Here is a 56,314-nt window from a genome sequence, read left to right as displayed (position 1 = left end):
GAAGTCCTCGCGCTCGATCCACAGCGCGGGGCCCAGGCTGAACTCGCGCGTGCCCAGCTCGGGGACATGCGGGTGCGCCGGGGCGGAGCAGGGCTCGCGATGGTCCAGGGAGCCGAAGATCTCCGCGTAGTTGCGCAGCTTCAGCGGGACCGGGTCCAGCACCGCCATCGCGCGGGCGGCCTTGCCCTCGAGGTCGGCGCGCAGGTAGCCGTCGAGGACCGAGTAGTCGATCCAGGCGTTGGTCTTGGACGCGCCGGTGCTCTCGACCATCGCGCGGATGGACTCGGGCGTGTAGCCGCGGCGGCGCATGCCGACCAGCGTGGGCATGCGGGGATCGTCCCAGCCGTCGACGTGCTTCTCGTCGACCAGCTGGCGCAGCTTGCGCTTGCTGGTGACGACGTAGCTCAGGTTCAGGCGGCCGAACTCGTACTGGTGCGGGAGCGGGCGGGCCAGCAGGCCGCCCTCGGCCAGGCGCTCGAGCAGCCAGTCGTAGAACGGGCGCTGGTCCTCGAACTCCAGCGTGCAGACGCTGTGGGTGATGCACTCCAGCGCGTCCTCGATGGGATGCGCGAAGGTGTACATCGGGTAGATGCACCACTGGTCGCCGGTGTTGTGGTGGGTCGCGCGGCGGATGCGGTACAGGGCCGGATCGCGCAGGTTGATGTTGGGCGACGCCATGTCGATCTTGGCGCGCAGCACCATCGCGCCGTCCGGGTGCTTCCCGTCACGCATCTCGCGCAGGCGCTCCAGGTGCTGCTCGGGCGTGCGGTCGCGGAAGGGGCTGTTCTTGCCGGGCGTGCCGAAGTCGCCGCGGTTGGCGCGCATCTCCTCGGGCGTCTGCTCGTCGACGTAGGCCAGGCCCTGCGACACCAGGTACTCGGCGGCGCGGTACATGAAGTCGAAGTAGTTGCTGGCGTAGAAGAGGTGGCTGGTCGGCTGGCCGTGGCCGTCCGGCGCGGTCCAGCTCCAGCCCAGCCACGCGACCATCTCCTTGATCGCGTCGACGTACTCCTGCTCTTCCTTCTCCGGATTGGTGTCGTCGAAGCGCAGGTGGCAGATGCCGCCATAGTCCCGCGCCAGGCCGAAGTTCAGGCAGATCGCCTTGGCGTGACCGATGTGCAGGTAGCCGTTGGGCTCGGGCGGGAAGCGGGTGCGGATCTTGGCGGGGTCCAGCGGACCGGCGGCCTGGTGCGCCGCGTCGCCGGGCGTGCCGGCGAAGTGGCGCTGCGGCTGGAAGCCCTGCTCCAGGTCGCGCTCGATGATGGCGCGCAGGAAGTTGCTGGGCTTGACGGCCGCGCCGTCGGTCTTGTCGGTCGCCGGAGCACCGGCGGTCTTGTCGTGGCTGGACATCGATTTAGGGAGTCTCGAGAGAGGCCGGAGATTCTACGTGGGCAGGGAGCCCCTGACGTTTTAGGGATCGTCTGCTTCGAAAAGTTGAGTCGCGTCGGCCGGGATGGCCGTGATGGGTGATGGCCGCGCGGAGGCGTGCTTTTGATACTGCCAGCTTTCCATTGACCACAGTGAATCTCCGTCATGCAGTTCTCCCGACACGGCCTCATGCCTTCCCCCGACCAACCCGCTCGTTCCGGCGTGCCTGACGCGGATGGTGTCGCGCCGGACGTCGCGCCGGACGTCGAGCGTCGGCGCAAGAACGAGCACGACGCGGCGCACCCGACTGACGACGAGACCGTACAGACGCCGGAGCAGGCCGAAGCCATCGTCACGCCGCCGGAGGCGTCGGCGACCGATCCCGCCTCGGCGCCCGGGCCGGCCGTGGTCGGCGGTGGCGAGTCGACGGAACCCCTCCCCGGGTCGAATGGCAAGGACGAGACTTCGACCGAGAAGTCCGTCGCCGCGATGGCGACCTGGTTGCTGGGCGCCGCGCTGACCGCGGGGTCGGCCGCGGCGGTCATGAGCGCATCGGGGAGCGACACGAAGCCGCAGGGCGATCCGAAGCCCGATCCCGAACCCAAGCCAGGAACCGAGTCGACACCTGACCCCGTGCCCGAGTCCAAACCCGAACCCAAGCCGGATCCCAAGCCGGAACCGAATCCCAACCCCAACCCCAACCCCAACCCCAACCCCAACCCCAATCCCGACCCTGAACCGAAGCCTGAACCGAAGCCGGATCCGGCCGTGCCGACGCCGGCCACGCCACAGCTCACCCTCCATGCGCCCGGGGCGTCGCGTGACGGGCTGCTCGGCGCCGCGGGCGAGATCCGCGTCGCCGCGCTGGAGACGGGCGCACGCTGGGAGTATTCGCTCGATGGTGGCAAGACCTGGCAAGCGGGCAGTGGCACCGCGCTGATCCCAACGGCCCTGGGCTCCGACGGCAGCAAGACCTTGCTGGTGGCGCAGGTCAACGAACAAGGCGGACGCAGCGCCGCGGGGCAGCTGCAGTTCGACATGGACACCATCGCGCCGGTGGGGCCGGCGCTGTCGCTGGTGGCGGATACCGGCACGTCCTCCGCCGACAGCTGGAGCAGCAGCGGCACCCTCCGCGTCGACGGTCTGGAGGCGGACGCGCGCTGGCAGTACAGCGTCGATGGCGGCGTGAGCTGGTGGAACGGGACGGGCACGACGATCGAGTCCGCGCAACTGGGCGGCGATGGCGCGAAGGAGGTGCAGGTCAGGCAGACGGATGCCGCGGGCAATGAGGGTCCGATCGGCAGCCTGCGCGTCGTGCTGGACACCCGGGCGGCGGAGGTGACCCTCACCTTGGCGAACGACACCGGGCTGTCCAGCGCGGACGGGATCACGCGGGACGCGACGGTGAAGATCGGCGGACTGGAAGCGGGCCTGCTCTGGGAGTACCGGCTCGACGGCGGCCCGTGGGTGGCCGGGACCGGTGACACGATCGCGGCCTCGGAGTTCGGTTCGCAGGCGGGTGAGCGCCGGGTCGAGCTCCGCCACGTCGACGGCGCGGGCAATCGGGGGAGCGCGACGCTGGTCTTCACGCTGGATACCCGCGTTGCCGCGCCGACGGCCAGCTTGGCGGTGGACTCCGGTGTGGCGGACGACGGTCGGACCCACGACCCGACCGTGATCGTCGGCGGTCTGGAGTCCGGCGCCATCTGGAACTTCCAGATCAACGGCGGCGAATGGCAGCGGGGGCATGGTGATCGCATCGACCGATCGGCGTTCGACGGCATGGCCGATGGCGCGCAGACGGTCCGCATCCAGCAGATCGATGCCGCCGGGAACGAGGCCTTCGGCAGTCTCGTCTTCCAGCTGCAACGTCAGGCGGCGGCACCGACGGTGGGCCTGGTCGACGACAGCGGCCTGGCTGGCGACGGCATCTCGCGCGATGGCAGCTTGAGCGTGGGCGCCATCGAGCGCGGCGGCCGATGGGAGTTCCGTGTCAACGGCGGCGAGTGGAAGGCGGGCAGCGGGGACCGCATCGCCGGCAGCGAGTTCTCGTCCGCGCCGGACGGCTGGCAGCGCGCGGAGGTCCGGCATACCGATGCGGTGGGGAACCAGGCCACGACGGTGTTCGAGTTCCAGCTCGACCGCGTGGCCACGGCGCCGACCGTGGCGCTGGCGGACGACACGGGTGTGGCCGGCGATCGGGTCACGCGCGACGGCACCTTGATCGTGGGAGGTCTCGAGCCGGGCGGACGTTGGGACTACCGCCTCGACGGGGGCGGCTGGCAGGCCGGCAGCGGTGACCGTGTCGCGTCCACGGCCGCGGGCGGCGAGGGCCCGCATCGCATGGAGATCCGGCACACCGACGTCGCCGGCAACGTCACCATCAGCGACCTGGCCTACGTCGTCGATCGGAGCGTCGCATCGCCGACTCTCGCGCTGGCGGATGACACCGGCGTCGCCGGGGACCGGGTCACCCGAGACGCGACGATCGCCGTCGGCGCCCTTGAAGCCGGCGCGGTCTGGGAGTACCGGATCGGCGGCGGCGCGTGGAAGGCCGGCAGTGGCAACCGCATCGCGGCGACCGAGTTCGCCGCGGACGGGCGCTACACCGTGGACGTGCGACAGACCGACATCGCCGGCAACGTGAGTTCAGCGTCGCTGGACTTCACGCTGGACCGGCAGGCGGCCGCGGTCAGCGCGGCCTTGGTGAGCGATACGGGCGTGGATGGCGATCGAATCACCCGCGATGCAGCCATCGCCGTCGGCGGTCTCGAGACGGGGCGAGCTTGGGAGTACCGCATCGGGACCGGCGCCTGGAAGACCGGCAGTGGCAATCGCATCGCCGCGACCGAGTTCGGCACCGATGGCAGCTACACCGTCGAGGTTCGCCAGGCCGACATCGCGGGCAATGTCGGTACCGGTTCGTTGAGCTTCACGCTGGATCGCGTCGCGGCCGCTCCGACCGCCTCGCTGGCCGATGACACCGGCGCGAGCGCCACCGACGGCATCACCTCGAAGGCCGGCGTCAGCATCGGCGGGCTGGAGGCCGGGGCCACCTGGCAGTTCAGCCGTGACCAACTGGCCTGGCGCACGGGCAGTGGCGTGGAGATCCCCGCGTCGGAGTTCAGCGGCGATGGGGCGAAGGTCGTCTGGGTGCGGCAGGTCGACGCGGCGGGGAACACGAGTTCGACGCAGGAGCTGCGTTTCACTGTCGACACGGTGGTCGCGGCGCCGACGCTGCAGACGGCCACGCCGTTCAGCGCCTACTACGCGCTCCGGCCTGGCGACGCGACGTCGGACGTCGGTCAATTCCGTCTGGCGGGCGCGCTGAATGCCGATGGACGAATCGAGCTGGGTCTGGAGTCCGGCAGTCGCTGGTACTACAGCGTCAACGGCGGGCAGGATTGGCAAGAGGGCTCCGGGTCGAGCTTCAAGGCGTCGACCCTGACCCACGACGGTCGACATGAACTGCGAGTGCGGCAGATCGACAAGGCCGGCAACGTGAGCAGCGATCAGAGCCTGAGCTTCGATTACGACACCTCGGCTCCGACCGTGAGTGCCCGTCTGAAGAAGGGCGGCGCGCTTGAAGTGACAACGAACGAGGCCGTGCAGTTCGTGCTCCAGGCCAAGGGAGGTCATCCGATCGATCCGGGTCACTTCGATCAGAGCGATGTCTGGGGCACGGAGCGACTGCTTGCGACAGCTGGCACCTTCGGCATCGCGGCGGAGGCGCTGGGCGTGCGGGACTTCGGTGACGATGGCAACGCGGCGCAGTTCACCTACCGCCAGTTGTTCTCCTTGTACGCCGTCGATCAGGCCGGCAATGCGGTGGGAGTGCCGGTGAAGGTCGATGGTCTGCTGGATCCCATTTCGTGGATCAGTCTGCGGTCCCCCACCGGCAACAACGACTGGGTATGGGCGATGCCCCGTGTCCAGAACGGAACGAGCGCCGCGGATGTCCTGCTCGCCGGGCGCGACGACTTCAACGTGCTGTCTGGCGGCGCGGGTGCGGATACCTTCCGCTGGGACGCGGCACAGCCCAAGACCTCCAGAACCGATCTTGTCCTCGACTACAACTTCGCCGAAGGGGATGTACTGGACCTGTCGGCGGTCGTTGCCTCGATTCGCGCGGCGTCGGGCGCCACGTTCCGCTACAGCAAGAGCGTCGAGACGAACGGGGACCTGCTACTCGCTCTGTGGGGCGGGCCAGCAGCCGAAGCGCTCACCCTCAACCTGACGCCGCTCGGCGGCTCGACCTCGATCAGGGTGAGTTGGGACGGCAGCACCTTCGCCATCTGACATGGGCCTAGGCCGCGCTCACATCGCCCTGAACAGATGCCCGTACATCCGGCTCACCGCCAGCTTCTCCGGCCGGCGGCGCAGCCGCAGGGTGAGCTTGCCGGCCTCGTCGCGGTGGACGCGATCGATCGCGTCGACATGCACGATGTGGCCGCGGTGGACTTGCCAGAAGCGCTGTGCGTCGAGCTGCGGGAGCAGTTCGCGCAGCGAGATCCGCACCAGGTACTCCTGATCGGCGGTCAGCACGCGGACGTACTTGTCCGCGGCTTCCAGATAGACCACCTCGTCCAGCGGCACCATCACGATGGCGTCGCCGACGCCGACCTGCAGGTGACGCAGCGGCGTCGTCGAGCCCGACGACGCGTTCGAAGCGCCGCCCGCGACCGCGCCGGTCGCCGACGTGCTCGGCGTCATGCCCGCCGAGGCGCCGCCCGAGGCACCGACGGACGGCGTCGCGCCGACGCCCAGCAGTCCGCGCAGTTGCTCGATCGCCGACTCCAGCGCCGCCGGTGGCGCCTGTCGCTGCGCGAGCGCCGCCTGCAGCCGGCCCACGGTCTGCGCGAGCCGCTCGCGCTGCACCGGCTTGAGCACGTAATCCACGGCCGCCCGCTCGAAGGCCTGGAGCGCGAACTGGTCGTAGGCGGTCACGAAGACCAGCAGCGGGAAGGGCGTCCCGTCCGGCCACTCGTCGGCGAGCTGCGCAGCCGCCTCCAGGCCGGTCATGCCCGGCATGCGGATGTCGAAGAAGCACACCTCGGGCCGGTGGCGCAGCGCCAGCGTCACCGCCTCCTCGCCGTGCGTGGCCATCCCGACCACCTCCAGCGCGGGCCACAGCGCCTTGAGTTCCTGCCGCAGATGCGCGGCCAGCAGTTCTTCGTCTTCGGCGATCAGGGCGGTGGGCATGGGCTCGGTTCCGGATGAGAGGGATTTGGGTGTCGATGTCGGGGCAAGACAGTCGGCCAGGGTCAGGCGGCGCCGGCGGCGGCCACCGTGGCGGTTGCGTCGACGTCCCCCGGGAACGGCATGCGGATGCGGGCCAGCGTGCCGCCGCCGTCGCGGCGCCGGACCTCGAGTCCGGCCCCACCGCCGCAGGCGACGGCCAGGCGCTCGCGAACCTGCGTCGTGCCGAAGCCGCCACCCGGCGCGGGACGCGCCGCCGGATCGAAGCCCGCGCCGTCGTCCTCGACGTCCAGCAGCAGGCAGTCGCCGTCGCGGCCGGCGCGCACGGTCAGCGTGCCGCCGCCGACATGCGGTTCCAGGCCGTGCTTGATCGCGTTCTCCACCAGCGGCTGCAGCAGCAGCGGCGGCACGCTGAGCGACTCCAGCGCGGCCGGCAGCTCGAACTCGAAGCGCAGCCGCGACCCCATGCGGACCTGCATCAGGGCCAGGTAATCCTGGATCCGGGCGAACTCGTCCTTGAGCGTGTGGCGCTCGGCGCGCGAGGCCGACAGCGTGGCGCGCAGGAAGGCGATCAGGTGGTCGAGCATGGCCTGCGCGCGTGCCGGATCCATGCCGATCAGCACCCGCAGGTTGGCCAGCGTGTTGAACAGCATGTGCGGCTCGAGCTGCGATTCGAGCAGCCGCAGCTGGGTCTCGGCGGCCTGGCGGCGCAGGGTTTCGGCGTGGGCTTCGGCGTCGGCCAGGCGGTGACGGGAGAGCAGGAAGACCGTCGCGATGAAGCCCGGCACCAGCGACACCACCAGCACGGCCACCGCGCTGCGCCAGGGGACGGAGGTCAGATTGCGCTCCTGCAGGCCGGTGACCAGGTTGCCCATCTCGACGCCGAAGATGTAGCCGGCGGGCGTGCCCAGCAGCAGCGACAGGACCATCAGCGGCCAGCCCGGCCATCCGGTCCAGTCCTGGGGCTGGCGCGGGACGCGGCCGAGGCGGCTGAGCACGGCGCGGCGGATCCAGGCCAGACCGTAGCGCAGCACGTTGATGCAGAAGGTGCAGCCCAGCGAGATGAAGGAGCAGTAGATCAGGGTCAGCCCCGGCGGCTGGCGGAACACCGCGACCAGCACCAGCGAGATGGCCACCGCGATGGAGACGACGATCGTCAGCTGCTTGAGCAGCCAGCGGGCGGTCAGCGGCTTGGCGACGGTGTGCATCGGGGGCATGGGTGGAGCGGGAGGCAGGCTCGGGGGCAAGGTGGTGGCGATCATCGCTGACTTCCGAGAGGGGGCTGGGTGGGGCTCGCTGACTTCAACGGCCCTCACCCCAACCCCTCTCCCGCGCAGCGGGAGAGGGGCCATTCGGCGCGAGGTCGAGGCTGGCTGCTCAGCGCTTGGTCTTACGGCGCGAGGTGGAGGCTGGCTGCGCAGCGCTTGGTCTTGCCCCCTCTCCCGCGCAGCGGGAGAGGGGCCGCCGGGGCGCTCAGCGTGTGGGCCACGATGACGCCCGTGCGGTGTTACCCCCTCTCCCGCTTGCGGGAGAGGGCAGGGGTGAGGGTCTTCAGACCGCCACCGCCGCCACGCCACGCGGACGCGCGCTCAGGATGTTGATCGAGCGACCGAGGAAGCAGCCGCTGAGCAGGCCGAAGGCGGCGCTGGTGACGACGATGAAGCCGATCTGATGCGCGACGTCCGGATGCACGGCCAGGGTGATGCCGACATAGGCCTTCATCACGAAGATGCTCAGCATCACGACCAGCGGGAACCAGCTGCCGCCCACGTGGAAGCGGTCGGTGGCGGCGTCGAAGCTCACCTGGCCGGGCCAGCCGATGCCGCGGATCACGGTGATGCCGGTGGCGATGCCGACGGCCCAGGCCAGTCCGGCGACGCTGAACAGTCCCGAGGTGCTGTTCACCCCCCAGATGCCGAAGGCCAGCCAGATCAGCGGCACGACCACCACCCGCTTGGGGGCCATCGTCATCGGGCGCGACATCCGGACGCCCATGGCGACGATGGCGGCCAGGATGCCCCAGACGAACAGGGGGATGTGGGCCAGGATGTCGAGGAGGGAGGGGGCGTGTTGCATGGCGGTCTCCGATGAAGGTCGCGGTGGGGATGGCGCGACTGTCGGGGACCGGCGGCGGGCCGCCCATCGCCCTGCGACGAAGCGCAGGGATGCGGCGCCAGCGGTCGGCGTCCGGCGCGAACGGCGGCGCCGCTGGCGCGGGCCGGGGCCCGTCCGCGGCCGGATCGGTGCCCGGGAGACCTCCCGCCCGGCTTCAGCGCCGCTTCGATCCTCCGCCCAGCAGGCCGCCAAGCACGCCGCGGACGATCTCGCGGCCGACCGAGGACCCGATCGAGCGCAGCGCCGACTTGGCCGCCGTCTCCGCCAGGCCTTCATGGCGGCCGCCGCGCGGGCCGGTCGAACCGAAGAGCACATCCTTCAGACCGTCCAGCATCCCGCCGCCGCTCGGCGCCTGGGGCGCGGGCGCCGCCGGGGTCGAGCCGGCGCGACCGCGGAAGACCGCGTTGCCCTCGTCGGCCATGGAACCACCCGAGCCGCCGGACCCGCCCTGGGGTGCCGGCGCCGCGCCGTCCGCCCGACCCGCCGCCGCCGGCGTCGCCGCGGCGCGGCCGGTGAGGCGCTCGTAGGCCGACTCGCGATCGACCTGCTTCTCATAGACGCCCGCCACCAGCGACCCCTGGATCAGCGCCTGGCGCTGCTCCGGCGTGATCGGGCCGATCTGGCTGCCCGGGGGCAGGACGAAGACGCGCTCGGTGATGCAGGGCCGGCCCTTGTCGTCGAGCAGGCTGACCAGCGCCTCGCCGACGCCCAGCTCGGTGATGGCCATCGCGATGTCCAGCCCGGCCTTGGGCCGCATGGTGTCCGCCGCCGCCTTGACCGCCTTCTGGTCACGAGGGGTGAAGGCGCGCAGCGCGTGCTGCACCCGGTTGCCGAGCTGGCCCAGCACCGTGTCCGGGATGTCCAGCGGGTTCTGCGTCACGAAATACACGCCCACGCCCTTGGACCGGACCAGCCGCACCACCAGTTCGATGCGCTCGACCAGGGCGGCGGGGGCGTCCTTGAACAGCAGATGGGCCTCGTCGAAGAAGAACACCAGCTTGGGCTTGTCCAGGTCGCCGACCTCGGGGAGCGTCTCGAACAGCTCCGACAGCATCCACAGAAGGAAGGTCGCGTACAGCCGCGGGGCCGCCATCAGCTTGTCGGCCGCCAGGATGTTGATCACGCCCAGGCCGTCGGCCGTCTGCATGAAATCGTGGATGTCCAGCATCGGCTCGCCGAAGAACTTGTCCCCGCCTTGCGCCTCGATCTGGAGCAGGCCGCGCTGGATCGCGCCCACGCTGGCCGCCGAGACGTTGCCGTACTGCGTCGTGTACTGGCTGGCGTTCTCGCCGACGTGGGCGAGCATCGCCCGCAGATCCTTCAGGTCCAGCAAGGCCAGGCCCTGGTCATCGGCGATCTTGAAGACCATCTGAAGCACGCCGGCCTGGGTCTCGTTCAGCGCCAACATCCGCGTCAGCAGCAGCGGGCCCATGTCGGACACCGTGGCGCGTACGGGGTGGCCCTGCTCGCCGAAGACGTCCCACAGCGTGGTGGGGCAGGCCTGGGACAGCGGGGGCTCGATGCCGCGCTCCTGCAGCACGGCCAGCAGCTTGGTCGACGGATGGCCCGCCTGGGAGATGCCGGTCAGGTCGCCCTTGACGTCCGCCATGAAGACCGGAACGCCCATCTGGCTGAAGGATTCGGCCAGTTTCTGCAGGCTGATCGTCTTGCCCGTGCCGGTCGCGCCGGTGATCAGACCGTGGCGGTTCGCCAACGCGGGGAGCAGCGCGCATTCGATGTCGCCGTGGCGGGCCAGCAGGATCGGGTCGGCCATGCGGAATTCTCCAGAGGCAAAAAGCTAAAATCGCAGTCTAACGAAGCAACCACAGCACCGGCCCGGAGTTTTCTCCGGGCCGTTGTCACAGGAGAACCAGGACATGGCAGGGCATTCCAAATGGGCCAACATCCAGCACCGCAAGGGCCGTCAGGACGAGAAGCGTGGCAAGGTCTGGACCCGTCTGACGCGTGAAATCATCGTGTCCGCCCGCGCCGGCGGCGCCGACATCGCGATGAACCCCCGCCTGCGTCTGGCGATCGAGAAGGCCAAGGCGGCCAACATGCCGGCCGACAACATCAAGCGCAACGTCGACAAGGCCACCGGCAACCTGGACGGCGTCACGTACGAGGAAATCCGCTACGAGGGCTACGGCATCGGCGGCGCGGCCGTCATCGTGGACTGCATGACCGACAACCGGGTCCGCACCGTGGCCGAAGTGCGTCACGCCTTCAGCAAGTACGGCGGCAACCTGGGCACGGAAGGATCGGTGGCGTTCCAGTTCAAGCACTGCGGCCAACTGGTCTTCGCTCCCGGCACGTCCGAGGACAAGGTCATGGAAGTGGCGCTGGAAGCCGGCGCCGAGGACGTGGTCACGGACGACGACGGCGCGATCGAGGTGCTGACCGCCCCGGGTGATTTCGAAGCCGTCAAGAACGCGCTGGAAGCGGCCGGCCTGAAGGCCGAGATCGCCGAGGTCACGATGCGGGCCGAGAACACCATCGACCTGACCGGCGACGACGCCGCCCGCATGCAGAAGCTGCTGGACATCATCGAGGACCTGGACGACGTCCAGGAGGTCTATCACAACGCGAGCATTTCCGAATGAAGGTCCTGGTCCTCGGCAACGGCGGCCGTGAGCACGCGCTGGCCTGGCGGCTGGCGCAGGGCGAGCGCGTCAGTCAGGTCTTCGTGGCCCCCGGCAACGGCGGCACCGCGCGCGACAGCAAGCTCAAGAACGTCCCCATCACCGACGTGAAGGCGCTGGCCGACTTCGCGCAGGAACAGAAGATCGCGCTGACGGTGGTCGGCCCCGAGGCGTTTCTCGCCGCCGGCGTGGTCGACGAGTTCCGCGCCCGCGGCCTGCGCATCTTCGGCCCCACCAAGGCGGCCGCGCAGCTGGAGAGCTCCAAGGCCTTCGCCAAGGAGTTCATGAAGCGCCACAACATCCCGACGGCGGCCTACGAGACCTTCGCCGACGCGGCGCAGGCGCACGCGTATGTCGACGCGCAGGGCGCGCCCATCGTCATCAAGGCCGACGGCCTGGCGGCGGGCAAGGGCGTCGTCGTCGCGATGACGCTGGCCGAGGCGCACGAGGCCATCGACTGGATCCTGGCCGACAACAAGCTGGGCGTGGTCCACAACGAAGGCGGCGCGCGCGTCGTCATCGAGCAGTTCCTCGAGGGCGAGGAAGCCAGCTTCATCGTGCTGTGCGACGGCCGCAACGTGCTGCCGCTGGCGACCAGCCAGGACCACAAGCGTCTGCAGGATGGCGACCAGGGCCCCAACACGGGCGGCATGGGCGCCTACTCCCCCGCGCCGGTGGTGACGCCCAACGTGCATGCCAAGGTGATGCACGAGATCATCATGCCGACCATCCAGGGCATGGCCCGCGATGGCGTCCCCTTCACCGGCTTCCTGTACGCCGGCCTGATGATCGACGCGCAGGGCCAGCCCCGCACGATCGAGTTCAACACCCGCATGGGCGATCCCGAGACGCAGCCGATCATGATGCGCCTGAAGAGCGACCTGTTCGAGGTGCTGATGCACGCGACCGACGGGACGCTGGACCAGGCCGAGCTGCAATGGGATCGTCGCGCCGCCTTGGGCGTGGTGATGGCCGCCAGCGGCTATCCGCTGTCGCCGCGCAAGGGCGACGTCATCACCGGACTGCCCGAGGACTCGGAAGAGGCGATGGTCTTCCACGCCGGCACCACGCTGCAGGACGACCAGCTGGTCACCAGCGGCGGTCGCGTGCTGTGCGTGACCGCGCTGGGCGAGGCCGTGCGCCATGCCCAGCAGCACGCCTACCAGGCGCTGACCTCCATCCAGTTCGACGGCAAGCAGTTCCGCCACGACATCGGCTACCGCGCCATCAAGCGCTGAGCCGACGACCGGACCCGCGCGACAGGACCCGACCCCAGCCTCGCTCCGAACGAGAACGCCCCACCCCGATCTTGAGCTTCGACCCACCGCCCCTTTCTCCGGCCTCCGCGACGAGCCCGGCTTCGGCCGCGCCCGGCGCGGTGCCGGACGCCGGTGCTGGCGCGCTGGCGAGCGCCCGCGGCCCGCGCCGCTGGACCGGCCCGCTGACGCCCTTCCTGAACGGCAGCGCGCTCGCCACGGCGGTGCTGCGCCTGTTCGGGTGGCGCGTCGTGTGCCAGGGCTTGCCCGCGCGGCAGGGGGTGGTGCTGGTCTATCCGCACACCTCGAACTGGGACTTCCCGATCGGCGTTCTGGCCAAATGGAGCCTGGGCTTCCAGCTCAAGTTCTGGGCCAAGGACAGCCTGTTCCGGCTGCCGGTCTTCGGCCACTGGATGCGTGCCATCGGCGGCGTGGCGATCAACCGGCGCGCGGCCAACGGCATGGTCGGCGACACCGCGGCCCAGATGCGCGAGGCCAAGGCGCGCGACCAGCACTTCTGGCTGATCGTCGCGCCCGAAGGGACGCGGGGCTATGTCGATCACTGGAAGTCCGGCGCGTACCACGTGGCCGTGCAGGCGGGCGTGCCCGTGGGCCTGGCCTCGTTCGACTTCGCGACGAAGCGCGTGGTGTTCACCGATTTCGTCGAGATCAGCGGCGATCCCGAGCGGGACTTCGCGCTCTTCGCCGAGATCCTGAAGGGCCGCCGCGGCAAGCGGCCCGAGAACGCCGGACTGATCCGGTTGAAGCCGGACGCCCAGGCGCCGGCCCCGACACCATCCGCGCGCGACGAGGGAGACCAGAGATGAATACGGAAGTGGTGCGCGACTACCTGCTCGGACTGCAGCAGCGCATCGTCACGACGCTGGAACGGCTGGATGGCCAGCCCTTCCTCATGGACGCCTGGCAGCGCGAGCCCGGTGGCCGCCTCGAGGGCGACGGCGTGGTCCGCCTGATCGAGAACGGCGGCCTGTTCGAGCGCGGTGGGGTCAATTTCTCGCATGTGCGCGGCCGCGTGCTGCCGCCCTCGGCGACGGCCCACCGGCCCGAGCTCGCGGGCGCCCCCTTCGAGGCGATGGGCGTGTCGCTGGTCCTGCACCCGCACAACCCCTTCGTCCCGACGGTCCACATGAACGTGCGCATGTTCGCGGCGCTCCCGGTGGACGCGGCGCCGGTGGTGTGGTTCGGCGGTGGCATGGACCTGACCCCGTACTACGGCTTCGAGCGCGACGCCCAGCATTTCCACCGCACCTGCCGCGCGGCGCTGGAGCCGCATGGCGCGGACCTGTATCCGCGCTTCAAGCAGTGGTGCGACGACTACTTCTTCCTGAAGCACCGCAACGAGCCGCGCGGCGTGGGCGGCATCTTCTTCGACGATCACGCGGACGGCGGCTTCGACGCGGCCTTCGGCATGATGCAGTCGGTGGGCGACGCCTTCCTGCCGGCCTACGAGCCCATCGTCGAGCGCCGCCATGGCCTGGCCTACGGCGAGCGCGAGCGGGAGTTCCAGGCCTACCGGCGCGGACGCTATGTCGAGTTCAACCTGGTCTTCGATCGGGGCACGCTCTTCGGACTGCAGTCGGGCGGGCGCACGGAATCGATCCTGATGTCGATGCCTCCCGTCGCGCACTGGCGCTACGACTGGCATCCGGAGGAGGGCTCGCCCGAGGCGAAGCTGTACAGCGACTTCCTCCGCCCGCGGGACTGGGCGGACGAGGCGCCCACCCATCTCTGGTTCTGAGGCGCGGGTGGGCGTGAGCGACAACAAGGCCGCCGCGCGGCAGGTCGGCTGGTTCGGCGGGTCCTTCGATCCCGTGCACCGGGCGCATCTGGCGCTGGCCCATGCGGCGCTGACGGGGCTGGCGCTGGACGAGGTGCGCTGGGTCGTGGCGGGCCAGCCGTGGCAGAAGGCCGGACGCCGCATGGCGTCGGGCGAGGATCGGGCCGCGATGGTGCGGCTCATGATCGAGGGGCCGGGCGGCGATGCGCGCTTCGTCCTCGACGATCGCGAATTGAGGCGCGCCGGGCCGAGCTACACGCTCGAGTCGGTGCGCGAGTACCAGCAGGCGCGTCCCGACGACAGGCTGTGGCTGGTGCTGGGACAGGACCAGTTGGCCGGCTTGACGAGCTGGCACGGCTGGGAGGAACTGGTCGAGCGCATGGGGCTGGCAGTCGCGGCCCGCGCGCAGGACGAGGTGAGGGCGCCGGCGGCGCTGCTGGAACGGCCGCATCGGCTGGTCCGGCTGGACATGCCGGTGCTGCAATGGTCATCCACCGAGGCCCGCCGTCTGGCGGCCGAGGGTGCTGACGCGAGGCCCGTGGTGGGCGAAGCGGTCGCGGGTTATATTGCCCGCCACCGTCTCTACAGTGAGAGCTGAATGGACATCAAGAAACTGCAACGTGCCATCGTCGATGGTCTGGAAGACGTGAAGGGCCAGGACATCGTGGTCTTCGACACCGAGCGTCTGTCCCCATTGTTCGAGCGGGTGATCATCGCCTCGGGCACGAGCAACCGGCAGACCAAGGCGCTGGCCTCCAGCGTCCGTGAGACGGTCAAGTCGCGCGGCATGCAGGTGATGCGCACCGAGGGCGAGGACAACGGCGAATGGATCATCGTGGACTGCGGCGCGGCCGTGGTGCACCTGATGCAGCCGGCGATCCGCCAGTACTACCACCTGGAAGAGATCTGGGGCGGCAAGCCGGTCAAGATGAAGGTCGCCAGCGGCGAGACCCGCCTGGTGAAGGCCTCCGAGCCGATGGACGACGAGGACGACGCGCCCAAGGCCAAGAAGGCGGCGAAGAAGCCGGCCAAGGCCAAGTCGGTCGACGGCGAGGCCGTGGCCTCCGCCTCGAAGAAGGCCCCCACGCGCGCGACGGGCACCAAGTCCGCCGCGGCGAAGCCGGCCAAGGCCGCCGCCGCCAAGCCCGCCGCCAGGAAGCCCGCGACCAAGGCCACCGGCACCAAGTCCGCGGCCGCCAAGCCCGCCACCAAGTCGGCCCGCAAGCCGGCGGTGAAGGCCGCGCCGGTGGAGACCGTCAAGGTCGGCAGCAAGAAGCCGGCGACCAAGAAGGTCTCGCCGAAGGTCGCCGCGGCCAAGCCCGCGGTGAAGAAGCCGGCGGCCAAGGTCGCCAAGCCCGCGGCCAAGAAGACGACGGTCAAGACCGGCACGAAGTCCAAGGCCAAGGCCTGATCCCGTGCGGCTGGTGTTGTGCGCGGTCGGCCAGAAGATGCCGGCCTGGGCCGATGAGGCCTACGAGGATTTCGCCAAGCGCTTCCCGCCCGAGATGCGGCTGGAGCTCAAGGCGGTGAAGGCCGAGCCGCGCACCACCGGCAAGTCCACCGAGCAGCTGATGGCCGCCGAGGCCCAGCGCCTGGACGCCGCCTGCCCCAAGGGCGCGCGGCGCGTGGTGCTGGACGAGCGCGGCGATCGCGTCACCTCCAAGCAGCTCGCGCAGCGCATCGAGGCCTGGCGCGGCGATGGTCGCGATGTCGCGATCTTCATCGGCGGGCCCGATGGGCTGGACGACAGCATCAAGTCGCGCGCCGACGAGAAGCTGCGGCTCTCCGACCTGACCCTGCCGCACGCCTTCGTGCGGGTGCTGCTCGCCGAAGGGCTGTACCGCGCGTGGTCGGTGATGGAAGGCCATCCTTATCACCGTGAATGAGCGCCGGCCTCCGGACGACGTCTTCCCCCAGCCAGTCCCCGTCCTCATGAGCGCCGCAGCCCCCTCCGATTCGACCTCGACTTCCGTCACCTCCACCGGCGCCGATGCGCCGGCGGGCGCCGACTTCGTCTATCTCGCCTCGCAGAGCCCGCGCCGGCGCCAACTGCTGACGCAGATCGGCATCCGCCACGAACTGCTGCTGCCCGGCGCCGACGAGGACGCGGAGGCGCTGGAGGCGGAGCGCGCCGGCGAGTCGCCCGACGACTACGTGCGCCGCGTCACCGAGGCCAAGCTCGTCGCCGCGCTGGCGCGTCGCGAGCGCCGCGGCCTGCCGCCGGCGCCGGTGCTGTGCTCCGACACGACGGTGGCGCTGGGCGGCCGCATCCTGGGCAAGCCCGAGGACGCGGCCCATGCGGCGGCCATGCTGGCCGACCTCTCCGGTCAGGATCACCGCGTGCTGACGGCGGTCGCGCTGGGCCTGCCCGGCGGACGGGTGCTGGCCGCGGTCAACGTGTCCCACGTGCGCTTCGCCGAGATCGGCGCGGCGCGGCTCCAGGCCTATGTCGACTCGGGCGAGCCGATGGGCAAGGCGGGGGCCTATGCGATACAAAGCCAGGCCGCCGCCTGGATCGAGCGGATCGAGGGCAGTTATTCGGGCATCATGGGCCTGCCCTTGTTCGAGACCGCCGAGCTGCTGCGTCAGGCCGGCTTCGAGGTCTGAGGCGAGGGCGCCAGGGCACAGGGAGGCGGGCCGCGGGCCCGCCGAGCGTTCCCGTCAGTCTCGTGGACCTCGAGCGCCACGAGGCCCGCAGGTCCGACGAGACTGACGAGAGCGCTTGGAGCACAAGAACATGGAAGACATCCTGATCAACTGGACCCCGCAGGAGACGCGGGTGGCCATCGTCGAGAACGGCGCCGTGCAGGAACTGCACGTCGAGCGGACCCTGGAGCGGGGCCTCGTCGGCAACGTCTATCTGGGCAAGGTGGCGCGGGTGCTGCCCGGCATGCAGTCCGCCTTCATCGACATCGGCCTGGAGCGCGCGGCCTTCCTGCACGTGGCCGACCTGCACCTCAACGGCGTGCATCCGCGCGGCCATCACGGGGAGAACGGCCAGGCCATCCCCATCGAGCGCCAGGTCTACGAGGGTCAGGCCTTGACCGTGCAGGTCATCAAGGACCCGATCGGCACCAAGGGCGCGCGGCTGTCCACGCAGATCTCCATCGCCGGCCGGCTGCTGGTGCATCTGCCGCAGGACAACCACATCGGCATCTCTCAGAAGATCGGTTCGCCCGAGACGCGAGACGCGCTGCGGGCGCGCATGATGACGCTGGTCTCGGCCGGCGTGAACGACGGCAACACCGGAGGCTTCATCCTGCGGACCAATGCCGAGGAGGCCGACGACGCCGAGCTGGGCGCCGACATCGCCTACCTGCGCAAGACCTGGAACTCGATCCGCGACAAGTCGCTGACGCTGCCCCCCGGCAGCCTGCTCTACCAGGACCTGAGCCTGGTCGAGCGCGTGCTGCGCGACCTGGCCAGCGAGCGGACCAACTCGATCCGCATCGACTCCAAGTTGCAGTACGAGGTGGTGCGCGCCTTCGGCGAGACCTACATGCCGGCGGCGACCGCGAAGCTGGACCTGTACCGCGGCGAACGGCCCATCTTCGACCTCAACAACATCGACGCGGAGATCGTCCGGGCGATGGCGCGGCGCGTGGACCTGAAGTCCGGCGGCTACCTGATCGTCGACCAGACCGAGGCGATGACCACGATCGACGTGAACACCGGCGGCTTCGTCGGCGCGCGCAACTTCGACGACACCATCTTCAAGACCAACCTCGAGGCGGCGGGCTCGATCGCGCGCCAGCTGCGGCTGCGCAACCTGGGCGGGATCATCATCGTCGACTTCATCGACATGACCCGCGAGGAGCACAAGACCGCCGTGCTGCAGGAGTTCCGCAAGCAGCTCAACCGCGACCGCACCAAGGTCACGGTGGGCGGCTTCACGCAGCTGGGGCTGGTCGAGCTGACCCGCAAGCGCACGCGCGAGTCGCTGTCCCGCATGCTCTGCGAGCCGTGCCCGACCTGCGACGCCCGCGGGCAGGTCAAGACGGCGCGGACCATCTGCTACGAGATCATGCGGGAGATCCTGCGCGAGTCGCGGCAGTTCAATCCCAAGGAATTCCGCGTCGTGGCAGCGGCCAACGTCGTGGAGATGCTGCTCGACGAGGAGAGCCAGCATCTGGCCGGACTCTCGGACTTCATCGGCAAGCCGATCTCGCTGACCGCCGAGCCGACGAACCAGACCGAGCACTACGACATCGTGCTGATGTGAGCGAAGCGCTCGCCCGGGCACCGGGGCGGTGTGGGGTGCCAGGACGTGCGGGAGCGTTCCTTGCCGAGGGCTTTGCCCTTTGTAACCACAGCGATCTGTAACACGGACGCGGGCCTCGGGCACAATCGGGGCTCCATTCGTTCTGCAAGCCGATGAGCACCAAAACGAACGCCATCTCCCGTTCCGCGACCGCTGACCTCAGCGGCGTGTCCGTCTCTCTCCAAGACTCCACCTCCTCGCCCGCACTGACGCGCCGCTCGCTGCTCGGCGGCGCGGCCGGACTCGGTGCCGTGCTCATGGCCGGCACGCCGGCCTGGGCGCAGTTCCGCGTCGAGATCGCCGGTGTCGGCGCCAGCCGCGTGCCCATCGCGATCAGCGATTTCAAGGACGAAGGCACGACCGGCCAACCGCTGGCCGCGATCATCCGCGCCGACCTGGAGCGCAGCGGCCAGTTCAGCCTCGTCCCCGGGCAGGCCGGCATGACCGAGACCTCCCAGCCCCAGTTCGTCGACTGGCGCGCCCGCGCCGCCGACGCGCTGGCCGCGGGCTCGGCCACGCGTCTGGCCGATGGCCGCTTCGACGTGCGCTACCGCCTGTGGGACGTGGTCAAGGGCAGCGACCTGGGCAGCGAGAGCGTCCCGGTCGTGGCCGCCGACCTGCGCCTGGCCGCGCACAAGATCGCCGACGCGATCTACCAGAAGCTCACCGGCGACCGCGGCGTCTTCGCGACCCGACTGGTCTACGTGAACAAGGCCGGCCCCCGCTACTCGCTGCGCGTCGCCGACGCGGACGGCGAGGGCGAGCAGACCGTGCTCAACAGCCCCGAGGCGATCATCTCGCCCGCCTGGTCGCCCGACGGCAACGAAGTGGCCTACGTCTCCTTCGAAACCCGCAAGGCGGTGGTCTGGATCCAGGACCTGCGCACCGGCAAGCGCCGCAAGATCGCGGACTTCCGCGGCAGCAACAGCGCCCCGGCGTTCTCCCCGAACGGTCAGCAACTGGCGATGACGCTGTCGCGCGATGGCGGCTCGCAGCTGTTCGTGATCAACAAGGACGGCTCGGGCGTGAAGCGCCTGACGCAGACCTCGGCGATCGACACCGAGCCGGTGTACTCGCCCGACGGCGCCTCGATCTACTTCGTGAGCGACCGCGGCGGCGCCCCGCAGATCTACCGCATGGCGGCCAGCGGCGGCAGCGCCGAGCGCATCACCTTCGCCGGCAACTACAACATCAGCCCGTCCATCAGCCCGGACGGCCGCACGATGGCCTACATCACGCGCGTGGGCGGCGGCACCTTCAAGCTCTGCGTCATGGACCTGGGCAGCAGCCAGGTGCAGCAGATCACCGACACCAGCGACGACGAGAGCCCGAGCTTCTCGCCCAACGGCAAGCTGATCGTCTACGCGACCCGCGCCGGCGGCCGGGACGTGCTGATGACCTCGACGCTGGACGGCAAGGTCAAGGCCAAGCTGGCCACCCCGAACGTCGCCGACATCCGCGAACCGGCCTGGGGCCCGTTCGGCAACTGACGCCATGCATGCGCCGCACGCGGGCACACGCTTTGCCTACGTTGGCGTCGCGCTTCGCCCGCCTTGTGCGAGCCGCGAGCGCGCCCATGCATAGGGACTTGCGCGAGGTGTCGTCTGCCTCGCCTTTGTGTTAGCCGATGATTCACAATTGCTTTCTTTGCGGCTTCACCGGCGGCGCAGTTGGCCGGCTGGTCCTGCATTTCTCCCCCCGCCTTTCCTTGACCCATAGGAGCGAACGCCCATGAAATTCGAAAAACTGATGCTCGGCCTGGTGGCCGCGGCTGCCCTGTCCGCCTGCAGCTCCACCAAGCTGGATGAGCCGGCTCCGGTCGAAACGAAGGCCCCCGTGGCGCAAGCCGAGCCGCCGAAGGCCGACCCGAATGCCGGTTCGCAGCGTCCGGTCCAGACCGTGGACCTCGGCGCCCAGCTGGACGCCGCCGTGTCCAACCAGCGCGTCGTGTACTTCGATTTCGACAGCTTCGTGGTCAAGGACGACTACCGCTCGCTGATCGAGAACCACGCCAAGCGTCTGAACAACAAGAAGACGCTGCAGCTGTCGCTGGAAGGCCATGCCGACGAGCGCGGCGGCCGCGAGTACAACCTGGCCCTGGGCCAGAAGCGCGCCGAGGCCGTGGCCAAGTCGCTGACGCTGCTGGGCGTGTCGTCCAACCAGGTCGAGCCGGTGAGCTTCGGCAAGGAGCGTCCGGCTGACACGGGTCACACCGAAGAAGCCTGGGCCAAGAACCGTCGCGTCGAACTGCGCGACAAGTAAATCGGTGACATGAGCATGCTGCGTCTTTCTCGATTCTCTCGACTCTCCGTCGGCCGCGATCTGGGCGCCGTGGCGCAAGCCGCCGCGCTGACCGTGGTGCTCGCTCTGGGCGTGGCGGGGCAACCCGCGCGCGCCGCGCTCTTCGAGGACGACGAGGCCCGCAAGGCCATCCTCGATCTGCGCAGCAAGCAGGCGCAGAGCGAGGAAGCGCAACGTGCTCGCATCGCTGATCTGCAGAGCCAGCTCGAGACCGCCCGGCGCGGTCTGCTGGATCTGTCCGGACAGATCGATTCGCTGCGTTCGGAGCTCGCCAAGATGCGCGGGCAGAACGAACAGCTGGCGCGCGATCTGTCCGACACCCAACGCAAGGTGGCCGACCAGTCGGCCACGCTGGACAACCGGCTGCGCCCGCTGGAGCCGCAGAAGGTGTCCCTGGACGGCAAGGAATTCCAGGCCGACCCCGAAGAGAAGCGCCAGTTCGACGCGGCCATGGGCCAGATCCGTCGCGGCGACTTCAACGAGGCGGTGTCGGCGTTCTCGTCCTTCCTGACGCGCTTCCCGGCGAGCGGCTACGGCGATTCGGTCCGCTTCTGGCTGGGCAATGCGCAATACGGCAAGCGCGACTACAAGGGCGCGATCGCCACGTTCAAGGCCTTCGTCGCCGCGAACCCCGATCACCCGCGCGCGGCCGAGAGCCTGCTGGCCATCGCCAACTGCCAGATCGAGCTCAAGGACAACAAGTCCGCTCGCAAGACCCTGGACGACCTGCAGAAGGCGTATCCCGGCAGCGAGGCGGCCAAGGCCGCCAAGGAACGCCAGGCCGGCCTGCGCTGAGCGCGCCCCCGCTGTCGGCCCGTTCCGCTTCGACATGAGACGCGCCCTGGCGCGTGACGATCTTGACCCTCGACACCGGGCACGGGCCCCTCGATCCTGACGCCGCGCACGCCGACGCGGAGCGCCGCTTCGGCGGTCTGCGCCGCCTGCACGGCGACCGTGATTACGCGCGGCTGCGCGCGGCGCGTTTCTGCGTCGTGGGCCTGGGCGGCGTGGGCTCCTGGGTCGTGGAGGCGCTGGCGCGCATGGGCGTCGCCCGGCTGGTGCTGGTCGATCTCGACCACGTCGCCGAATCCAACATCAATCGCCAGGTGCAGGCGCTCGGCAGCACGCTGGGGATGGCCAAGGCCGAGGCGCTGAAGCAGCGCATCGCCGACATCCACCCCGGCTGCGAGGTCCTCACCATCGAGGACTTCGTCGACGAGTCGAATTGGCCCGCGCTGCTGAACGGCGTGGAGGTGGACGGCATCGTCGACGCCTGCGACCAGGTCCGCGCCAAGGCGCAGCTCGCCGCGTGGGCGAGGGCGCATCAGCTTCCCCAGATCTGCATCGGCGCGGCCGGCGGCAAGCGTCGCCCGCAGGACGTCGAGATCCTGGACCTGTCCGAGACCACGCACGATCCTCTGCTGGCCAGCCTGCGTCAGCGGCTGCGCAAGTTCCACGCGGGCGCGAAGCAGGGAAAGATGGGCGTGCGCTGCGTCTTCTCGCGCGAGCCCGTCACCCGCCCCGAAGGGACGGAGGCCTGCGACATCGACGGCAACCTGAATTGCCACGGCTATGGATCGAGCGTGGCGGTCACGGCGGGCTTCGGGATGGTGGCCGCGGCGGAGCTGGTGACGAAGTATTTGAAAGCACTTGCGCACCCGCGAAAAATCGTCCTATAATCTGCGGCTCTGCTGAGGGGCAAACACCTCGAAGCGACGCAGCGGAGGTCGGGGCATCCCGGCCTTCACTGCTTGAAGCACGGCTTCGGGTCGTTAGCTCAGTCGGTAGAGCAGCGGACTTTTAATCCGTTGGTCGCAGGTTCGAATCCTGCACGACCCACCAGTTGCTTCAGTTGGATATTCTTGGGGGCTCTTAGCTCAGTTGGTAGAGCAGCGGACTCTTAATCCGTTGGTCGAAGGTTCGAATCCTTCAGGGCCCACCAACCGCACACTCTGCAAAGTTTTCGATTGAGAATCTTGCAAGCGGTCTGAATATCTGACATACTCGCGGTCTTCGCAGTGATTCAAAAGAATCGCTGAGGAAGCAAAGAATTTCGGGCTCTTAGCTCAGTTGGTAGAGCAGCGGACTCTTAATCCGTTGGTCGAAGGTTCGAATCCTTCAGGGCCCACCAAATAAAAGGGGTTGCAGCGCAAGTTGCAACCCCTTTTGTCATTCCCGCTAGACTTCGCGCCATTCGCGACGCCCCGGTCCGGCGGCGTCGTTCTCCCGAACGAGTTTCTACGATTCCCCGCCCATGTCCCAGATTCAAGAAGCCACGCTGCTGCAGGCGCTGCAACAGGTCGTCGACCCCAATACCGGCCGCGACTTCGTCACCACGAAGCAGTTGCGCAACCTGAAGGTGCAGGGTGACTCGGTCAGCTTCGACATCGAACTGGGCTACCCGGCCGCCAGCCAGATCGACGGCCTGCGCGCGGCGCTGGTCGCCGCGGCGCGCACGGTGCCGGGCGTCGGCAATGTCAGCGTCGGCCTGACGTCCAGGATCATCGCGCACGCGGTCCAACGCGGTGTGCAACTGCTGCCCGGCGTGAAGAACATCGTCGCCGTGGCCTCGGGCAAGGGCGGCGTCGGCAAGAGCACGACCGCCGCCAACCTCGCGCTGGCGCTGTCCGCCGAGGGCGCGAAGGTCGGCCTGCTGGACGCCGACATCTACGGCCCCAGCCTCCCGCTGATGCTGGGCATCCACGGCCGGCCCGAGAGCACCGACGGCCAGACCATGGAGCCGCTGGAATCGCACGGCCTGCAGCTGATGTCGATCGGCTTCCTGGTCGAGGACGATCAGGCCATGGTGTGGCGCGGCCCGATGGCCACGCAGGCGCTGGAGCAACTGCTGCGTCAGACGCGCTGGCGTGATCTGGACTATCTGATCATCGACATGCCCCCGGGCACCGGCGACATCCAGCTGACGCTGTCCCAACGCGTGCCGGTGAGCGGCTCCGTCATCGTGACGACGCCGCAGGACATCGCGCTCATCGATGCGAAGAAGGGCCTGAAGATGTTCGAGAAGGTCGGCGTGCCCATCCTGGGCATCGTCGAGAACATGGCCATCCACGTCTGCAGCAACTGCGGCCACGCCGAGCACATCTTCGGCAGCGGCGGTGGCCAGCGCATGGCGGACCAGTACGGCCAGGAGCTGCTGGGCTCGCTGCCGCTGGCGCTGTCGATCCGCGAGCAAGCCGACAGCGGCAAGCCGACGGTGGTCGCCGAGCCCGACAGCCCGCATGCGCAGGCCTACAAGGCCATCGCGCGCAAGGTGGCCGTGAAGCTGGCCGGGCAGGCGAAAGACTACTCGTCGAAGTTCCCGACCATCACCATCTCGAAAAACACCTGACCCCATCGCTCGTCATTCGGGTGGCCGCCGCGTGCGGCCATTTTTCATGCTGCGCCGCAACGGAGGAGTCGCCAGTGAAGAGCGCGCCTCTCCCGAAGGAGGGGGATCGCAGCGCACAAATCCATCGGGCGCACGCCCGGAAAGTTTCCGGTGCGTTGGGCGTCTTCTCCATGCGTCCCGGGGGTGATTCCGCATTGGACAAAGCCCATCGTTTGTGTCGAAATAGCCGAGCGGGCCGCGTGTCGGCCGCGTGATTCACCCCAGGCCGGCAACGACGCCGCCCCAGGAGGCACGACATGGACATGAACCGGAGGCACTTCTTCCGGGTGAGCGGGGCGGCCGTCATGGGCTCCAGCCTCGTCGCGTTGGGATTCTCTCCAACCGCTGCACTGGCCGAGACCCGCCAGTTCAAGCTCGCCCGGGCGACCGAGACCCGCAACACCTGCCCCTATTGCTCGGTGGGCTGCGGGATCATCATGTATTCGCTGGGTGATCGCGCGAAGAACGTCGCCGCGAACATCATCCACATCGAGGGCGATCCGGATCACCCGGTCAATCGCGGGACGCTGTGCCCGAAGGGCGCGGGCCTGCTGGACTTCGTCCACAGCGAGAACCGCCTGAAGTACCCCGAGATCCGCGAGGCGGGCGCCAAGGAGTGGAAGCGCGTGAGCTGGGACGAGGCGATGGACCGCTTCGTGAAGCTGCTCAAGGCGGACCGCGACGCGAATTTCATCGCCAACAACGCCGACGGCAAGGTCGTGAACCGCTGGCTGTCCAGCGGCATGATCTGCGCCTCCGCATCCTCGAACGAGTCGGGCTACATCACCCACAAGGCGATGCGCGCGACGGGGATGCTCGCGTTCGACAACCAGGCCCGCGTTTGACACGGACCGACGGTGGCCAGTCTGGCCCCGACGTTCGGCCGCGGTGCGATGACCAACCACTGGGTGGACATCAAGAACGCCGACCTCGTCCTGATCATGGGCGGCAATGCCGCCGAGGCGCACCCCTGCGGCTTCAAGTGGGTCATCGAGGCCAAGAAGCACAACAAGGCGCGACTCATCGTCGTGGACCCGCGCTTCACGCGCTCGGCCGCGATGAGCGACTACTACGCCCCCGTGCGGGCGGGGTCCGACATCGCCTTCCTGGGCGGCGTCATCAACTACCTGCTGAGCAACAACAAGATCCAGACCGAGTACGTCCGGCATTACACGAACGCGCCCTTCATCATCAATGAGGGCTACAAGTTCGAGGAGGGCCTGTTCTCCGGCTACGACGAGACCAAGCGCGCGTACAGCAACGCGTCCTGGGCCTACGAGATGGACGAGAAGGGCTTCGCCCGTGTCGACATGACGATGCAGCACCCGCGCTGCGTGCTCAACGTCATGAAGCAGCACTACGCGCGCTACACGCCGGAGAAGGTCAGCGAGATCACCGGCACGCCCAAGGACAAGTTCCTCGAGGTGTGCAAGCAGATCGCCACCACCTCGGTCCCCGGCCGCGTCATGACCATCATGTACGCGCTGGGCTGGACGCAGCACAGCCAGGGCTCGCAGATCATCCGCACCGGCGCGCTGGTGCAGCTGCTGCTGGGCAACATCGGTCTGCCGGGCGGCGGCATGAACGCGCTGCGCGGCCACAGCAACATCCAGGGCCTGACCGACCTGGGGCTGCTGTCGACCTCGCTGACGGGCTACATGTCGCTGGCCAAGGACTCCGAGCAGGATCTGGAGACCTACTACAAGACCCGCGCCACCAAGCCGCTGCGCCCCAACCAGATGAGCTTCTGGCAGAACTATCCCAAGTTCTTCGTCAGCCAGCAGAAGGCGTGGTGGGGCAAGGCCGCGACCAAGGAGAACGACTGGGCCTTCCACTACCTGCCCAAGTGGGACAAGGGCTATGACGTCCTGCAGACCTTCGAGCTGATGCACCAGGGCAAGATCAACGGCTACATCTGCCAGGGCTTCAACCCGGTGGGGTCCTTCCCCAACAAGAAGAAGATCGTCGAGAGCCTGTCCAAGCTGAAGTTCCTCGCGATCATCGATCCGCTCAACACCGAGACCGCGGAGTTCTGGAAGAACTACGGCGAGCACAACGACGTCAAGTCCGAAGAGATCCAGACGGTGGTGTTCCGCTTCCCCAGCACCTGCTTCGCGGAGGAGGACGGCTCGCTGACCAACTCCGGCCGCTGGCTGCAGTGGCACTGGAAGGGCGCGGAGCCCCCGGGCGAGGCCAAGGGCGACGCGGAGATCATCGCGGAGATCTTCCTGCGCCTGCGGGCGATGTACCAGAAGGACGGCGGCGCCTTCCCCGATCCGATCGTCAACCTGACCTGGCCCTACAAGATTCCCAACAGCCCCTCGGCCGAGGAGCTGGCGATGGAATACAACGGCAAGGCGCTGGCCGACGTGACCGACCCCAAGGACCCGACCAAGGTCCTGCAGAAGGCGGGCGAGCAGTTGTCCGGCTTCGGCCTGCTGCGCGACGACGGCACGACCAGCTCGGGCTGCTGGATCTACGCCGGCGCCTGGACGCAGGCGGGCAACCAGATGGCGCGGCGCGACAACAGCGATCCGTGGGGCATCGGCCAGACGCTGAACTGGGCCTGGGCCTGGCCGGCGAACCGGCGCATCCTCTACAACGCCGCCTCGGTCGATCCCACGGGCAAGCCCTGGAACCCCAAGCGTCGGCTCATCAGCTGGATGGGCGACAAGTGGGGCGGCTCGGACGTGCCGGACATCCGGCCCGACGCCAACCCCAATGACGAGGACGCGGTGCGGCCCTTCATCATGACGGGCGAGGGCGTGGCGCGGCTGTTCGCGCCCAGCGGCATGGTGGACGGACCGCTGCCCGAGCATTACGAGCCCTTCGAGTCGCCGCTGACGACCAATCCCATGCACCCGAACAACGCCAAGGCCAAGAACAATCCGGCCGGCCGCGCGTTCAAGGGCGATCGGGAGCAGTTCGGCACGCCGGACAAGTTCCCGTATGTGGCGACCAGCTACCGGCTCACGGAGCACTTCCATTACTGGACCAAGAACGTGCGCACCAGCGCGATCATCCAGCCGCAGCAGTTCGTGGAGATCGGCGAGGAACTGGCGAAGGAGAAGGGCATCGCCAACGGCGATCAGGTCAAGGTCAGCTCCATGCGCGGCTACATCAAGGCCGTGGCGGTGGTGACCAAGCGGGTGGCGTCCCTGGACGTCGGCGGCAAGCGGGTGCACACCGTGGGGCTGCCGAACCATTGGGGCTTCGTCGGTGTGGCCAAGCCCGGCTATCTCGTGAACACGCTGACCCCCTTCGTGGGCGACGCCAACACGCAGACGCCGGAGTTCAAGAGCTTCACCGTCAACATCGAGAAAGCCTGAGGAGCGCTGCCATGTCTTCATTGCAATCCCTGGACATCGCCAAGCGCTCCGCGACCACGCTGCCCAGCCCGGACGCGCGCAAGCATGTCACCGAGGTGGCCAAGCTGATCGACGTCTCGGCGTGCATCGGCTGCAAGGCCTGTCAGGTCGCCTGCATGCAGTGGAACGACCTGCGCGACGACATCGGCGAGAACCACGGCACCTACGACAACCCGCGCGACCTGTCGCCGCAGTCGTGGACCGTGATGCGCTACTCCGAGGTCGAGGTGCAGGAGAACAAGCTGGAGTGGCTGATCCGCAAGGACGGCTGCATGCATTGCGAGGATCCGGGCTGCCTCAAGAGCTGCCCGTCGCCGGGGGCGATCGTGAAGTACACGAACGGCATCGTGGACTTCATCTCCGAGCACTGCATCGGCTGCGGCAACTGCGTGACCGGCTGCCCCTTCGACGTGCCGCGCATTTCGAAGGCCGACAACAAGGCCTACAAGTGCAGCCTGTGCTCGGACCGTGTCGGCGTCGGCCTGGAGCCGGCCTGCGTGAAGGCCTGCCCGACGGGCGCGATCCAGTTCGGCTCGAAAGAGGACATGCACGAGTACGCCGCCGAGCGCCTCGTCGACCTCAAGGAGCGCGGCTATCAGAACGCCGGCGTCTACGACCCGCAGGGCGTGGGCGGCACGCACGTGATGTACGTGCTGCAGCACGCGGACCAGCCGGGCCTGTATCACGGCCTGCCCAAGGACCCGCAGATCAGTCCGCTGGTGTCGCTGTGGAAGGGCGCGGCCAAGCCGCTGGCGGTGGCCGCGATGATCGGCGCCGCGGTGGCGGGCTTCTTCCATTACATGAAGGTGGGCCCGCAGAAGACCGGACACGACGAGCCCGACGCCGACGAGGAACTGGCCTACGAGCGCGAGCGCGACCTGCGCGCGGGCCGCGATCCCTCGTCCCGGGTCCCGCCGGACGGCGGCCTCTGATCCGCCCACCGTCAACAGCTCATCAGCCAGGAGACCATCATGGCCTTGCTGCAACGCTATCGCGACAGCCAGCGGATCAACCACTGGATCGTCGTGCTGCTGTTCCTGTGCGCCGGGCTCTCGGGCCTGGCCTTCTTCCACCCCAGCCTGTTCTTCCTGACCAACCTGTTCGGCGGCGGCCCGTGGACCCGCGTCCTGCATCCCTACATGGGACTGGGCATGGTGCTGGCGTTCTTCTTCCTGGCGCTGAAGATGTGGCGCGACAACCTGTGGACCTCGGTCGACTCCACATGGATGCGGCAGAGTCCGGGCATGATTTCCGGCGCCCATAAAGAGGGCGTGCAGCCGGCCCACAAGTACAACGCCGGTCAGAAGATCGTGTTCTGGGTCATGGTGGTGTCGCTGCTGATCCTGCTGGTGACGGGCTTCATGTTCTGGCACGCCTGGTTCCCCGAGGGGAACATCCTGATGCGGCGCATCGCGGTGGTGCTGCACTCGGCGTCGGCGGCGATCCTGATCCTGACCATCATCATCCATGTCTATGCGGCGATCTGGGTCAAGGGCTCGTTCCGGGCGATGACCCGTGGTACGGTCACCGACACCTGGGCCGCCCACCACCATCCGCTGTGGCACAAGGAAATGAAGGAACGTCCGCGCGCATGACCGCCAGCAGCACCATCCGCCTGATGACCCCGGAGGAGATCGCGGTGAACGCCGGCGCGCGCGCCGCGCCGCTGCGACTCCCCGAGCCCGGCCTCTTCATCGAGCGCTCGATGCGCCTGCGTCAGCTGGCCGAGGGCCATGCGATGCGGGACTATCTGCTCTTCGTGGCCGAGCTGGCTCGGCATCAGCACGAGCGGCTGAAGCAGCCGCGTCCGCTGAAGCTGCCCGACGAGATGGCGCTGGGTGCCGCGATGGCGGGCGGACAGCCCCCGCTGGATGCGCAGCTCTACAAACGCGATCCCGTCTGGCGCGAGGAACTGCGCGCGCTGCTGGGCGCGCTCGCGGGGAGCGCGATTCCCGAGGCGGCGCGGACACTGGTAAAGCAACTCGCCGAGGCCGATGACGCCTATCTGGAGCAGCAGGCGAGCGCGCTGCTCGCCGGCGGCGCCTCAGGTCTGGACCCCGCCGCCGCGCCGCTGATCGCGGCCGCGCTGCAGCTGCACTGGACCCGTCTGGTGCAGCAGCTGCAGGCCCGCTTCGAGCGGGGCGACCATACCGAGACCCTCGCGCCCTTCGGCCTCATCGACGACCCGACGGTCTGCCCCTGCTGCGGCTCGCGGCCGGTGGCCTCGATCACGCGCGTGGGCGCGGAGCAGTCGGGCCTGCGCTTTCTGGCCTGCTCGCTGTGCGGCACGCAGTGGCACTACGTGCGCATCAAGTGCGCGCATTGCCAGGGCACCAAGGGCATCAGCTTCCAGGCGCTGGTCGACGAGGACGACAGGAAGTCCGAGGTCGTCCAGGCCGAGTGCTGCGAAACCTGCGGGCACTACCTCAAGCAGGTGCACATGGAGAAGGACCTGCAGGTCGAGCCTCTGGCCGACGACCTGGCCACGCTGACGCTGGATCTGCTGATCGGCGAGCTGGGCGTGGTGCGCCACGGCTTCAACCCGATGCTGGTGCTCGGCGAGGCCGACCCCCCACCCGATCCCGGAGGTCAGTGAGCATGAAGCCCGAGGCATCCATGGTTCATGGTCCGACGGCAGGCTCCCCGGTGACGCCGATGGCGTCCGCGGCCCCCAAGGATCTCCCCTCCGTCGACCGACTGCTGCGCGATCACGCGGTGACGCATCTGATGGCGCGGCACGGTCACGCGTTCGTCGCGGCCGAGGCGCGTCGGCTGCTCGAGGAGTGGCGTCAGCTGGCGCTGTCCGGCGCGTTGCCGCCTCAGCGCCTCCATGAGCTGCCGAGCGAGCTCGAGCGCCGCTGTGCCGGGCGCCTGGCGCCGCGCATGCGACGGGTGATCAACCTGACCGGCACGGTGCTGCACACCAACCTGGGCCGCGCGCTGCTGGCCGACGAGGCGCTGCAGCAGGTGCTGGCCTGCATGGGCTCGCCCAACAACCTGGAATTCGACCTCGCGCGCGGGGAGCGCGGCGACCGCGACAGCCTGGTCGAGGACCTGCTGCGCGAGATCACCGGCGCCGAGGCGGCGACCGTCGTGAACAACAACGCGGCGGCCGTGCTGCTGAGCCTGGCCGCGCTCGCGGGCGGCAAGGAGGCGGTGCTGTCGCGCGGCGAGCTGGTCGAGATCGGCGGCGCCTTCCGCATGCCCGACGTGATGTCGGCGGCGGGCGCGCGGCTGGTCGAGGTCGGCACGACGAATCGCACCCATGCGCGCGACTACCAGGCCGCGATCGGCCCGGACACCGCGCTGCTGATGAAGGTCCACACCAGCAACTACGCGATCCAGGGCTTCACCGCGTCGGTGAGCGAGGCCGAGCTCGCGCCCATCGCGCATGCGGCGGGGCTGCCGCTGCTGACGGACCTGGGCAGCGGCTCGCTGGTGGACCTGTCGCAATGGGGCCTGCCCGCCGAGCCGCTGCCGCAGCGCATGCTCGCCGACGGCTGCGATGTGGTGACCTTCAGCGGCGACAAGCTGCTGGGCGGACCGCAGGCGGGCTTGATCGTCGGCCGCAAGGACCTGGTGCAGAAGATCCGCAAGTTCCCGATGAAGCGCGCGCTGCGCATGTCCAAGCTGCCGATGGCGGCGCTGGAGGCGACGCTGCGGCTCTATCTGCAGCCGGATCGCCTGACGACGGATCTGCCGACGCTGCGGCTGCTCACGCGGCCGGTCGAGCAGATCGAGGCGCAGGGGGAGCGGCTGATCGAGAAGGTCACGGCGGCGGTGGCGCCGCGCTTCGCGGTGCGCGCCGCGGCGATGCGCGGGCAGATCGGCTCGGGCTCGCTGCCGGTGGAGACGCTGCCCTCGGCAGGGCTGGTGCTCACGCCGGTTCTGCCGGGCAAGCGCGGCGTGGGGCGCGCGTTGGATGAGCTGGTCACGGCCCTGCGGGGGCTGCCGCTCCCGGTGATCGCGCGGGTGCAGGCGGATGAGCTGTGGCTGGATCTTCGCTGCCTGGATGAGGGGCGCGAGGAGCCGGAGTTCATCGCGCAGTTGCCGCAGCTGCGGGAGGCGCTGGCGTGATCGTCGGCACCGCGGGTCACATCGACCATGGCAAGACGACGCTGGTCAAGGCGCTGACGGGCGTCGACACGGATCGGCTGCCGGAAGAAAAGCAGCGCGGGATCAGCATCGCGCTGGGCTATGCCTATCTGGACGTCGAGGCGTCGGGGGCGGCGGCATCCTCGTCGACTGCGGCAGCGACTGGGATTGGGACTGGGACCGCGACTGCGACTGCGACTGCGGCTGGGCGTGCGAGTCCGAACGGGGCCGCGCCGGGCGCGCGTGCTTCGCGCATCGGCTTCGTCGATGTGCCGGGTCATGAGCGCCTGGTGCACACCATGCTGTCGGGCGCGACCGGCATCGACCACGCGCTGCTGCTCGTCGCCGCGGATGACGGCGTGATGCCGCAGACGCGCGAGCATCTCGCGTTGCTGTCGCTGCTGGGGATTGCGCGCGGGACGGTCGCGATGACGAAGTGCGATCGCGTCGATACCGCCACACGCGCGCGGCGGCGCGATGAGATTCGCGCGCTGCTCGCCGGGACGGCGCTGGCGGATGCGAGGATCTTCGAGGTCGCCGCGACGGCGGGCGAGGGCGTGGGCGAGCTGCGCGAACACCTCGTCGCCGAGTCGCTCGCGCTGCCGAAGCGGGAACTCGCGGGACAGGGATTCCGCTTGGCCGTGGATCGGGTGTTCAGTCTCGCCGGCGTGGGGACGGTCTGCACCGGCACCGCGCATGCGGGCGAGGTCGCGATCGGCGACGAGCTCCTGCTGCTGCCGCCCGCGCCGGGCCAGGCGCCGCGGCGGGGGCGCGTGCGCAGCCTGCATGCGCAGAACGCGGCGGCGGAGCGCGCGACGGCCGGACAGCGCGTGGCCATCGGGCTGGTGGGCATCGACAAGGATGAGGTCGCGCGCGGGCAATGGCTGGCCGCGCCCGAGATCGCGCAGTGGACCGACCGACTGGACGCGCGCTTGCGGCTCTGGGCGGAGGAAACGAAGCCGCTGCGCAGCGGGACGCCGGTGCATGTGCACATCGGGGCGGAGCAGGTGACCGGGTCGGTCGCGGTGCTGGGGGCGGTCGGCGGCGGGGCGCTCGATGCGGTCGCGCCGGGCGAGGAGGCCTTCGTGCAGCTGGTGCTGCATCGGCCGGTCGGCGCTTGGGCCGGTGATCGCGTGGTGCTCCGCGACGCGTCGGCGACGCGGGCGCTGGCGGGAGGCGTGGTGCTCGATCCGCAGGGGCCGGCTCGGTATCGGCGGACGGCGCTGCGCCTGGGCGAGCTGGTGGCGCTCGCCGCGCCGACGGTAAGCGAGCGACTGAGCGGCCTGCTGCGCCAGGCGCCGATGGGCGTGGACCTGGCGCGCTTCGCCGCCGGGCAGGGCGTGGCGACGGGGGGGCGAGCGGCGCTGATCCACGAGGAAGACCCTCACCCCAGCCCTCTCCCGCTTGGCGGGAGAGGGGGCCAAAGCACACCGAGCGCCTCCAAGGACATCTCGCCTTCCGAAGACAACGAGACTTCCGAAGACAAAGAGCCTTCCGAAGACAACGAGACTTCCGAAGACAAAGAGCCTTCCGAAGACAAAGAGCCTTCCGAAGACATCTTGCCTTCCGGGGACAACGAGCCTTCTAAGGACAACGAGCCTTCCGACTCCCTCGCCCGCTTGCGGGAGAGGGTTGGGGTGAGGATCTTCGGGCTCTCTGCCGCGCTCCCACAGGCGGGAGAAGCAGTGGGTGACCCCATCGTCGGCGCCGTGGTCTCCGGCGCGGCTGGTCCGGCGTGGGCGCTGGGTGCGGCGCAGACGGCGCAGTGGACGGACATCGCCTTGCAGCGCCTGGAGCGCTATCACCAGGATCAACCCGAGGAGCTCGGACCCGATCTGGCGCGCTGGCGTCGGCTCGCCGCGCCGCGCATGGCCGAGCCCCTCTGGCGCGCCCTCGTGCAGCGCATGGCGGCGGCGGGGCAGGTCGCCATCACCGGCGCGGCAGCGCATCGGCCCGAGCACGGCGTGCAACTGTCGGCACTCGATGAGCGGCTCGCGCAGAAGATGACGCCGGCCTTGAACACGGCGGGCTTCGAGGGCGCCTGGGCGCGCGATCTCGCCAAGCAGACCGCGGAGCCCGAGGCGCTGGTGCGCACGACGCTGGCGCGACTCGCGCAGCGCGGCGAGCTGTTCCAGGTCGTGAAGGACCTGTACTATGCGCCCCCGGCGATCCGGGACCTGGCCCGCATCGCGCGCGAGTCGGCCATCGGCGGCGATGGCGACGTCACCGCCGCGGCCTTCCGCGATCGCAGCGGCCTGGGCCGCAAGCGCGCGATCCAGGTGCTGGAGTTCTTCGACAAGGTCGGGCTGCTGAGGCGCGTCGGCGACGCGCATCGGCTCCGGACCGATTGCCGGCTGTTCATCGACGAAGACGCGCCGGGCGATGTCGCCCACGCCTCGCAAGCCGCATGAACAGGCCACGATCACAGGAAGGAAAACGACCCTGGTGGGTCGGCCAGACTTCAAATCTGGTGGGTGATGCCACGCATCGCCGGGTGGGTTCGACTCCCATTTCCTTCCGCCATCCTTCTCGCCGTTCCTCTCGCGATCCCTCTCGCGATTCCTTCCTTCCTCACCACCCGTAGAGACCTCGCCATGTCCAAGCTCCTTCGCCAAGTCAGCCGTGCGCTGCAGGGCCTCGCCGCCGCCACCGTCGTCGCTGCCGCTTTCGGCGGCGCGGCGCAGGCGCAGACCGCGCCGCAGGTGCTGCGCGTGACGGCGATTCCGGATGAGTCGCCGACCGAACTCGCCCGCAAGTTCGCGCCGCTGGGCAAGTACCTGGAGAAGGAACTCGGTGTGAAGGTCGAGTGGACGCCCGTCACCGACTACGCCGCGGCGGTCGAGGCCGTCGTCAACAAGAAGATCGACCTGGCCTGGTTCGGCGGCTTCACCTTCGTGCAGGCCAACGTGCGCTCCGGCGGCAAGATCGTCCCGCTGGTCCAGCGCGAGGAGGACGAGAAGTTCCGCTCCGTCTTCGTCACCGACGCCCACTCCGGCATCACCAAGCTCGAGGACCTCAAGGGCAAGACCCTGAGCTTCGGCTCCGCGTCGTCGACCTCGGGCCACCTGATGCCGCGCTCCTTCCTGCTGGCGGCCAAGATCAACCCCGAGACCGACCTCAAGCGCGTCTCCTTCTCCGGCGCCCATGACGCCACCGTCGCGGCCGTGGCCTCGGGCAAGGTCGACGCGGGCGCGCTCAACATCTCGGTCTGGGAGAAGCTGGTCGCCGACAAGAAGGTCGACACCAGCGCGGTCAAGGTCTTCTACACGACGCCGCCGTTCTACGACTACAACTGGAGCGTGCACGCCGACATGCCCGCGGCGCTGCAGGCCAAGCTCAAGGCGGCCTTCCTCAAGCTCAGCCCGGCGACGCCCGAGGGCAAGGAGATCCTGGAGCTGCAGCGCGCGACGAAGTTCGTGCCGACCAAGCCCGAGAACTACACCGGCATCAAGGCCGCCGCCGAGAACGCGGGCTTGCTGAAGTAAACCTCCCCCATGCCTCTCCTGGAGTTGGACGACCTGCATCTGCAGGCCGGTCCCAAGACCCTCGTCCAGCCGCTCTCCCTGAGCATCGAGACCGGCGAGCAGGTCGCGCTGATCGGCGCGTCCGGCGCCGGCAAGACCTCGCTGCTGCACGCGCTGGCGCTGGCGCTGCGTCCGGCCGCGGGCTCGCTGCGGCTCGTGGGGCAGGACGCCTGGGCGCTGTCGCATCGCGATCGACACTGGCTGCGCCGCGAGCTGATGCTCGCCCCGCAGCATCCGCCCTTGCCGCCGCGTCAGCGCGTCGCCACCGCGGTGCTCGCGGGGCGCCTGCCCGGCGCGTCCTTCGGCGAGAGCCTGCGCATGCTGTTCAGCCCCTCGGCCGAACAGGCCCGACTCGCCTTCGACGCGCTGGACCGGCTGGAGCTCGGCAACCGCTTGTGGTCGCGGGTGGACCAGCTCTCCGGCGGTGAGCGCCAGCGGGTCGCGCTCGCGCGCTTGCTGGTGTCCAGGGCGCGGCTGTGGCTGGTCGACGAGCCGCTCTCGGCGCTCGATCCGCAGCGCGCCCAGCGCGCGTTGGGCGTGCTGCAGGACGCCGCCCGGGCGCAGGACCGCACGCTGATCTGCAGCCTGCACCAGATCGACCTGGCGCGAGGCCTGTTCCCGCGCATCATCGCGTTGCGCGAGGGGCGCCTGGTCTACGACGGTCCGCCGCAGGGCCTGGACGGCCAGCGTCTGGCCGAGCTCTACGCGGGCCTGGACGAGGACGAGTCGCCCGCCGTCGTCGAGCCCGACCCCGGCCTGCCGCGCAATCACGCGCAGGCGCTGGGACGGTGAGGCGATGAGCTCGGCGATGGCGCTCGACGCTCCGTGGCGCCGCGATCCCGCGGCGACCCGCCGCATCGGCACGACGCTGGCGCTGCTCGCGCTGATGTGGCCGCTGCTGGTGTGGTGCGAGTTCCGTCCCTGGGAACTGCTCGACGAGCGCAGCCTGCGCGCGACCTGGCGATTCGGCGCGCAGTTCCTGACGCCGCGCGTGGACGCCGAGTTCCTCGCGATGCTGGCGGCCGACACCTGGCGCACCGTCGCGATGGCCACGGTGGGCCTGGCGATGGCCTGGGTCATCGCGGTGCCGCTGGCGCTGCTGGCGACGGCGCGCTTGTCGGTGTCCTCGCTGACCGGCCGCATGGCCACGATGCCGGCCGCGCTGCGCTGGACCGTGCGCACGGTGCTGGTGGTGCTGCGCTCGGTGCCCGAGCTGGTGTGGGCGCTGATGCTGGTGCGCGTGCTGGGCCTGGGGCCGGGCGCGGGCGTGCTGGCGATCGCGCTGTCCTACGGCGGCATGCTGGGCAAGGTCTACGCCGAGATCCTCGAGAGCGCCGACGCCACGCCCACGCAGGCGCTGCTGCGCGGCGGCGCGGGCCGTTTGCAGGCGCTGCTCTTCGGCACGCTGCCGGGCTGCGCCGACGAGCTGATCAGCTACACCGTCTACCGCTGGGAATGCGCGATCCGGTCCTCGGTCGTGCTGGGCTTCGTCGGCGCGGGGGGGCTGGGACAGCAACTGGACAACGCCACGAAGATGTTTGCCGGCGGCGAGGTCGCGACCATCCTGCTGGTCTTCATCGCGCTGGTCGCGCTGGCCGACCGCATCAGCGCCTGGCTGCGGCCCGGCCGCGCGGCGGGGCAGGGCGCCGAGCCGCACCAGATGCCGGGCCGGCCGCCGACGCGTGTCGGTCTGTGGGTGCTGCTGGCTGCCTTGCTCGCGCTGACGACGGCGAGCTTCGTCAGCCTGCCGGTGCGATGGGGCGACCTGCTGTGCGCCGAAGCGCTGGCGCAGATGGGGCGCTTCGTCGCCGAGTTCTTCCCGCCACTGATGACGCCCGCCTTCCTGGTCCGCGTCGGCGAGGGCGCGCTGGAGACGCTGGCGATGTCGGCGCTGGGCAGCGTGCTGGCGGCGGTGGCCGGGCTGGGGGTGGCCTTGCTCGCGAGCCGGCCGGAGGGACCGGTGCGGTGGCTCTCGCGCCTGCTGCTCAACGCGCTGCGCTCGGTGCCCGAGCTGGTGTGGGCGGCCGTCCTGCTGGTCTCGGCGGGCCTGGGGCCGATGCCGGGCACGCTGGCGCTGGCGCTGCACACGACGGGCGTGCTGGGCCGGCTGATGGCGGAGGCGCTGGAGAACGCGCCGCCGCAGACCGCGCAGGCGCTGCGCTGGGCGGGCGCGTCGCGCTGGCAGGTCTTTGCCTACGCGACCTTGCCTCAGGCGGCGCCGCAGCTGCTCAGCTACACGCTGTACCGGTGGGAGAACAACATCCGCGCGGCGGCCGTGCTGGGCGTGGTCGGCGCCGGCGGGCTGGGCCAGATGTTGAGCGTGCACTTGAGCCTCTTCCAGATGCGCGAGACCTGCACCGTGCTCATCGCGATGCTGGCGCTGGTGATGCTGGTGGACGCCTGCTCGTATGCGGCACGGCGGAAGCTGAATCGATGAGCGGGGGGCGGCGGATCGCTGATCGGCAAGGAGACATCGACATGAACGACGAAGGATTGAAGCTGCTGCTCACGCGGAGCTCGGTGGGGCCGAAGCACCTGATGGCGCCCGGGCCCGATGAGGATCAACTGCGGCTGATGGTCGAGGCGGCCTTGCATGCGCCGGACCACGCGGCGCTGGTGCCGTTCCGCTTCAAGGTCGTGCGGGGCGAGGCGCGCCAGGCGATGTCGGCGCTGTTCGGCGAGTCCGCGCGCCGGGCGGGGAAGGACGAGGCCGGGGTCGCGATGGACGAGGAGCGGGCGCTGCTGCCGCCGATGACGGTGGCCGTGGTCGCGCGCATCGACATGGGCCATCCGCAGGTGCCGGCGCATGAGCAATGGGCCTGCGTCGGCGGGGCGCTGACCAACTTCCTCAACGCGGCCCATGGGCTGGGCTTCGGCGGGAAGATGCTCAGCGGCGCGAAGGCGCGGGATCCGGGGCTGGTCGCCGCGTTCTGCGAGCCGGGGGAAACGCTGCTCGGGTGGATCGCGTTGGGAACCCCGCGGCCATCGGGCACGCTGGCGAAGCCACCGAGGCAGAAGGAGGGGGCGGCGGACGCGTTGCAGTTCTGGGCTCGCTGACGTCGACGGCCCTCACCCCTGCCCCTCTCCCGCGCCGCGGGCGAGGGGAATGAGCGGTTCGGACGCCTTCGCCCCTATCCGTAGATGTAGCTCTGGAGCTGCGCGATCGTCAGTTCGTCGTCCGCGATGATGTCGTCCATGAGGTCGCGGATCGACAGCATGCCCACCACCGTCGAGCCCTCGACCACCGGGAGGTGGCGGATCTTGCGCTGGCTCATCAGCCGCATGCATTCGCGGCAGTCGGTGTTGGGCTTGACGACGAAGACGTTGGGCGTCATCACGTCCTTGACCTGCGTGTGGCGCGAGTCACGGCCCTGCAACGCGATCTTCCGCGTGTAGTCACGCTCGGAGAAGATCCCGAGCAGCCGCTCGTCCTGCATCACCAGCAGCGCGCCCACGTCGTGCTGCGCGAGCAGGTGCAGGCCATCGAACACCGTCGCCTCCGGCGTGATGCGCCAGACGCTCGGACCGCGGTTCTTCAGCAGATCGGACACCGGTTTCATGGGGCCTCCTGGCGAGCAAGGAACAACGCAATCGAACAGGTCGAATCAGGCAACGGCCCCGGCGTGCGTCCCGGGGCTGACGGCCAAGATAAGCGGCTTGGCGGCGCGGCGCAAGACCCGACCCCCTCGGGGTGCCACCTCTTTGGGGCTCCGCCCCCGGGTCTCCCTCGAAGGGGCGACGCCGGGAGGACGACCGGCGAGGCGGCCAGGGTCGACGAGGGGGATCAGGCCGGATGCGTGAGATCGCGCAGGTGGGTCGGACCGGCACGGCGCTCGATCTCGGCCAGCAGGTCGCGGCCCCAGCCCAGTGCGAACAGCGCCTCGCCGACCACGAACATCGGACCGACCAGCAGGCCGACCAGGTCGTCGACGAAGGCGGGTTTGCGGCCCTCGTAATAGTGGCCGATGAACTGGATCACCCAGCCCGCCAGGAAGCTGCCCAGCCCCCAGCCCAGCCAGGAAGCCGTGGAGCCCACCGCCAGCGGATGGGCCAGCGCCATCAGCACGGCGTTCACGACGGCGGTGGCCAGGCCCAGCACCAGGTTGCCGCGCGTCAGGTACCACAGCGTCGCGGCGCCCCAGGCGATCCAGGCCGCGCTGACGGTCCAGTCGGCGACGTGGAACTGCGCTCGCGCCAGCAGCACGCCGACGGCGAAGATGATCAAAGGGATGCCCACGAAGTGGGTGGCGATGTTGCGACGGTCGCGGTGGTACGCGGCGTATTGCGCCATCAGGTCGGTGGCTTGTCGTGCCATGGCGGTCTCCGTTCGATTCTTTGAAGGGCAATGTGGCAATGCTAGTGCGACCGGCTTGTTTGTGCCGTTCAAAATGCCGGCGTGACAACACTTGGTTTACCCCTATGCGAGTGGTGAGCGTGGCAAGCGAGGTGCCCCGACGGGCGATGGCAGCGGCGATCGGCGCCGCGGGGATCGTGCTCGGGTGCGCGACGGCGACTCCCCCGGTCACGGGGGGCGGTGTCGCGATCGCGACCGCCGCCGCCTGTCCGGGCTGGCTGGCGGCGCAGCAGCGCGGCGAGGGGCGGCTCTATGCGGTGGATGCGGCGGCCTCGCCGATCCGCCTGCACGTGTTCCGCGCGGGGCGGCTGGCCAAGGCCGGCCACAACCACGTGCTCGGGCTCGACCGCGTCGACGGCCGGGTCTTTCTGCCGGCCGACGGTCTGGCCGGCGCGGGCGTCGAGCTGGGCTTCCAGCTCGAGGACCTGGTCATCGACCGACCCGAGTGGCGGGCCGCGCTGGGCGACGAGTTCGCGAGCCGGCCCACCGAGGGCGACATCGCCGGCACCCGGGCCAACATGATCCGGGCGGTCGACGGCGAGCGCTTCCCGACGATCACGATCCGCAGCACGGCGGTGGCCGGCGCCTTCCCGACCTTGGCGCTGAAGCTGGCGGTGTCGTGGCATGGGACGGAGCGGGTGCTCGACGTGCCGATGCGGGTCGAGCGGCCCGTCGGCGACGGCCCGCTGCGCGCGGTCGGCGCGCTGGTGCTGCGGCAGAGCGACTTCGGCATCGCGCCGTTTTCCGTCCTCGGAGGCTTGCTCGCCATCCAGGACGAGCTGACCGTGGACGTCGACATCATCGCCCGCCCCAGCGCCTCCTGCGGCTGAGGCCGACCGGGAGCGCCGACGGCGCCGGTCGAAGGACGGCGGCTCGATCAAGGGCGAGCCCGTCGAGCGCCACGCCTGCCGACCGCCATGCCGCGGACACCGAAGGACTCGGCCACGGAAGGGAGGCGGCGGATCAGGGCCTCAGATCGAGGCTCATCAGGTCCTTGGCGTAATAGCGGCCGTCGGACAGGCGGATCGCGCGCGGCAGGTGGCCGTAGCGGGTGAAGCCGGCGCGTCGGTAGAGCGCGATCGCCGGCTCGTTGCCGGCGGTGACGCTGAGCGTGAGCGTCTCCAGCAGCGGCTCGCGGCGCAGCATCTCCAGCGCCTGGCGCAGCAGCAGGCCGCCGATGCCGCGGCCGGCGTGGGCGTCGTCGACCATCATCCCGATCAGGTGCGCGACATGGCGGACCTTGACGCGGTTCTCGTGCTCGACGGTGAGCGCACCCACCAACTGGTCGCCGATCCAGGCGCCCAGCGTGAACAGGGACTTGCCGCCCGCCTGCGGATGCAGTCGCGCGCGGTAGCTGGTCGCCTCGCGGGCGCGCTCGGTGCTCGCGTCGGAGGTGAAGGCCTCCTCATGCCCGGCCAGCATCGCGTCGCGCAGCGCCTTGTAGGCGACGAGGTCCGGCTCGGTCAGCAGGCGAAGGCGGATCAGCGGCAGGTCCGCGACGCTCGCGGCACCAGCGGCACCAGCGGCATCAGCGGCACCAGCGGCGCCTGTCGCCCTGCTGGCGCCGGTGGTGCGGACAGCGCCAGTCGTGCTGGCGGCATCGGCGGGCGGAGGCGCCGCCTCAGCGGTCCCCGGGCGGGAGTCGTTCGAGTTGCTCAAGCTCGCTCCTGTCGTTGATGTTGGCGAAGGCTCTCTCGTCCTGAGGCCGGTCGAAGGCGACGAGCGCCAGGGGCAGCGTCCGCAGCCAGGCCTCGACGCGCCGCTCACCGGCGTGCAGCGCGGCCGCAAGCGTATCGCGATGGCGCACGTGGATCAGGCTCGCCAGCGGCTGACTGCGCAGCGGCAGCCCCGGCCCCTCACGACCGAGCGCCATCGCGGAGTCCAACTCCCTCTCCCGCGGGGCGGGAGAGGGCAGGGGAGAGGGTGGGAGCGTGACAGGACTCAATCCCTCGACGAGCCGCGTCAGCAAGTCCGCCGGCAGCCACGGGCTGTCGCCGCTGACGCAGAGCAGCCAGCCCTCGGGCTCGGTCCGCGCGAGCGCCTCCAGCCCGGCCAGCATCCCGGCGAGCGGCCCCGGAAAGTCGGGCAGCGTGTCGGCCAGGACCGGATGCCCGAAGCGCTCGTAGGCGTCCCGGTGCCGGTTGGCGCTGATCAGCACCCGCCCGTCCGTCTGTGGCGCGACGCGCTCGATCACATGCTCGACCAGCGGCCGACCGAGGAAGGCCTGCAGCGGCTTGTCCACGCCGCCCATGCGGGTGGCGCGGCCTCCGCAAAGGATGAGCGCGGTGGTGGCGTCGCGCGGGTCGCGCATCAGCCGCCGATGTAGTGCATCTCGACGCGCCGGGCCGAGCCGGCCTCGGCGGCGGGCATCGAGGCCCGCAGCTCGGAGTAGCGGTCGCCGCGCCGCGTCCACATCGTGCCCAGCGCGGCGGCGATCTCGTCGTCGGTGCGGGGCTCGCCGAGGGCGTCCCCGCGCAGCAGCCCGCGCAGGTCGTGACCGGCGCCGGCGAACAGGCAGGTGTAGAGCTGGCCCTCGGTCGAGAGCCGCGCCCGGTTGCAGTCGCCGCAGAAAGCCTGCGTGACGCTGGAGATCAGCCCGATCTCGCCGCTGCCGTCGGCATAGCCCCAGCGCGTGGCGGTCTCGCCCTCCGCGGTCGGGGCCAGCGGGATCAGGTCGGCGTCCTCGCGCAGGCGGGCCAGGACCTCGGAGGAGGGCAGCACCTCGTCCATGCGCCAGCCGTTGCTCATGCCGACGTCCATGTACTCGATGAAGCGTAGCGTCACGCCGGTGCCGCGGAAGTGGCGCGCCATCGGCAGGATCTGGTCGTCGTTGGTGCCGCGCTTGACCACCATGTTGACCTTGACCGGCGCCAGCCCCACGGCCTGCGCCCGGGCGATGCCCTCGAGCACGTCCGCGACCGGGAAGTCGACGTCGTTCATGCGGCGGAAGATCGCGTCGTCCAGCGCGTCCAGGCTGACGGTGATGCGCTGCAGGCCGGCGTCCTTGAGCGCCTGCGCCTTGCGCGCCAGCAGCGAGCCGTTGGTCGTCAGGGTGAGGTCCAGCAGCAGGCCCTCGGGCGTGCGGATCTCCGAGAGCTGGGCGATCAGCGATTCCAGGTTGCGCCGCAGCAGCGGCTCCCCGCCGGTCAGGCGCAGCTTCTGCACGCCCAGGCCCGCGAAGATGCGCGCGACGCGGGCGATCTCCTCCAGGCTGAGGACCTCGTTGCGGGGGAGGAAGGGGTAATGCTTGTCGAAGACGTCCTTCGGCATGCAGTAGCTGCAGCGGAAGTTGCAGCGGTCGGTGACGGAGATGCGCAGATCGCGCAGCGGCCGGCCGCGCGCGTCCAGCCAGGGGCCCGGGCGGGCGGGCGGCAGGGGCTGGGGCACGGTCAGCGCTCGCCCCGACTGGCGCAGGTCGAGCAGCGGGATCACTCCATCGGTCATGGGGTGGGATTGTGCCGCCGCGCGCGCGTCCCTGCCCGTCCGGGCGCTTTCGCGCGCGACTGTGCTCCCGCGGGAAGGCCCGCACTGTGCGCTTGTTCACCGCCGGGCCGGTCGATCGTCACCCTGTAGGACCTTCCACTTGCCGTACGGCGTCCTTGGGAGTCGAATCACGCTCCATGAGCTTGACCCCCACGACCGTGGTCCATGCGGACCTGGCCAGCTTCGTCTCCTTCGGCGAGGCCCTCACCGACATGATCCGCGTCGGTCCCGACGACTGGCGCAGCCGCAGTGGCGGATCGCCCTGGAACGTCGCCATCGCGATGTCGCGCCTGGGGCAGCTCAGCGCCTTCGCGGGCGGGCTGAGCAAGGACCCGTTCGGCCAGGACCTGTGGCAGGCCAGCGCCGACGCCTGCCTGGACCTGCGCTTCATCCAGCAGTTCGCCAAGTCCCCGCTGATCGCCTACGTCCACCAGGTCGATCCGCCCGAGTACGCCTTCGTCGGCGACGACAGCGCCGACCTGCACTTCCGCCCGCACGCGCTGCCCGCCGGCTGGCGGCGCGCGCTGCGCTGGGCCCATTTCGGCTCGATCAGCCTGACCCGCGAGCCGCTGGCCGCGCGGCTGATCGCGCTGGCCGAGTCGCTCAAGGACGAGGGCGTCAAGATCAGCTACGACCCCAACTACCGCATCACCATGGACTCGCGCTACGACCGCACGCTCGAGCGCATGTGCCGCATGGCCGACGTGATCAAGGTCTCCGACGAGGACCTGCGCGGGCTCTTCCGCAGCCGCGACCATCACCTGGGCCTGGCCCAGATCGCCGCCTGGAACCCCCGCGCGATCGTGATGCTGACGCTGGGCGAGCGCGGGGCGCAGCTCTTCCACCCCAAGGGCGACCTCAGCGCCGCGCCACCGCGGCTGGAGACCGTCGGCGACACCATCGGGGCGGGCGACGCGTCGATGGCCGGGCTGCTCTACAGCCTCATGAACGGCCCGCAGCACGACGCCGAGGAGCACCTGCGCTGGGCCGTCGCGGCCGGCGCGGCGGCGTGCTCGGGCACCAGCGTGCACGGGTTGACGGCCGGCCTGGTGAGCGCGCTGGTCGATCGCGTGGAGATCAAGCGGGCGGAACTGGCCTGAGCGCCGTCCCGGCGCGCGCCTCCGCTCAGCCCTCGTCGCGCCGGGTCGCCACCAGCGTTCTTGGACCGCCGACGGCGAGGCGGCGCCGGTCCGGCTCCTCTTCGCTCAGCGGGGAGACCTCCACCATGCTCGCCTTGCAGCGCAGCGCCAGGTCCTGGTAGGTCTCGGTGCCGGCGCGCTTCCAGCGGATCTCGTCCTCGGTCAGCGGCCGCACGACCTTGGCCGGCAGCCCCGCCACCAGCGATTTCTCCGGCAGCTTCAGCCCGGCGCGCACGAAGGCGCAGGCCGCGACGATGCTGTACGCGCCGACCTCGGCCTCGTCCATCACCACCGCGTTCATGCCCACCAGCGCGTCGTGCCGCACCACGCAGCCGTGCAGCACCGCGCCGTGGCCGATGTGGCCGTTGGTCTCGACCACCGTGTCCGAGTCCGGGAAGCCGTGGATCACGCAGGTGTCCTGCACGTTCACGCCTTCCATCAATCGGATGCGGCCGAAGTCGCCGCGCAGCGCGGCCACGGGACCGACGTAGCAGCCCGGTCCGACGATCACGTCCCCGATCAGCACCGCCGTCGGATGCACGTAGGCGCTGGGATGGACGACCGGGGACAAGCCGTCGATGGCGTAGCAGGGCATGCAGTCTCCTTGTCTGGATTCCTCGGCGGGAATCGCCTATTCGTTCCTGGTTCCGTCCCCGAACGGGCTCGGATCCCCGGGCGATTGTTGGCGGCTTCGCGGGTCAATGACGTGAATCTTGGTGGTAACCCTAGGTCATCGACCTTGTCGTGCGAGCGAATGACTCGTAGTATCTACCGACCGGTCGGTAAATAGAAGCCGATCAACAAAAGCTGAAAAAGCTGAATCCCCCTCAGGCCGAGGAGACAAGCCGAATGAGCACTGCCCACACGCCCGCCGCCGCTGGCGGCGCCGACGAGGCCCCGCTGCTGATCAGCACCGAAGGCGCGGTTCGCGTCCTGACGCTGAACCGGCCGCAGGCGCTGAACGCGTTCACCACCGGACTGCTGAGCCAGCTCCGGATCGCGCTGGACGAGGCCGCCACCGACGCGAACGTGCGGGCGGTGCTCATCACCGGTTCCGGCCGCGCCTTCTGCGCCGGCCAGGATCTGTCCGATCCCCACATCAAACCCGAATTCGACGAGCACACAGGCGAGGTCGACGTCCACCGCAAGCCCAAGGCCAAGGACATCGGCAACCTGCTCGACCATTACTACATCCCGCTCGCGCTGCGCCTGCGCAGCATGCCGGTGCCGACGATCTGCGCCGTCAACGGCGTGGCCGCGGGCGCCGGCGCCAATTTCGCGCTGGGCTGCGACCTGGTGCTGGCCGGGCAATCGGCATCGTTCATCCAGGCCTTCTCCAAGATCGGCCTGGTCCCCGACTGCGGCGGCACCTGGCTGCTGACGCGGCTCGTGGGCCGGGCGCGGGCCCTGCAGCTCGCGCTGCTGGGCGACAAGCTCCCCGCCGAGCAAGCCCAGCAATGGGGCCTGATCGCGCGCTGCGTGGCCGATGCGGACTTGATGTCCGAGGCCATGGTCGTCGCGCAGAAGCTGTCGAAGATGCCGACCCGCGCGCTGGTGCAGACGCGGCAGGCGCTGGACGCCTCGATGGACCTGGAATTCGAGGACGCCCTCAAGCTCGAGGCCCGGATGCAGAGCCAGCTCGGCTACGCGCACGACTACCTCGAGGGCGCGGCGGCCTTCCTGAGCAAGCGCCCCCCCGTCTTCAAGGACCGCTGATGAGCGCGCCCCTCGATCCCCAGCGCGTCGCCGAGGCGGTGCGCGACGTCATGTTCGCCAACGACCGCGCGTCGAAAGGCCTGGGCATGCGCATCGACGCGATCGCCCCGGGCAGCGCGACGCTGTCGATGACGGTGCGCGAGGACATGCTCAACGGCTTCGACATCTGCCACGGCGGCTTCGTGACCACGCTGGCCGATTCCTGTTTCGCCTTCGCCTGCAACTCGCACAACGAGATGACGGTGGCCTCGGGCTTCGCGATCGACATCGTCGCGCCCTCCCGAGCCGGTGACGTGCTGACGGCGCGCGCCAGCGAGATCTCGCTGTCCGGCCGCACCGGCGTCTACGACATCCGCATCACCAATCAACGCGACGAACTGATCGCGGTCTTCCGGGGCAAGTCCTATCGCATCAAGGGCAAGCCCGTGGTGCCGGACCTGGCGCCCGCGCGCTGAGCGCCTCGGAAGGACCAGGAGACAAGCCCCATGACGGTGAAGACCTTCCAGCCCGACGACCTCGAGCCCATCGAGCGCGCCAGCCAGGACGAACTCCGCGCGCTGCAACTGCAGCGCCTGCGCTGGTCGCTGCAACACGCCTACGAGAACGTGCCGCATTACAAGGCCGCGTTCGACGCCAAGGGCGTGCATCCCTCCGACCTCAAGGACCTGAGCGACCTGCGCCTGTTCCCGTTCACGACCAAGCAGGTCCTGCGCGACAACTATCCCTTCGGCCTCTTCGCCGTGCCGCGCGAGCAGGTCTCCCGCATCCACGCGTCCTCGGGCACGACCGGCAAGCCGACCGTGGTCGGCTACACGCAGCAGGACATCGACACCTGGGCGGATCTGGTGGCGCGCTCGCTGCGCGCCGCGGGCGCGCGCCGCGGCGACATCGTGCACGTGGCCTACGGCTACGGCCTGTTCACCGGCGGTCTGGGCGCGCATTACGGCGCCGAGCGCCTGGGCTGCACCGTCATCCCCATGTCCGGCGGCCAGACCGAGAAGCAGGTCCAGCTGATCCAGGACTTCAAGCCCGACCTGATCATGGTCACGCCCAGCTACATGCAGGTGCTGATCGAGGAATTCGTGCGCCAGGGCCTGGACCCGCGGGCGTCCTCGCTCAAGACTGGCGTCTTCGGCGCCGAGCCCTGGACCGAGGCCATGCGGCGCGAGATCGAGCAGAAGGCCGGCATCGACGCGGTCGACATCTACGGCCTGTCCGAGGTGATGGGGCCGGGGGTGGCCAGCGAGTGCATCGAGACCAAGGACGGTCCGGTGATCTGGGAGGACCACTTCTATCCCGAGATCATCGACCCCGAGACCGGCGAGGTCCTGCCCGAGGGCTCGGAAGGCGAGCTCGTCTTCACCTCGCTGAGCAAGCAGGCGCTGCCGGTGATCCGCTATCGCACGCGGGACCTGACGCGGCTGCTGCCGCCGACGGCGCGCAGCATGCGCCGCATGGGCAAGATCGTGGGCCGCAGCGACGACATGCTGATCATCCGCGGGGTCAACCTGTTCCCGACGCAGATCGAGGAACTGGTGCTCGCCGAGCCCGGGCTGTCGGGCCAGTACCAGATCGTCGTCAACCGCAGCGGTCATCTCGACGAGGTCGAGGTGCGCTGCGAGCTGTCGGCCTCCGGCGGCGACGCGGGCACGGCGTCCAAGTCGCTGCAGCACCGCATCAAGACGCTGATCGGCGTGTCGACCAAGGTCACCGTCGGCGCACCGGATTCGATCGAGCGGACCCTGGTCGGGAAAGCCCGGCGCGTCGTCGACAACCGTCCCAAGAGCAAGTAACCCGTCGGCGGGTCGGGCGGCGCTCCCACGAGGACGCCGCCGGGTCCGCGGCAAGCCGCCGCGCCGCATCGGCGGGCATGAGCAAGCAAGGAGCATCCATGTACACGCAAGCGATGAGCATCGGTCCCCAGGACCAGGCCGCCAAGCTGCAGACCGCCGAGGAGCAGCAGCGCGAGGAGGCCTTCGAGGCCCGCGTCGCCGAGGGCGACTTCATCGAGGCCAAGGACTGGATGCCCGAGCACTACCGCAAGACGCTGGTGCGGCAGATCAGCCAGCACGCGCATTCCGAGATCGTCGGCATGCTGCCCGAAGGCAACTGGATCACGCGCGCCCCCACGCTCAAGCGCAAGGCCATCCTGCTGGCCAAGGTGCAGGACGAGGGCGGGCACGGGCTCTACCTCTACTCCGCCGCCGAGACCCTGGGCACCAGCCGCGACCAGATGCTGGACGCGCTGCACACCGGCAAGGCCAAGTACAGCTCCATCTTCAACTACCCGACGCTGACCTGGGCCGACATCGGCGTGATCGGCTGGCTGGTGGACGGGGCGGCCATCATGAACCAGGTGCCGCTGTGCCGCTGCTCCTACGGCCCGTATGCCCGCGCGATGATCCGCATCTGCCGCGAGGAATCCTTCCATCAGCGCCAGGGCTACGAGAGCCTGCTGGTCATGATGCGCGAGGGCACCGACGCGCAGAAGGCCATGGTCCAGGACGCGGTGAACCGCTGGTGGTGGCCGTCGCTGATGATGTTCGGACCGGCGGACAAGGATTCGCCGAATTCGGAGCAGTCCATGCGCTGGGGCATCAAGCGGCTGACCAACGACGAGCTGCGTCAGAAGTTCGTCGACGCCACGGTGCCGCAGGCCGAGCTGCTGGGCGTGACGCTGCCCGATGCCGCGCTCCAGTGGAATGCCGAGCGCGACCACTACGACTTCGGCGCGATCGACTGGAACGAGTTCTGGCGCGTCGTCGGCGGCAACGGCCCCTGCAACACCGAGCGCCTGGCCGCGCGCGTCAAGGCCTGGGACGAGGGCGAGTGGGTGCGCGAGGCCGCGCTCGCCCATGCCCGCAAGCGCGCCACCGCGGCGCAGGCCGCCTGAGCGGATCGGTCGAGCGTCGACCCGGATTCCTCAGGTCCCCGTATCCATCGCGTTCTCCGCGTTCAGCGCCTTCCGCGACTCCAACGAATTTCCGAGCCCCTCATCATGAGCATCAACCAGCAAACCGGCGCCAATGAATGGCCCCTGTGGGAAGTCTTCGTCCGCAACAAGGCGGGCCTGGACCACAAGCACTGCGGCAGCCTGCACGCGCCCGACGCCAAGATGGCGCTGCAGATGGCGCGCGATGTCTACACTCGCCGCCAGGAGGGCGTGAGCATCTGGGTCGTGCCGTCCTCGGCCATCGTCGCCTCGGACCCGGGCGAGAAGTCCAGCTACTTCGATCCCATGGAGGACAAGGTGTACCGCCACCCGACCTTCTACGACCTGCCCCCGTCGCTGGACCACATGTGAGGACCGGACGATGACCGCTTCCATCCAACCCGGCGCACGCGCCGACGTCCACTACCTGCTGCGCCTGGGCGACGCCTGCCTGGTGCTGTCGCACCGGCTGTCCGAGTGGTGCGGCCACTCGCCCATCCTCGAGGAGGACCTGGCGCTGGGCAACATCGCGCTGGACCTGCTGGGCCAGGCCCGCGCGCTGCTGACGCGTGCCGGCCAGCTCAACGAGCAGCCGCTCGACGAGGACCAGCTCGCCTTCCTTCGCGAGGAGCGCCACTACCTGAACCCGGTGCTGATGGAGCTGCCGCGCGGCGACTTCGCCTTCACCCAGGCGCGCAACCTGGTCGCGGCCTGCTGGCTGCTGCCGCTGTGGACGCGGCTGCAGCACTCGTCGGACGCCGAGGTCGCCGCGATCGCGGCGAAGGCGGTCAAGGAAGTCCGCTATCACCTGCAGCACGCGGCCGAATGGGTCGTGCGCCTGGGCGACGGCAGCGAGGAGTCCACCCGCCGCATGCAGGCCGCGCTGACGCAGCTGTGGCCCTACGTGAACGAGCTCTTCGCGGCCGACGACGTGGACATCGCCGCCGACACCAGCGGCCTGGGCCCGACCTGGGCCTCGCTCAAGCCCGAGTGGGACGCGGCGATGGACGAGGTGCTGGCCGAGGCGCGATTGGCGCGTCCGAAGGACACGCCGCATGTCTACGCCGGCCGCCACGGCATCCACAGCGAGCACATGGGCCACATGCTCGCGACCATGCAGTCGCTGCAGCGCGCCTATCCCGGCGGCGTGTGGTGAATTCAGGATCGGGCATGAGCATGGCTTCCTCGTCCTCATCGTCGCCGTCGTCATTGCCGCCGTCGCTGCAGGATGCGCTGGCGTCCTTGACGCCGCTGACGCCGCTCACGCCGCAGAGGTCGTCGACGCGCGTCGGCCCCGCGGCGGGCGACGGCGCGAGCGACCTGGGCTGCGGGCGCTTGTCCGCCGCCTGGGAGGTGCTGTCGCAGGTGCTCGATCCCGAGGTGCCGGCGGTGTCGCTGGTGGAGCTGGGCATCGTGCGCGATCTGGTCGAGACGGCCGACGGCGTCGAGGTCGTGCTGACGCCGACTTACTCCGGCTGCCCGGCCACCGAGGCCATCGAGCAGAACGTGCGCGAGGCGCTGGCGCGCTTCGGCACGGTGACGATCACGATGCGGCGCGCCCCCGCCTGGACCACCGACTGGATCACCGACGAGGGCCGCGAGAAGCTGCGGCGCTACGGCATCGCGCCGCCCGCGCATCTGGGCGAGGGCGGCCAGGGCAGCGAAGGCCAGACCGCGAGCATCCGCATCATTCGCCGGCACGCGGGCGCCGCCATCGTTTGCCCGCGCTGCGGCAGCACGCACACCGAGCAGCTCTCGGCCTTCGGATCGACGGCCTGCAAGGCGCTGTACCGCTGCCTCGCCTGTCGCGAGCCCTTCGAACACTTCAAGCCGATCTGAGGCGTCGCTCCCCGTCGACAGGCGCCGCACGATCCCACCGATCACCGATCCACCGCATTCCGAGTCACGCCATGAGCCTGCACTTTCATCCGCTGCGCGTCAGCGCCAAGCATCAGGACACCGACGATGCCGTCGTGCTCTGCTTCGACGTGCCTGAAGCGCTGCGCGACACCTTCCGCTTCACGCAGGGGCAATACCTGACCCTGCGCGGCGACGTCGACGGCCAGGACCTGCGCCGCTCCTACTCCATCTGCGCGGGCATCGACGACGGCGAGCTGCGCGTGGGCGTGCGCAAGGTCGATGGCGGGGCCTTCTCCAGCTGGGTGCACGGCAGCCTGAAGGCCGGCGACGAGATCCAGGTCTTCCCGCCGCAGGGCCGCTTCCACGTGCCGGTGGATCCGGCGACGGCGCGGCATTACGTCGGCATCGCCGCGGGCTCGGGCATCACGCCCATCCTGTCCATCATGAAGACGGTGCTGGCGCGCGAACCCGGCAGCCGCTTCACGTTGATCTACGGGAACCGCCGCCCGGCCTCGACCATGTTCAAGGAAGAGCTCGAGGACCTGAAGAACCGCTACATGACGCGGCTGACGCTGCATCACGTGTTCTCGCGGGAGCACGTGGACTCGCCGCTGATGGCGGGCCGGCTGGACCGTGAGAAGCTGGCCGGCTTCCTGGCGGGTCCGGTGCCGGCGGGGACGATCGATCAGGTCTTCGTCTGCGGCCCCTTCGAGATGAACGAGCAGGCCGAGGCCGCGCTGCGCGAGGCCGGCGTGCCCGAGGAGCGCATCCACATCGAGCGCTTCGGCACGCCCGAGATGCAGACCGGCCGCCCGGCGCCGCACGAGGTGCACGCGGACGACGCCGAGGCCGCCAGGGTGGTGGTGATCCGCGACGGCGTGTCGCGCGAGATCGAGTTCCGCAAGAGCGATCCCAGCCTGCTGGACGCCGCGGCGCGGGCCGGCATGGACGTCCCGTTCTCGTGCAAGTCGGGGGTGTGCTCCACCTGCCGCTGCAAGTTGATCGACGGCGAGGTCAGGATGGATAAGAATTTCGCCCTCGAGAAGCACGAGGTCGCGGCCGGATTCATCCTCAGCTGTCAGGCGCATGCCCTGACCCCGCGTGTCGTGATCTCGTTCGACGAACGCTGACGCACAAGGAAAAGACCGTCCCATGGCCAGAGGTAGAGCTGCCGGATTCGATGCCACCCGCGAGGAGATCCTCGCCCAGGCCGCGCGCCTGTTCGCCAACCAGGGTTTCCCCGCGACCTCGATGAACCAGGTCGCCGAGGCCTGCGAGGTGAGCAAGCCCACGCTGTACCACTACGTCCGCGACAAGCACGAGCTGCTCGCGCAGATCTGCCAGAACCATCTGCAGCACCTGGTCGACCTGGTGGACGAGGTGACGGCCCAGGCCCTGGCGCCGGAGCCGCACCTGCGCGCGCTGATCCACCGCTTCGTGCAGGCCTATGGCGAGGCGCAGAACGAGCACCGCGTCCTGACCGAGGACCTGAAGTTCCTGGACGACGCGCACCGCGAGCGCATGGTCGCGGTCGAGCGCCAGGTGGTGGGCCGTTTCGCCGACGCCGTGGCCGCCGTGCGGCCGGAGCTGCGCGGCGCGCATCTGCACAAACCCTTGACCATGCTGCTGTTCGGCATGATCAACTGGACCTTCACCTGGCTGCGGCCGGACGGCGCGCTGACCTACGACGCGGTGGCGCCGATGGTGGCGGACCTGTTCTTCGGCGGGCTCGGCGCGGTGCGCACCGAGCTCACCGACCTGGCCTCGCGTCACGAGCGCGACAGTCTCGGCCAGGCCTCGCCGCAAGTCTCGTGAAGGCTTCGCGAGGGAGCATCGCCTGCGGCGATCGGGATGTATGAAGTCGCTGGAGTAGTACCTCGTTTGAATCTGCGTTCCTGAAAACATATTCCCAAGGAGACGACATGAAACGCATCGAGAAGACCCTGCTGGCGGTGGCCGGCGCCGCGCTGATGGGCGTGGGCGGCAGCGCCTGGGCCGACATCAACGTCGGCGTGACGGTCTCGGCCACGGGTCCGGCCGCGTCGCTGGGCATTCCGGAGAAGAACACCTTCGCGCTGATGCCCAAGACCATCGCGGGCCAGAAGGTCAACTACATCGTGCTGGACGACGCGTCCGACACCACGACCGCGGTGGCCAACACCCGCAAGCTGATCACCGAGCACAAGGTCGACGTGGTCGTCGGATCGACCGTCACGCCCAACTCGCTGGCGATGATCGACGCGGTGGCCGAGGCGCAGGTGCCGATGATCTCGATGGCGGCCTCGGCGCGCATCGTCGAGCCCATGGACGCGAAGAAGAAGTGGGTCTTCAAGACGCCGCAGAACGACATCATGATGGCCCTGGCCATCGCCAGCCACATGCAGGCGCAGGGCGTGAAGACGGTGGCCTACATCGGCTTCGCCGACGCCTACGGCGAGGGCTGGTACGGCGAGTTCAACAAGGTCGCCGCCAGCAAGGGCCTGAGCATCGTCGCCAACGAGCGCTACAACCGCACCGACACCTCGGTGACCGGCCAGGTGCTGAAGATCCTCGCGGCCAAGCCCGACGCGGTCCTGGTCGGCGGGAGCGGCACGCCGGCGGCGCTGCCGCAGAAGACGCTCAAGGAGCGCGGTTACGCCGGCAAGTACTACCAGACCCACGGCGTGGCCAACAACGACTTCCTGCGCGTCGGCGGCAAGGATGTCGAGGGCACCTTCCTGCCCTCGGGACCGGTGCTGGTCGTCGATCAGCTGCCGGCCGACCACCCGGCCAAGAAGAGCGCCAAGGCCTATGTGACCGAGTACGAGAAGGCCTATGGCAAGGGCAGCGTGTCGACCTTCGGCGGCCACGCCTGGGACGCGGGCCTGCTGCTGCAGGCGGCGATCCCGAACGCGCTCAAGAAGGGCCAGCCCGGCACGCCGCAGTTCCGCGCGGCGCTGCGCGATGCGCTCGAGGGCGTGAAGGAGCTGCCCGGCGCGCACGGCGTGTTCACGATGTCGCCGAACGACCACCTGGGTCTGGACCAGCGCGCTCGCGTCATGGTGAAGATCGAAGGCGGTACCTGGAAGTTCCAACCCTGATTTCGCGCACGCTCGGCTACTGCGCGGGCCGATCTTGAGCCTGCGGTGCTCGCCGTACGGGAGTACGGCTCCGCGCCTCAGGCCCAACCTCGACCCGCTCGCGACGCCGCTCGTACGCGAAATCCACCCTGCGCTTGACGCTGTTGAGCGGAGCGCGGCCCCTGTAGAAAGCTGTTCATGAGCGCCACCCCCATTCTTCAAAGCCTGATCGCCGGTCGCTGGATCGGCTCGACCGCCGCGCGCGGCCTGCACAGCGCCGTCAACGGCCGGCTGGTGGCGCAGACCCATGCCGAGGAGATCGACTTCGGCGAGAGCCTGCACTTCGCGCGCCATCAGGCGCTGCCCGCGCTGCTCGCGCTGGACTTCCAGCAGCGCGCCGCCATCCTGAAGGCGCTCGCCGCCTACCTGATGGAGCGCAAGGAAGCGCTCTACGCGATCTCCGCCCACACCGGCGCGACGCGGCCCGATTCCTGGATCGACATCGAAGGCGGCATCGGCACGCTCTTCGCCTATGCGTCCATGAGCCGCCGTGAGCTCCCCTCCAGCAACCTCGTCCACGAGGGCCCCGCGCAGGCGCTGGGCAAGGCGGGCCAGTTCATGGGCACCCACGTGCTGGTGCCCAAGCGCGGCGTCGCCGTGCACATCAATGCCTTCAACTTCCCGATGTGGGGGATGCTGGAGAAATTCGCGCCCAGCTTCGTCGCTGGCATGCCCTGCATCGTCAAGCCGGCCACCGCGACCAGCTATGTCGCCGAGGCCTGCGTGCGCCTGATCGAGCAGTCCGGCCTGCTGCCGGCCGGCGCGCTGCAGCTGATCGTCGGCGGCTCGGGCGACCTGCTGGACCGGCTGGAGGAGACGGACATCGTCACCTTCACCGGCTCGGCCGACACGGCCGCCCAGCTGCGCGTGAATCCGAACCTGATCCGCCGCTCGGTCCCGTTCAACGCCGAGGCGGACAGCCTGAATTGCTCGATCCTGGCGCCGGATGTCCAACCCGGAGATCCGGAGTTCGACCTCTTCGTCAAGGAAGTGCTGCGCGAGATGAGCGCCAAGGCCGGCCAGAAGTGCACGGCCATCCGCCGCGCCATCGTGCCGGCGGCGCAGATCGACGCGGTGGCCGCGGCGCTGCGCGAGCGCCTGGCCAAGATCAAGATCGGCGATCCGTCCGTGGAGGGCGTGCGCATGGGCGCGTTGGCGTCGAAGGCGCAGCAGGCCGACGTGGCCGAGCGCCTGGCGCTGCTGGCCCAGGGCAACGAGATCGTCTACGGCGAGCGCGACGGCTTCGCGCCGATCGGGGAGGGCGTCGGCGACGGCGCCTTCTTCCCGCCGACGCTGCTGCTGTGCCGCGACGCGATGCGCAACGAGGCGGTGCACAACGTCGAGGCCTTCGGCCCGGTGTCCACCCTGATGAGCTACGGCGACTTCGACGAGGCGCTGGCGCTCGCGGCCAAGGGCCGCGGCAGCCTGGTGGGCTCGGTGATCACCAAGACCCCGGCGCTGGCGGCGCAGGCCGTCTATCACGCGGCGGCCTTCCACGGCCGGCTGCTGGTGCTGGACCGCGACGCGGCCGGCGAATCGACGGGCCACGGATCGCCGCTGCCGATGCTCAAACACGGCGGCCCGGGCCGCGCGGGCGGCGGCGAGGAGCTCGGCGGCATCCGCGCGGTGCGGCATTACCTGCAGCGCTGCGCGGTGCAGGCCTCGCCGACCATGATGACGGCCATCACCGGCGAGTACGTGCGCGGCGGCAAGGTCACCGAGGACGCGATCCATCCGTTCCGCAAGTACTTCGAGGAAGTCCAGGTCGGCGACTCGCTGCTGACGCACCGCCGCACGGTGTCGGAGGCGGACATCGTCAACTTCGGCGGCATCAGCGGCGACTTCTTCTACATGCACTTCGACGAGGTGGCCGCCAAGGAGACGCAATTCGGGCAGCGCATCGCGCATGGCTACTTCGTGCTGTCGGCGGCGGCGGGGCTGTTCGTGTCGCCGGCGCCGGGACCGGTGCTGGCCAACTACGGGCTGGACACGCTGCGCTTCGTCAACCCGGTGGCGATCGGCGACACCATCCAGGCGCGCCTGACCTGCAAGCGCCGCATCGACCGCGGCAATCGCCCGGACCAGCCGCCGCAGGGCGTGGTCGCCTGGGACGTGCAGGTCACCAACCAGCGCGGTGAGCTCGTCGCGAGCTACGACATCCTGACGCTGGTCGCGAAGAAGACCGCCTGACCGGGGAGCGGCGACCGAGCACCGAGCGCCAAGCGCCAAGCGCGGTGCCGGCGCTTCCCATGCCGCCGGGCGCCGTGGATGGACAGGCCCGGGCACGGCGTCGGGAGGCGCCGCGCTCAGCGGCCGTTGCGCTCGTGGATGAGGTCGATCAGCGCGCGCAGCGCCTGCGGAATGTGCCGGTGGCCGGAGTAGTACAGGCACAGCGC

The 56,314-nt window shown here is 69.6% G+C and carries 50 protein-coding genes and 4 tRNA genes (2 of these 54 running past the window's edge); 42 read left to right on the top strand and 12 right to left on the bottom strand.

Features of this window, described 5'->3' with window-relative positions:
• Positions 1–1,350, bottom strand: partial view of a glutamine--tRNA ligase/YqeY domain fusion protein gene (locus MCHT01_RS20385; RefSeq protein ID WP_067067967.1) — the 5' portion only. The gene continues 483 nt to the left of window position 1, outside the view; 1,350 of the gene's 1,833 nt are visible here — the first part of the coding sequence; the start codon lies at positions 1,348–1,350; its stop codon lies beyond the left edge, outside the window.
• A gap of 183 nt (positions 1,351–1,533) precedes the next feature.
• Between MCHT01_RS20385 and MCHT01_RS26425 the strand changes: the two genes are divergently transcribed.
• Entirely contained in the window at positions 1,534–5,667 is a 4,134-nt protein-coding gene (locus MCHT01_RS26425; RefSeq protein ID WP_067067965.1) for an Ig-like domain-containing protein, read from the top strand.
• Between the two features lie 18 nt (positions 5,668–5,685).
• Here MCHT01_RS26425 and MCHT01_RS20375 read toward each other — a convergent pair whose 3' ends face one another.
• The 4 genes from MCHT01_RS20375 to MCHT01_RS20360 form a co-directional block, all read right to left on the bottom strand.
• Positions 5,686–6,570, bottom strand: coding sequence for a LytR/AlgR family response regulator transcription factor (locus MCHT01_RS20375; RefSeq protein ID WP_067067963.1), 885 nt, complete (start codon positions 6,568–6,570; stop codon positions 5,686–5,688).
• A gap of 62 nt (positions 6,571–6,632) precedes the next feature.
• Positions 6,633–7,784 carry a sensor histidine kinase gene (locus MCHT01_RS20370; RefSeq protein ID WP_245643473.1) on the bottom strand — a complete coding sequence of 384 codons (1,152 nt, stop codon included), beginning with the start codon at positions 7,782–7,784 and terminating at the stop codon, positions 6,633–6,635.
• 334 nt (positions 7,785–8,118) lie between these two features.
• A complete protein-coding gene (locus MCHT01_RS20365) occupies positions 8,119–8,643 on the bottom strand; it encodes a DUF6622 family protein (RefSeq protein WP_067067961.1) in 525 nt (174 codons plus the stop codon).
• Positions 8,644–8,836: 193 nt separating this feature from the next.
• Entirely contained in the window at positions 8,837–10,456 is a 1,620-nt protein-coding gene (locus MCHT01_RS20360) for a helicase HerA-like domain-containing protein (RefSeq protein ID WP_067067958.1), read from the bottom strand.
• Positions 10,457–10,559: 103 nt separating this feature from the next.
• Between MCHT01_RS20360 and MCHT01_RS20355 the strand changes: the two genes are divergently transcribed.
• From MCHT01_RS20355 to MCHT01_RS20215, 28 genes are all read left to right on the top strand, one after another.
• Positions 10,560–11,285: a YebC/PmpR family DNA-binding transcriptional regulator gene (locus MCHT01_RS20355; RefSeq protein ID WP_067067957.1), complete on the top strand. Its 726-nt coding sequence runs from the start codon at positions 10,560–10,562 to the stop codon at positions 11,283–11,285.
• A complete protein-coding gene (gene purD / locus MCHT01_RS20350; protein WP_067067955.1) occupies positions 11,282–12,562 on the top strand; it encodes a phosphoribosylamine--glycine ligase in 1,281 nt (426 codons plus the stop codon). The genes MCHT01_RS20355 and purD overlap by 4 nt, the downstream gene beginning before the upstream one ends.
• Before the next feature lie 71 nt (positions 12,563–12,633).
• Entirely contained in the window at positions 12,634–13,407 is a 774-nt protein-coding gene (locus MCHT01_RS20345; protein ID WP_169806175.1) for a 1-acyl-sn-glycerol-3-phosphate acyltransferase, read from the top strand.
• On the top strand, positions 13,404–14,339 hold the full coding sequence (hemF, locus tag MCHT01_RS20340; RefSeq protein ID WP_067067951.1) for an oxygen-dependent coproporphyrinogen oxidase: 936 nt from the start codon (positions 13,404–13,406) through the stop codon (positions 14,337–14,339). The genes MCHT01_RS20345 and hemF overlap by 4 nt, the downstream gene beginning before the upstream one ends.
• Before the next feature lie 13 nt (positions 14,340–14,352).
• Positions 14,353–14,976: a nicotinate (nicotinamide) nucleotide adenylyltransferase gene (nadD, locus tag MCHT01_RS20335; protein ID WP_067068104.1), complete on the top strand. Its 624-nt coding sequence runs from the start codon at positions 14,353–14,355 to the stop codon at positions 14,974–14,976.
• Positions 14,977–15,789, top strand: coding sequence for a ribosome silencing factor (gene rsfS / locus MCHT01_RS20330; RefSeq protein WP_067067949.1), 813 nt, complete (start codon positions 14,977–14,979; stop codon positions 15,787–15,789).
• A 4-nt stretch (positions 15,790–15,793) separates the two neighbouring features.
• A complete protein-coding gene (rlmH, locus tag MCHT01_RS20325) occupies positions 15,794–16,264 on the top strand; it encodes a 23S rRNA (pseudouridine(1915)-N(3))-methyltransferase RlmH (RefSeq protein WP_067067948.1) in 471 nt (156 codons plus the stop codon).
• Positions 16,265–16,310: 46 nt separating this feature from the next.
• Positions 16,311–16,985 carry a Maf family protein gene (locus tag MCHT01_RS20320; RefSeq protein WP_084453074.1) on the top strand — a complete coding sequence of 225 codons (675 nt, stop codon included), beginning with the start codon at positions 16,311–16,313 and terminating at the stop codon, positions 16,983–16,985.
• Between the two features lie 130 nt (positions 16,986–17,115).
• Positions 17,116–18,600: a ribonuclease G gene (gene rng, locus MCHT01_RS20315; protein WP_067068101.1), complete on the top strand. Its 1,485-nt coding sequence runs from the start codon at positions 17,116–17,118 to the stop codon at positions 18,598–18,600.
• Positions 18,601–18,752: 152 nt separating this feature from the next.
• A complete protein-coding gene (tolB, locus tag MCHT01_RS20310) occupies positions 18,753–20,129 on the top strand; it encodes a Tol-Pal system beta propeller repeat protein TolB (protein WP_084453073.1) in 1,377 nt (458 codons plus the stop codon).
• Between the two features lie 241 nt (positions 20,130–20,370).
• Positions 20,371–20,901, top strand: a complete 531-nt coding sequence (pal, locus tag MCHT01_RS20305) for a peptidoglycan-associated lipoprotein Pal (RefSeq protein WP_067067946.1) — start codon at positions 20,371–20,373, stop codon at positions 20,899–20,901.
• 9 nt (positions 20,902–20,910) lie between these two features.
• Positions 20,911–21,735 (top strand): tol-pal system protein YbgF, encoded by an 825-nt coding sequence (gene ybgF / locus MCHT01_RS20300; protein WP_245643471.1) that lies wholly within the window; start codon positions 20,911–20,913, stop codon positions 21,733–21,735.
• A 59-nt stretch (positions 21,736–21,794) separates the two neighbouring features.
• A complete protein-coding gene (locus MCHT01_RS20295; RefSeq protein WP_245643478.1) occupies positions 21,795–22,619 on the top strand; it encodes a tRNA threonylcarbamoyladenosine dehydratase in 825 nt (274 codons plus the stop codon).
• An 87-nt stretch (positions 22,620–22,706) separates the two neighbouring features.
• Positions 22,707–22,782, top strand: a tRNA-Lys gene (locus MCHT01_RS20290).
• Positions 22,783–22,806: 24 nt separating this feature from the next.
• Positions 22,807–22,882, top strand: a tRNA-Lys gene (locus MCHT01_RS20285).
• 113 nt (positions 22,883–22,995) lie between these two features.
• A tRNA-Lys gene (locus MCHT01_RS20280) sits at positions 22,996–23,071 on the top strand.
• Positions 23,072–23,194: 123 nt separating this feature from the next.
• Positions 23,195–24,289 carry an iron-sulfur cluster carrier protein ApbC gene (gene apbC, locus MCHT01_RS20275; protein ID WP_067067944.1) on the top strand — a complete coding sequence of 365 codons (1,095 nt, stop codon included), beginning with the start codon at positions 23,195–23,197 and terminating at the stop codon, positions 24,287–24,289.
• 296 nt (positions 24,290–24,585) lie between these two features.
• Positions 24,586–27,657 (top strand): formate dehydrogenase-N subunit alpha, encoded by a 3,072-nt coding sequence (gene fdnG, locus MCHT01_RS20265; RefSeq protein ID WP_148661633.1) that lies wholly within the window; start codon positions 24,586–24,588, stop codon positions 27,655–27,657.
• An 11-nt stretch (positions 27,658–27,668) separates the two neighbouring features.
• Positions 27,669–28,628 (top strand): formate dehydrogenase subunit beta, encoded by a 960-nt coding sequence (gene fdxH / locus MCHT01_RS20260; protein ID WP_084453072.1) that lies wholly within the window; start codon positions 27,669–27,671, stop codon positions 28,626–28,628.
• A gap of 39 nt (positions 28,629–28,667) precedes the next feature.
• Positions 28,668–29,291 carry a formate dehydrogenase subunit gamma gene (locus MCHT01_RS20255; protein WP_174549071.1) on the top strand — a complete coding sequence of 208 codons (624 nt, stop codon included), beginning with the start codon at positions 28,668–28,670 and terminating at the stop codon, positions 29,289–29,291.
• Positions 29,288–30,292: a formate dehydrogenase accessory protein FdhE gene (gene fdhE / locus MCHT01_RS20250; RefSeq protein ID WP_067067932.1), complete on the top strand. Its 1,005-nt coding sequence runs from the start codon at positions 29,288–29,290 to the stop codon at positions 30,290–30,292. Before MCHT01_RS20255 ends, fdhE begins: the two co-directional genes overlap by 4 nt.
• Positions 30,293–30,312: 20 nt before the next feature.
• Positions 30,313–31,773 carry an L-seryl-tRNA(Sec) selenium transferase gene (gene selA, locus MCHT01_RS20245; RefSeq protein ID WP_245643469.1) on the top strand — a complete coding sequence of 487 codons (1,461 nt, stop codon included), beginning with the start codon at positions 30,313–30,315 and terminating at the stop codon, positions 31,771–31,773.
• Positions 31,770–34,202, top strand: a complete 2,433-nt coding sequence (selB, locus tag MCHT01_RS27525; RefSeq protein ID WP_067067929.1) for a selenocysteine-specific translation elongation factor — start codon at positions 31,770–31,772, stop codon at positions 34,200–34,202. The genes selA and selB overlap by 4 nt, the downstream gene beginning before the upstream one ends.
• Positions 34,203–34,218: 16 nt before the next feature.
• A tRNA-Sec gene (locus tag MCHT01_RS20235) sits at positions 34,219–34,314 on the top strand.
• Positions 34,315–34,385: 71 nt separating this feature from the next.
• Positions 34,386–35,276 carry a putative selenate ABC transporter substrate-binding protein gene (locus tag MCHT01_RS20230; protein ID WP_084453071.1) on the top strand — a complete coding sequence of 297 codons (891 nt, stop codon included), beginning with the start codon at positions 34,386–34,388 and terminating at the stop codon, positions 35,274–35,276.
• Positions 35,277–35,285: 9 nt separating this feature from the next.
• Positions 35,286–36,107, top strand: coding sequence for a phosphonate ABC transporter ATP-binding protein (locus tag MCHT01_RS20225; protein WP_067067926.1), 822 nt, complete (start codon positions 35,286–35,288; stop codon positions 36,105–36,107).
• Between the two features lie 16 nt (positions 36,108–36,123).
• Entirely contained in the window at positions 36,124–37,752 is a 1,629-nt protein-coding gene (gene phnE, locus MCHT01_RS20220) for a phosphonate ABC transporter, permease protein PhnE (RefSeq protein ID WP_245643457.1), read from the top strand.
• Between the two features lie 41 nt (positions 37,753–37,793).
• A complete protein-coding gene (locus MCHT01_RS20215; RefSeq protein ID WP_084453070.1) occupies positions 37,794–38,372 on the top strand; it encodes a nitroreductase family protein in 579 nt (192 codons plus the stop codon).
• Between the two features lie 74 nt (positions 38,373–38,446).
• On the opposite strand, the gene MCHT01_RS20210 is transcribed toward MCHT01_RS20215, so the two are convergent.
• Together MCHT01_RS20210 and MCHT01_RS20205 are read right to left on the bottom strand one after the other, a co-directional pair.
• Positions 38,447–38,875 carry a CBS domain-containing protein gene (locus tag MCHT01_RS20210; protein ID WP_067067921.1) on the bottom strand — a complete coding sequence of 143 codons (429 nt, stop codon included), beginning with the start codon at positions 38,873–38,875 and terminating at the stop codon, positions 38,447–38,449.
• 224 nt (positions 38,876–39,099) lie between these two features.
• On the bottom strand, positions 39,100–39,630 hold the full coding sequence (locus MCHT01_RS20205) for an Mpo1 family 2-hydroxy fatty acid dioxygenase (protein WP_067067920.1): 531 nt from the start codon (positions 39,628–39,630) through the stop codon (positions 39,100–39,102).
• A 146-nt stretch (positions 39,631–39,776) separates the two neighbouring features.
• On the opposite strand from MCHT01_RS20205, the gene MCHT01_RS20200 reads away from it, so the two are divergent.
• The gene (locus tag MCHT01_RS20200; RefSeq protein WP_067067905.1) at positions 39,777–40,499 is read left to right on the top strand and encodes a YceI family protein; all 723 of its coding nucleotides are present in this window, start codon (positions 39,777–39,779) and stop codon (positions 40,497–40,499) included.
• Between the two features lie 133 nt (positions 40,500–40,632).
• Here the strand turns inward: MCHT01_RS20200 and MCHT01_RS20195 are convergent, their stop codons facing one another.
• Genes MCHT01_RS20195 through moaA form a run of 3 tightly spaced genes read right to left on the bottom strand, consistent with a single transcriptional unit; the run spans position 40,633 to position 43,113 of the window.
• A complete protein-coding gene (locus MCHT01_RS20195) occupies positions 40,633–41,328 on the bottom strand; it encodes a GNAT family N-acetyltransferase (RefSeq protein ID WP_067067902.1) in 696 nt (231 codons plus the stop codon).
• Positions 41,291–41,980 carry a molybdenum cofactor guanylyltransferase gene (mobA, locus tag MCHT01_RS20190; protein WP_067067899.1) on the bottom strand — a complete coding sequence of 230 codons (690 nt, stop codon included), beginning with the start codon at positions 41,978–41,980 and terminating at the stop codon, positions 41,291–41,293. Before mobA ends, MCHT01_RS20195 begins: the two co-directional genes overlap by 38 nt.
• The gene (gene moaA, locus MCHT01_RS20185) at positions 41,980–43,113 is read right to left on the bottom strand and encodes a GTP 3',8-cyclase MoaA (protein ID WP_067067897.1); all 1,134 of its coding nucleotides are present in this window, start codon (positions 43,111–43,113) and stop codon (positions 41,980–41,982) included. Before moaA ends, mobA begins: the two co-directional genes overlap by 1 nt.
• 176 nt (positions 43,114–43,289) lie before the next feature.
• Here moaA and MCHT01_RS20180 point away from each other — a divergent pair, with 176 nt between their 5' ends.
• A complete protein-coding gene (locus MCHT01_RS20180) occupies positions 43,290–44,252 on the top strand; it encodes a carbohydrate kinase family protein (protein ID WP_148661631.1) in 963 nt (320 codons plus the stop codon).
• 25 nt (positions 44,253–44,277) lie between these two features.
• On the opposite strand, the gene MCHT01_RS20175 is transcribed toward MCHT01_RS20180, so the two are convergent.
• Positions 44,278–44,886 carry a phenylacetic acid degradation protein PaaY gene (locus MCHT01_RS20175; RefSeq protein ID WP_067067895.1) on the bottom strand — a complete coding sequence of 203 codons (609 nt, stop codon included), beginning with the start codon at positions 44,884–44,886 and terminating at the stop codon, positions 44,278–44,280.
• Between the two features lie 254 nt (positions 44,887–45,140).
• Between MCHT01_RS20175 and MCHT01_RS20170 the strand changes: the two genes are divergently transcribed.
• From MCHT01_RS20170 to paaZ, 11 genes are all read left to right on the top strand, one after another.
• Complete coding sequence (locus MCHT01_RS20170) at positions 45,141–46,007, top strand: enoyl-CoA hydratase-related protein (protein ID WP_067067892.1); 867 nt, start codon at positions 45,141–45,143, stop codon at positions 46,005–46,007.
• Complete coding sequence (paaI, locus tag MCHT01_RS20165) at positions 46,007–46,462, top strand: hydroxyphenylacetyl-CoA thioesterase PaaI (protein ID WP_067067890.1); 456 nt, start codon at positions 46,007–46,009, stop codon at positions 46,460–46,462. Before MCHT01_RS20170 ends, paaI begins: the two co-directional genes overlap by 1 nt.
• Before the next feature lie 30 nt (positions 46,463–46,492).
• Entirely contained in the window at positions 46,493–47,800 is a 1,308-nt protein-coding gene (gene paaK / locus MCHT01_RS20160; protein ID WP_067067887.1) for a phenylacetate--CoA ligase PaaK, read from the top strand.
• A 98-nt stretch (positions 47,801–47,898) separates the two neighbouring features.
• Positions 47,899–48,900, top strand: coding sequence for a 1,2-phenylacetyl-CoA epoxidase subunit PaaA (paaA, locus tag MCHT01_RS20155; RefSeq protein ID WP_067067886.1), 1,002 nt, complete (start codon positions 47,899–47,901; stop codon positions 48,898–48,900).
• Positions 48,901–49,005: 105 nt separating this feature from the next.
• Positions 49,006–49,311, top strand: a complete 306-nt coding sequence (gene paaB / locus MCHT01_RS20150) for a 1,2-phenylacetyl-CoA epoxidase subunit PaaB (RefSeq protein ID WP_067067883.1) — start codon at positions 49,006–49,008, stop codon at positions 49,309–49,311.
• Positions 49,312–49,321: 10 nt separating this feature from the next.
• Positions 49,322–50,095: a 1,2-phenylacetyl-CoA epoxidase subunit PaaC gene (paaC, locus tag MCHT01_RS20145; RefSeq protein ID WP_067067881.1), complete on the top strand. Its 774-nt coding sequence runs from the start codon at positions 49,322–49,324 to the stop codon at positions 50,093–50,095.
• 20 nt (positions 50,096–50,115) lie between these two features.
• Positions 50,116–50,778: a 1,2-phenylacetyl-CoA epoxidase subunit PaaD gene (paaD, locus tag MCHT01_RS20140; protein ID WP_084453099.1), complete on the top strand. Its 663-nt coding sequence runs from the start codon at positions 50,116–50,118 to the stop codon at positions 50,776–50,778.
• A gap of 71 nt (positions 50,779–50,849) precedes the next feature.
• Positions 50,850–51,929 carry a 1,2-phenylacetyl-CoA epoxidase subunit PaaE gene (paaE, locus tag MCHT01_RS20135; protein WP_067067878.1) on the top strand — a complete coding sequence of 360 codons (1,080 nt, stop codon included), beginning with the start codon at positions 50,850–50,852 and terminating at the stop codon, positions 51,927–51,929.
• A gap of 22 nt (positions 51,930–51,951) precedes the next feature.
• On the top strand, positions 51,952–52,614 hold the full coding sequence (locus MCHT01_RS20130; RefSeq protein ID WP_067067876.1) for a TetR/AcrR family transcriptional regulator: 663 nt from the start codon (positions 51,952–51,954) through the stop codon (positions 52,612–52,614).
• A gap of 107 nt (positions 52,615–52,721) precedes the next feature.
• Positions 52,722–53,879: an ABC transporter substrate-binding protein gene (locus MCHT01_RS20125; protein ID WP_067067874.1), complete on the top strand. Its 1,158-nt coding sequence runs from the start codon at positions 52,722–52,724 to the stop codon at positions 53,877–53,879.
• A gap of 177 nt (positions 53,880–54,056) precedes the next feature.
• Entirely contained in the window at positions 54,057–56,108 is a 2,052-nt protein-coding gene (gene paaZ, locus MCHT01_RS20120; protein ID WP_067067872.1) for a phenylacetic acid degradation bifunctional protein PaaZ, read from the top strand.
• Between the two features lie 116 nt (positions 56,109–56,224).
• On the opposite strand, the gene MCHT01_RS20115 is transcribed toward paaZ, so the two are convergent.
• Positions 56,225–56,314 carry the 3' portion of a LysR family transcriptional regulator gene (locus tag MCHT01_RS20115; RefSeq protein WP_067067870.1) on the bottom strand. It continues 822 nt past the right edge of the window, so the window shows 90 of its 912 coding nt (coding positions 823–912); the start codon falls outside the window, past its right edge — the gene reads right to left on this strand; it ends in the stop codon at positions 56,225–56,227.

Source organism: Mitsuaria chitosanitabida ATCC BAA-476 = NBRC 102408 (assembly GCF_001598255.1).
Classification (GTDB): Bacteria; Pseudomonadota; Gammaproteobacteria; order Burkholderiales; family Burkholderiaceae_C; genus Roseateles; species Roseateles chitosanitabidus.
The sequence above is the reverse complement of the archived record's forward strand: the minus strand, read 5'-3'. Positions and strand labels throughout refer to the sequence as shown.

Excerpts from the sequence above, each read along its gene's own strand:
- MCHT01_RS26425 (WP_067067965.1), top strand. The coding sequence starts at position 1,534 with ATGCAGTTCTCCCGACACGGCCTCATGCCTTCCCCCGACCAACCCGCT.
- MCHT01_RS20375 (WP_067067963.1), bottom strand. The coding sequence starts at position 6,570 with ATGCCCACCGCCCTGATCGCCGAAGACGAAGAACTGCTGGCCGCGCAT.
- MCHT01_RS20370 (WP_245643473.1), bottom strand. The coding sequence starts at position 7,784 with ATGCCCCCGATGCACACCGTCGCCAAGCCGCTGACCGCCCGCTGGCTG.
- MCHT01_RS20365 (WP_067067961.1), bottom strand. The coding sequence starts at position 8,643 with ATGCAACACGCCCCCTCCCTCCTCGACATCCTGGCCCACATCCCCCTG.
- MCHT01_RS20360 (WP_067067958.1), bottom strand. The coding sequence starts at position 10,456 with ATGGCCGACCCGATCCTGCTGGCCCGCCACGGCGACATCGAATGCGCG.
- MCHT01_RS20355 (WP_067067957.1), top strand. The coding sequence starts at position 10,560 with ATGGCAGGGCATTCCAAATGGGCCAACATCCAGCACCGCAAGGGCCGT.
- purD (WP_067067955.1), top strand. The coding sequence starts at position 11,282 with ATGAAGGTCCTGGTCCTCGGCAACGGCGGCCGTGAGCACGCGCTGGCC.
- hemF (WP_067067951.1), top strand. The coding sequence starts at position 13,404 with ATGAATACGGAAGTGGTGCGCGACTACCTGCTCGGACTGCAGCAGCGC.
- rsfS (WP_067067949.1), top strand. The coding sequence starts at position 14,977 with ATGGACATCAAGAAACTGCAACGTGCCATCGTCGATGGTCTGGAAGAC.
- MCHT01_RS20320 (WP_084453074.1), top strand. The coding sequence starts at position 16,311 with ATGAGCGCCGCAGCCCCCTCCGATTCGACCTCGACTTCCGTCACCTCC.
- rng (WP_067068101.1), top strand. The coding sequence starts at position 17,116 with ATGGAAGACATCCTGATCAACTGGACCCCGCAGGAGACGCGGGTGGCC.
- tolB (WP_084453073.1), top strand. The coding sequence starts at position 18,753 with ATGAGCACCAAAACGAACGCCATCTCCCGTTCCGCGACCGCTGACCTC.
- pal (WP_067067946.1), top strand. The coding sequence starts at position 20,371 with ATGAAATTCGAAAAACTGATGCTCGGCCTGGTGGCCGCGGCTGCCCTG.
- ybgF (WP_245643471.1), top strand. The coding sequence starts at position 20,911 with ATGAGCATGCTGCGTCTTTCTCGATTCTCTCGACTCTCCGTCGGCCGC.
- apbC (WP_067067944.1), top strand. The coding sequence starts at position 23,195 with ATGTCCCAGATTCAAGAAGCCACGCTGCTGCAGGCGCTGCAACAGGTC.
- fdxH (WP_084453072.1), top strand. The coding sequence starts at position 27,669 with ATGTCTTCATTGCAATCCCTGGACATCGCCAAGCGCTCCGCGACCACG.
- MCHT01_RS20255 (WP_174549071.1), top strand. The coding sequence starts at position 28,668 with ATGGCCTTGCTGCAACGCTATCGCGACAGCCAGCGGATCAACCACTGG.
- fdhE (WP_067067932.1), top strand. The coding sequence starts at position 29,288 with ATGACCGCCAGCAGCACCATCCGCCTGATGACCCCGGAGGAGATCGCG.
- selA (WP_245643469.1), top strand. The coding sequence starts at position 30,313 with ATGGTTCATGGTCCGACGGCAGGCTCCCCGGTGACGCCGATGGCGTCC.
- MCHT01_RS20230 (WP_084453071.1), top strand. The coding sequence starts at position 34,386 with ATGTCCAAGCTCCTTCGCCAAGTCAGCCGTGCGCTGCAGGGCCTCGCC.
- MCHT01_RS20225 (WP_067067926.1), top strand. The coding sequence starts at position 35,286 with ATGCCTCTCCTGGAGTTGGACGACCTGCATCTGCAGGCCGGTCCCAAG.
- phnE (WP_245643457.1), top strand. The coding sequence starts at position 36,124 with ATGGCGCTCGACGCTCCGTGGCGCCGCGATCCCGCGGCGACCCGCCGC.
- MCHT01_RS20215 (WP_084453070.1), top strand. The coding sequence starts at position 37,794 with ATGAACGACGAAGGATTGAAGCTGCTGCTCACGCGGAGCTCGGTGGGG.
- MCHT01_RS20210 (WP_067067921.1), bottom strand. The coding sequence starts at position 38,875 with ATGAAACCGGTGTCCGATCTGCTGAAGAACCGCGGTCCGAGCGTCTGG.
- MCHT01_RS20205 (WP_067067920.1), bottom strand. The coding sequence starts at position 39,630 with ATGGCACGACAAGCCACCGACCTGATGGCGCAATACGCCGCGTACCAC.
- MCHT01_RS20200 (WP_067067905.1), top strand. The coding sequence starts at position 39,777 with ATGGCAGCGGCGATCGGCGCCGCGGGGATCGTGCTCGGGTGCGCGACG.
- mobA (WP_067067899.1), bottom strand. The coding sequence starts at position 41,980 with ATGCGCGACCCGCGCGACGCCACCACCGCGCTCATCCTTTGCGGAGGC.
- moaA (WP_067067897.1), bottom strand. The coding sequence starts at position 43,113 with ATGACCGATGGAGTGATCCCGCTGCTCGACCTGCGCCAGTCGGGGCGA.
- MCHT01_RS20180 (WP_148661631.1), top strand. The coding sequence starts at position 43,290 with ATGAGCTTGACCCCCACGACCGTGGTCCATGCGGACCTGGCCAGCTTC.
- MCHT01_RS20175 (WP_067067895.1), bottom strand. The coding sequence starts at position 44,886 with ATGCCCTGCTACGCCATCGACGGCTTGTCCCCGGTCGTCCATCCCAGC.
- MCHT01_RS20170 (WP_067067892.1), top strand. The coding sequence starts at position 45,141 with ATGAGCACTGCCCACACGCCCGCCGCCGCTGGCGGCGCCGACGAGGCC.
- paaI (WP_067067890.1), top strand. The coding sequence starts at position 46,007 with ATGAGCGCGCCCCTCGATCCCCAGCGCGTCGCCGAGGCGGTGCGCGAC.
- paaK (WP_067067887.1), top strand. The coding sequence starts at position 46,493 with ATGACGGTGAAGACCTTCCAGCCCGACGACCTCGAGCCCATCGAGCGC.
- paaA (WP_067067886.1), top strand. The coding sequence starts at position 47,899 with ATGTACACGCAAGCGATGAGCATCGGTCCCCAGGACCAGGCCGCCAAG.
- paaB (WP_067067883.1), top strand. The coding sequence starts at position 49,006 with ATGAGCATCAACCAGCAAACCGGCGCCAATGAATGGCCCCTGTGGGAA.
- paaC (WP_067067881.1), top strand. The coding sequence starts at position 49,322 with ATGACCGCTTCCATCCAACCCGGCGCACGCGCCGACGTCCACTACCTG.
- paaD (WP_084453099.1), top strand. The coding sequence starts at position 50,116 with ATGGCTTCCTCGTCCTCATCGTCGCCGTCGTCATTGCCGCCGTCGCTG.
- paaE (WP_067067878.1), top strand. The coding sequence starts at position 50,850 with ATGAGCCTGCACTTTCATCCGCTGCGCGTCAGCGCCAAGCATCAGGAC.
- MCHT01_RS20130 (WP_067067876.1), top strand. The coding sequence starts at position 51,952 with ATGGCCAGAGGTAGAGCTGCCGGATTCGATGCCACCCGCGAGGAGATC.
- MCHT01_RS20125 (WP_067067874.1), top strand. The coding sequence starts at position 52,722 with ATGAAACGCATCGAGAAGACCCTGCTGGCGGTGGCCGGCGCCGCGCTG.
- paaZ (WP_067067872.1), top strand. The coding sequence starts at position 54,057 with ATGAGCGCCACCCCCATTCTTCAAAGCCTGATCGCCGGTCGCTGGATC.